The sequence below is a fragment of the Halocynthiibacter sp. SDUM655004 genome, from assembly GCF_026015885.1.
GTDB lineage: Bacteria > Pseudomonadota > Alphaproteobacteria > Rhodobacterales > Rhodobacteraceae > Falsihalocynthiibacter > Falsihalocynthiibacter halioticoli.
On the sequence record NZ_JAPDUG010000001.1, the window covers coordinates 1,522,807 to 1,576,913 of the forward strand.

The following is a 54,107-nucleotide window of genomic DNA, read 5'->3' on the forward strand; positions in this document are numbered from 1 at the left end:
TGCCGTCCGCAATTTCGGTGATTTGCGAAGCACTTGTGCCAATCTTGTCGTGCTGGATCGTCATCACTTCAAAGCCGCCGATATTTAGCGGCGCGAGAATCGCAGCGGCCGTAATCCAGACAAACAGGCCGCCCATCCAAGCCACCAATGCGCGCCAAAGGTGAACCGACTCCGGCAAGCGATCAGGCAGATCATAGAGCGTCGCACCTGTGGTTGTGATGGATGACACCATCTCGAAATAGGCGTTGAAGAACGTCGTGTTGCCCACAGATTGGTGCAGCGGAATCGCCAACAAAAGCGGCAGCGCGGCAAAACAGGCCAGCAATGACAAAAGATGGCTACGTGCGGCGTCTTTGGCTTTGTAGTTAGCAGTTGCGAGCGCGAAAAGCCCCGTGAGCGCAAAGAACAACAGAGCCGAATAGCCAAACACCCGCATCGTTTCGAAATCGCGCGTGGCAGCTGCATGGAAACCAGGCACCAGCATCGCAGCAGAGCCGATCCCCATCAGGATCACAAACAGTGGGAGATGCAGCAGACGCGACATGGCGGCTAGAAAAAGTCGATCGAGACCTGCAACAGGCGCTCGACCTCGGGCACATCGGCCGCCATTGCAAACATCGCGATCACATCACCATCCTCAATCCGTAGGTCACCGGAGGGCCGCATTAGTTTCGCGCCCTTCTTAACCGCTCCGACCAAAACGCCTTCAGGGAAGTTGATGTCGCGGATATGCTGGCCCGAGATAGGCGACGTCGAGAGAACCTGCGCTTCGATGACTTCGGCTTCAGCGTCGCCGATGGAATAAACACCACGCACCCGCCCGTGGCGGATATGGCGCAAAATCGAACTCACCGTTGTGGCCCGTGGGTTGATGTAGGCGTCAATGCCCATTGGCCCAAGCAACGGCAGTAGCGTCGGGTCGTTCACCAAACAGATCGACATCGGGCAGCCCATTCCCTTGGCGCGGAGCGCGGCGAGCAGGTTGGTTTTGTCGTCCTCGGTCACAGTCAGGATGGCGTCAGAGCGGCTGATGCCTGCTTCGGTCAACAGTTCGGGGCTAAGCCCATCACCATTCAAAACAATTGTGCGCTCCAACGCGTCTGCGGCCATCTCGGCACGCTCCCGCGAACGTTCAATCACCTTTGCGCGTATGCGGGTTGCGCGCTTCTCAAGCGCCTGAGCAACCGCAAGGCCAACGTTGCCGCCGCCCACAAGCACAACGCGTTCTTGCTTCTTCTGTGTCTTGCCAAACACCTCGAGCGTTCGGGCAACGTCCTCGGTATTGGTGAACACGTAGATCTGATCACCGGCAAAAAGCTGGTCATTGGCCTCGGGCGCAAACAGCGTGCCCTTGCGACGAACCCCAACAACAATCGCAGAGAGCGTCGAAAACAGATCGGTCAATTGCCGCAAAGGCGTATGAACAACGGGGCAATCGTCATCAAGCTGAATGCCAAGAAGCTGGCTGTCGCCATCTAGGAAACTCTCGGTATCAAATGCCGATGGCGCAGCAAGACGGCTCAACGCGGCTTCGGCCACCTCGCGTTCGGGCGAAATCACCACGTCGATCGGCATGTGGTCCCGCCGATAAAGATCAGAGTAAATCGCATCCAGATAAGATTGGCTGCGCAAGCGCGCAATTTTTCGCGGAATCGCGAAGACCGAGTGAGCCACCTGACAGGTGACCATATTCACCTCGTCAGAATGGGTCGCTGCGATGATCATATCCGCGTCCCGCGCCCCTGCCCGCTCTAGGATATCGGGATAGCTGGCAAAACCGGCGATCCCTTGTACTTCGAGCGTATCGGTGGCGCGATGAACGAGATCGGGATTGTTATCAACAACAGTAACGTCGTTGCGCTCCCCAGAGAGATGACGGGCAATCTGCCAGCCCACCTGACCAGCTCCGCAAATGATGACCTTCATCAAACGATCCTTCTGTGCCGCATTATCCGGCCCAATCTATGGCGCATGAACCGCGCGGCGTCAAACCCACGGTATCACGCGCCAATTCCGGATTACGCCTGCTCGTCAGCGACCTCATCCACATGGGCAACACGCGCGCCGGTCTTGTTGCTGGTCACAATCCCAAGCGATTTAAGCTTTCGGTGCAAAGCACTGCGTTCCATTCCAACGAATGTCGCGGTGCGGCTGATGTTTCCGCCAAAGCGATTGATTTGGGTCATCAGGTATTCCCGCTCGAACAACTCGCGCGCCTCGCGCAATGGCAAGGTTGCAAGACCAGCCGATAGGATCACCCCTGCACCATCGCCTTCAGGCTCACTTTGTTGTGGAAGCTCACTGGCATCGATCGGGCCGTTGTCGTTGCCAAGGATCAAGATGCGTTCAACCACATTCTTGAGTTGGCGCACGTTGCCTGGCCACGGCATTGTTTGCAGCAGAGCCTTGGCTTCACCCGTAAGTTCGCGCAGAGGCAAACCCTGATCGCGGTTAAACTTCGCGATAAAGGCTTCGGCAAGTTCAGGAATATCCTCGCGACGATCTTCAAGAGATGGGACCGTGATCGGAACAACGTTCAGGCGGTGATATAGCTCCTGACGGAAATTTCCGATGTCAATTTCGGCTTGCAAGTCCCTGTTTGAACTCGAAATAACGCGAATATCTACGCGCACATTGTCACTGCCGCCAACGCGCTGAAACTGCTGATCAACCAACACGCGCAAAATCTTAGATTGGGTTCCAAGAGGCATATCCGCGACTTCGTCAAAATAGATTACGCCGCCGTGGGCCTGCTCCAACAATCCCGGCTCAACGCCGCGCTCCGCGGTTTCCCGACCGAAAAGAACTTCTTCCATCCGTTCCGGCTCAATCGAAGCAGAATTCACAACGATGAACGGCGCATTGGCGCGGTCGCTGTTGGCATGAATGAACCGCGCGGCGATCTCTTTGCCTGCACCACCCGGACCAGTCAGCATCACGCGCCCGTTAGACTTTGTTACCTTTTCAAGGTTAGATTTCAATGCTTTAAACGCCGAACTTGACCCGAGCATCTCGGCGCTTGAAACATCCCGACGTCGCAACTCGTTGTTCTCGCGCCGCAGACGCGATGTCTCCATCGCGCGGGTTATGACAACCATCAACTGATCAATATTGAACGGTTTTTCAATAAAGTCGTAAGCCCCCTGTTTAATCGCGGCCACCGCAATCTCGATGTTGCCGTGCCCAGAGATAATCACAATCGGAATATCGGGGTTGTCACGCTTCGTTGCCTTGAGGATATCGATACCGTCCATCCGGCTGTCCTTTAGCCAGATATCCAAGATCATCAGGCCCGGAGGCTCTGCGTTGATCTGCTCCATACACTCGTCGGAGTTACTTGCAAGACGGGTCGTAAACCCTTCATCTTTAAGGATATCCGAAATCAACTCGCGGATATCTCTTTCGTCATCAACGATTAGAATGTCGCTCATTGTCCTACCTCTCTTCCTGTTGTCGCAGCAGACCACGGGAGAGTGATCGCCACACAAGCGCCTGCACGCTCGGTATTGCCAAATTTCTCTGCATCAAGGAGCGCCAGCGTACCGCCGTGCTCCTCAACGATTTTCTTCACGATGGGTAAGCCAAGGCCTGTCCCCTTATCGCGGGTTGTTACATAGGGCTCAAAGAGCCGCGTCCTGTCGGCGGGGAAGCCAATGCCGTTATCGGAAATACGCACCGTCCATTCGGACTCATTGGTTTCAACCTCTATCCGAACCTGTGGATCAAAGCCTTCTGGTACGCCTTTTTCCATATGAGTTTCAACACCTTCCCCAGCGTTCTTAATAATATTTGTTAGCGCTTGGGCGATCATTGTTGCGTCGACATCAGACATACACGGACCATCCGGCACTTCTGCGGAAAGCGTAACTTCGCCCAATGCGCCAGTTTGCAAAACAACGGCGTCTCGCAGCAATTCATTCAGATCATGCTCGCGCAATTCTGGCTCTGGCATCCGCGCAAACTTAGAGAACTCGTCTACAATGCGGCGAAGATCATCGGTCTTGCGCACGATCACTTCGGTCATCTGAGCGAGTGTTTCGGCGTCTGCTTCCTCAAGCCGGGGCGAGAATTTGCGTTTGATCCGCTCGGCAGAAAGCTGGATGGGTGTTAGCGGGTTCTTGATTTCATGGGCAATCCGCCGCGCTACATCCCCCCAAGCTGCCATACGCTGCGCGGTTACAAGGTCTGTCACATCGTCAAAGGCGATCACATAGCCCTCTAGCCCACCTTCGCTGTTCCGCCGTGGTGAAATCCGCACCAACAGGTTCTCTAGCTTGCCGTCGCGCGTTACGCGAACCTCTTCCTGAGCAATTTCGGCGCGGGATTTACGCGTGCGTTCAAAAAACGCGCCAAACTCGGGAACGGCGACGGCAATCTGTTCATCGCCAGCATTGCTCGACAAAGCCAGCAGACGCCGTGCGGAGCGGTTCACAAAGTCCACGCGCCCCTCGGCGTCAAGCCCGACAACACCTGAGGTGACGGAATTCAGCACCGAGTCAAACTGACGACGGCGCGCCTCAATCTGGCGTGTGTTATCAAGCAAGGCTTCGCGCTGATCACGCAGTTGGCGCATCATTTGGTTAAAGTAGCGGCCGAGCATTGCGATTTCATCGTCGCCGCGTTCCTCAAGGACCTGAACAGACATATCGCCCGAGCCAACGCGCTGTGCCGCGCTGGTCAATCGGCCCACGGGACGCGACAGGCGCTCGGCAAACCACAGGCCAAGCCAGATCGCTGCCAAGATCAGAATAACTGCAAAGCCGAGGTATAAGAGACCGAATTCAAAGAGAATTTTGCCACGGTCTTTTTCAAGCTGTTGATACAGCGACACGGTTTCTTGTGTCTCGTCCAGCAGGTTCAAAATCTCTCCATCGACATCGCGGGACACGTATAAATAACGGTCAAGCAAGCCCGACAATGCAACCAAGGCGCGGAATTCGTTGTTGTTCCAATCGCGGATGACTACGGTTTCCCCAGCATCGGCGCGGGCAAGATCGTCGTCACTTGGGCGTTCGTAATCAAATAGATATGACCGAACGCCGCGGGCTCGGATTTCACCGGCCCCGTCAATCACAAAAGCTTCGCGGAAGTTGCGATTCACCTCTTGCTGGGCTTCGTTAAGGAATTCACGCAGATCACCATCGGGCGTGCGCACGCTGCCCAATGCGTTGAGGTTGATACGGTCTGCGAGAGCTTCGGCATCGGTCACGAGAAAACGGTGGTGCTCCGCCTCATAGGCTTGTGCAGCATCGAGCGAAGATGAAACCACTTCCCGCACACGCTCGGAAAACCAGCCCTCGATCCCGACATTCACCGTAAGCATCGCAAAAACAGCAACCAGAATAGTCGGCAAGAGCGCCACAACCGCGAAAACGCCGGTCAAACGTAGGTGAAGCCGCGATCCAGCAGATTTCGCCCGCCTTGCTGCAATCATCTGCACCACCCGTTGCAACACGAGCGAGGCCACAAGCAGCGCATAGACCAAATCGGCCAAGAGAATCAGGCGGAGCGCAGTTGGCCCAGCGGCCACCTCATAGGGGCCAAGCACAACAAACGTCGCCGCTGCCAATATCGGGCCAAGAACGACCAATCCCAGAGTTGCGATGTTCTGAAATTTTCGTTGCCGGCGCAGCCGACTAAGCCTGTTTATCGTCGCACTTTGTCCCAAAATTGGCACTGTGCCCTCCAAAGATGATGTGGCCCCATGTGTGACCACCACAACATACCCACTGCTTTTCTATGGCCGCAGCCTTATTGTCACGGGTATGTTGCTCTTTTACATCAATTTGCGACGGCGTGTCACGCTAATTTCGAGGTCTGTGATCTTCTTTCTGAGGGTGTTTCGGTTAATTCCAAGCAAGTCCGCGCACTTAGCCTGATTTCCACCTGTCGCATCCAAGGCGATTTCGATCAATGGTGTCTCGATTTCGCGCAGAATCCGCTGATAAACGCCGGGTGGCGGCAAGACACCGCCGTGAAGATCAAAGTAGCGGCGCAGATGTTTTGCTACCGATGCAGACAGCAATTCGCCCTCGGCTCCTGTGCTGGTCGGCTCCATTGCAGGCTGGTTGCCCAACACAAGCTCGACCTCGGGGACGGTGATTTCTTCTTCAACGGATGTAACGACCAGACGACGGATCGTGTTTTCCAACTGCCGTACGTTGCCCGGCCAGCTATATGCGCGGATCATCTCCATCGCATCCTGCCCAAGACGGCGGACCGGCGCACCTTCACGCTCTGCTTTCGCGAGGAAATGGTTTGCCAGCAACGGAATGTCATCCACCCGCTCGCGCAGCGCAGGTACGGTCACTGTCACGCCACAGAGGCGGTAATAGAGATCTTGCCGAATCTCGCCACTTTCCATTTTCTGGCTTAAGTTGGTTTGGCTGGTCGCCATGATGCGCGGGGCATTGTCGCCGAAACTGTCGAGCATTCGAACAACACGTGCTTGGGAATCCGCATCCAAATCACCAACTTCATCAAACAGGATCGAGCCACCCTTTGCGCGAGAAACTACTGTAGCTGGGCCATCCATCCCTTTGAGATCATTCGCACTTACCACAACAAAGGGCAGCGTTCGACGGTCTGAGAAATCGTGGATTGCGCGCGCGATCAATGACTTGCCAGTGCCGCTTTCGCCAGAAATCATCACAGAGAGATCGGTGTTCATCACCCGCGCAACGAGCCGATAAAGCGCCTGCATTTGAGGCGTACGGCCAACCAACGGCAGATCGTCGGAAGCGCCCTCTTGCTGGGTATCGTCGTCTCGTTTGGCGTTGCGCGCACGACGTTTAATCTCAAGGCCACGGGCCGCCCGCTTCATCAGATCAGGAAGATCGAACGGCTTGGGCAGGTAATCATAGGCCTCGGCCTCGGCGGCCTGAATAGCGGTCATGATGGTGTTTTGCGCCGAAATCACAATCACCGGCAGGCCGGGGCGAAGCTCGCCAATTTTCGGCAGCGCTTCGAGGCCGTTTCCGTCGGGCATCATGACGTCGGAAATCACGAGGTCGCCCTTCCCTTCCTCGACCCAACGCATCAGCGTCATCAAAGAAGACGTGGCATGGACCTTACAGCCCGCTCGGGTCAAAGCTTGGGTCAGGACGGTACGAATTGTACGATCATCATCTGCGACTAGAACTGTCCCATCCATCAGGCGGTCTCCACTTCGGTTTGTTCAAATTTCGGGGCAACAGGCAAGGAGATGCGGAACACGGTTCTGCCTGGCGCCGAGTCAACGGCGATCCATCCCTGATGCTCGGATATGATTTTGCTCACAAGCGCGAGGCCAAGGCCGGTTCCGTTTTCGCGGCCCGAGACAAAGGGTTCGAACACATCGCTTGCAATTTCGGCCGGTAATCCCGGACCATCATCAATGATTTCGATTTGCAGCGGCACAGAACCAGAGCCATCGGCACGGCGCAGGCGCATCGAGTTTTCATAGAATGTATGAATGCGGATTTTACCGCCCGCTTTATTGGCTTCGGACGCATTCTTGAGCAGATTTAGGAACACCTGCTGAAGCTGGTCAGCATCTCCCCAAGTCGCGGGGAGCGAGGGATCGTAATCCTCAACGATATCCATATGTGCACCAAAACCGACCATGGCCGAACGGCGGGCGCGATCCAGAACATCGTGGATATTCACGGCCTTACACTGCGGCATGAGCACATTGCCGAATTGCTCCACCTGCTCCAGCAGCTTCACGATGCGGCGTGTTTCAGCAACGATCAGATCAGTCATTTCCTGATCTTCTACACTGAGGTTCATCGACAAAAGTTGCGCAGCACCCGTGATGCCAGCAAGCGGGTTCTTGATTTCATGGGCCAGCATTTCGGCCATGCCGATCGCAGATTTGGCTGCTGACTTTACCGAGTGGCTGCGCCCTAAGCGCCCTGCGATCTCGCGCGGAGAAATCAGCAAGAGAACCTTGGCCGAAGTTTCCCCGCCAACGAGAGAAAGTGGCGCGATTTGAATGTTACAGAGAACCGGCGGGCGGTCGCCGCCGCCGACGTCCACGTCATTGATAAATAGCGCGGACCGATCTTTGCGCACGCGCTCAAACGAACTTTCAAGCGGCGCGTCAATCATGACCTTGTCCCAAACAGGTGCGCCGTGCAGCGTTTTGGCCGATGTATTGAGAAAACTCTCGGCCACAGGGTTACAATCCTCGATATGATCGTCTGCGTCGAGAATGAAGGCCGGAATGGGCAAGGAGGCCCAAAAGTCGATGTTGGAGTCCGTCATGCTGCGATCCTGTCATGCGGTAAGAGCGCCTCTGGCAGGCGCGTCAGAACGGCGGCGGGCGCGCGTTCAGTCAGTATGGATTTTCGAAGGTCAGGCGGCGTTTGGACGCGATCCATGTACCACCCCAAATGTTTGCGCGCGACACGACCGCCAAGCGTTTCCCCATAAAACGAGAGCATCTCTTCGTAATGGGCAGCGACCATATCGGCAAAACCCGCGCCCTCTGGCACCTCGGGTTCATCCGTTCCATAGAGGGCGGCTGACACTTGTGCTAGCACCCATGGTTGCCCCTGCGCGCCGCGCCCGATCATCACACCATCTGCGCCGGATTTCTCAAGGGCAGTGCGCGCGGTTTCGGGACCAAGGATATCGCCATTCGCAATCACGGGAATGGCGACCGCCTCTTTCACCCTATTGATCGCGGCCCAATCGGCGCGACCTTTGTAAAATTGGCAACGTGTTCGGCCGTGGATCGTAATCATTTGGATACCAGCAGCTTCTGCCCGTTTGGCAAGTTCCGGTGCATTGAGCAGGTCGTCGTCCCAACCAAGCCGCGTTTTAAGCGTTGCTGGAATTTTAACAGCCGCGACGACGGCCTCGATCAATGTGAGCGCATGATCCAGATCCTTAAGCAGTGCCGATCCGGAATAGCCGTTTACAACCTTTTTGGCGGGGCAGCCCATATTGATATCAATCAGACGCGCACCATTGCTTTCAACCATACGCGCGGCCTCGCCCATCCAATAGGCATCCCGCCCCGCGATTTGCACCGAGGTATTGGCGCTGTCAAACCCAAGCTCGGCGCGTTCGCGGACACCCGGTTTGGCTTGCACCATTTCCTGACTGGCGACCATCTCGCTTACAACGAGGCCCGCCCCGAATTTTGACACGAGATTCCGGAACGGCAGATCGGTAATACCCGCCAGCGGCGCGAGGAACACCGGTGGGGTCAAATCCAATTCTGCGAGTTTTACGGTCAAACGCTTAATCCTTGTGCATTTGCTCTTTGCTACCGCTCTAAAACACAATTGGCAATTCTACCGATTGGTAAAATGCAACAAAAACACGCAATGCCTATTTTTTAATCACACCCCCATGGAGCACAATCTGTCGTTGTTATCAATTCGCGATTTGCCTAGAGATACCCCATGACGAACGCACAAATTCCAACCGGAGCACCGGACAAGATGAAAGTGGCCGCGCTCATCGTCGCCGCTGGAAGCGGGAGCAGGATGGGCGGCGGATTGCCAAAGCAATTCCGCTTGCTGGCGGGACGACCTGTGCTGCTCCACACGGTTGAGATATTTGCAAGGCATCCGGATGTGGCATCGGTCACGGTTGTGCATGCCGCTGACACCGAAGAAACGACGCGGGATTGCCTTAACGATATAGAGAATGTCGGTTTTACAATCGGCGGTAAAAGCCGCGCAGCCTCTGTTGCGCTTGGGCTTACCGCTCTTCCATCGGGCACGACGCATGTGCTGATACATGACGGCGCACGCTGTTTGACCTGCCGTGCCGTGATCGACGGGGTTATCGCAGCACTAGCCGATTCAGACGCTGCTGCCCCTGCCCTTGCTGTCACCGATGCACTCTGGCGTGGAGAAGACGCACAGGTGACTGGCATGCAATCGCGCGACGGGCTTTTTCGCGCCCAGACACCACAGGGCTTTGCCCTTGCCCCTATCCGCGCAGCGCATGAAAACGGCACACACGAGGCTGCAGACGATGTAGAGCTGGCCCTTGGCCATGGTATTGACGTCACCATCACCCAAGGGGATGAGGACAACATCAAGCTTACCTACCCGCAGGATTTCGCCCGCGCGGAACGCATACTTAAAGAAAGAGAACAAAGATCAATGGACATTCGGCTTGGCAACGGATTTGACGTGCATCGATTTGGTGAGGGCAACCATGTGATCCTCTGTGGTGTTGAAATTCCGTTTGGTCGCGGGCTGCAAGGCCACTCCGATGCCGATGTAGGCATGCATGCGATCACTGATGCCATCTATGGTGCGCTTGGTCAGGGCGACATCGGACAGCACTTCCCGCCGAGCGAGGCACAGTGGAAAGGTGCAGCAAGCGACATTTTCCTAAAGCACGCCGTTGAGCTGGCACAAGACAGCGGCTTTGCCATTGGAAATGTCGATTGTACGCTGATCTGCGAACAACCGAAAATCGGCCCCCGCGCGACAGCTATGCGCGCAAAACTTAGCGAAATCATGGGGTTGGACATTGAACGCATCAGCGTGAAAGCAACAACCTCCGAACGCCTCGGCTTTACTGGCCGCGAAGAAGGGATCGCCGCGCTTGCCACGGCGACATTGGTGAAATCATGACCGCAACGAAATTGATCGCAACTTTCTTTGGCGCCGGACTTCTCAAGCCCGCCCCTGGCACATGGGGCAGCCTCGCCGCCCTACCCGCCGCTTATATTTTACACCTGATCGGTGGCTTTCCTGTGCTGGCTGTCGCGACCATTGCGGTGATCTTTGTTGGCATTTGGGCGACCAAACAGGAAACTGCGGGAAAAGCGGATCATGACCCAGGCGAGATCGTAATTGATGAGGTCGCGGGCATGTGGATCGCGCTTTGGCCCGTGTCTTTTGGGGCTGGGTTTGCCGAAACCACGATGCTCGCGCTTTACCCCGGCATTATAGTGGCGTTTCTGGCGTTTCGCGCATTTGACATCACCAAACCCGGCCCTGTGGGATGGGCAGACCGCCGCAACGATGCCGTCGGTGTGATGCTTGACGATGTGATCGCTGGCGTGTTCGCAGCTCTTACCGTTGTTGCATTTGGGGTGATTTACCATATCGTATGGGTATGAGCCTTGCAGAGCGCCTCTTAACATTCAGCCTTCGTGCCAAAGTGGCGATTGCCACGGCTGAAAGCTGTACGGGCGGTATGGTCAGCGCGGCGATCACAGATGTGGCTGGAAGCTCGGCGATATTTGATCGCGGGTTTGTCACCTATACCAATGACGCAAAACAAGCGCTTCTTGGCGTTAAGGGCGCAACGCTCGACCGCGTTGGCGCAGTTTCCGAAGAAGTCGCCCAAGAGATGGCCGATGGCGCACTTGCAAACTCCAACGCCACGCTTGCGGTTTCAATCACAGGCATAGCAGGTCCGGGCGGAAGTGAGCACAAACCTGAGGGGCGCGTTTGTTTCGGTTTGGCGCAAGCGGGCCACCCGACCAAAACTGAAACCGTGGAGTTTGGTGCCATGGGGCGCGGCAATGTCCGTATCGCGGCCCGCGATCATGCGCTTACGCTTCTCCTCAACGCCATTTCCTAACTCGCACAACAAATAATCAAACGCGCCGCGAATTGCCTATTATTACGGCAATCGCGTAACTGCCCGTTTTTTACACACCCATCACACCTATTGCCTCTTTTCACATCACTGATTGGACGCTTCATGCCTCTATCACGGAAAAAACCTATCGGAGGGGACGATGAACGGGGCAGATACAGCTTGGATTATGATGGCCACGGCCTTGGTGTTGTTTATGACATTACCGGGGCTGGCGCTTTTTTACGGGGGGCTTGTGCGCGCCCGCAACGTGCTGAGCGTTTTCATGCACTGTTACGCCATTGCGTGCTTGATGAGCGTGCTTTGGCTTGTTGTTGGCTATTCCATCGCCTTCGGTGACGGAGGTGCGTATTGGGGCGGCTTGGGCAAAGCCTTCCTCTCAGGGGTCACAACCGAAAGCACATCCGGAACCCTACCCGAAGTCCTCTTCTTCGCATTTCAAATGACATTTGCGATTATCACGCCTGCGCTGATCGTTGGGGCGTATGTCGAGCGGATCGGCTTTGCATATGTACTGACTTTCTCCGGCCTTTGGATGCTGCTTTGCTATGCGCCAGTTGTGCATTGGATCTGGGGCGGCGGCTTTCTTTCTGAGGGCGGCATCTTCGGCACAGGCGTCATGGATTTCGCAGGCGGTATCGTCGTGCACGAAACCGCTGGGATCGCGGCGCTTGTGCTGGCCGTCATGCTTGGGGCACGCAAGGTTCAGAACAAACCACCCCACTCGCCCGGCTTCGTTATGATCGGCGCGGCGATGCTCTGGGTTGGCTGGTTCGGCTTTAACGGCGGCTCGCAACTTGCCGCAGACGGTGGCGCAGCGATGGCGATCACAGTCACGCATCTTTCGGCGGCGGCCGCCAGCTTGACTTGGGCACTCTGGGAAAAGATCAAATACGGCACCGCGAGCCTTGTTGGCCTTGTTACCGGTACTATTGCGGGCCTTGCTTCGATCACACCTGCTTCGGGGTTTGTTGGACCGATCGAGGCACTGATCATCGGCGCGGTTGCGGGCATCCTGTGTCAGGAAGCTGTGAACCTGATCCGCAATGTTCTCAAGATCGACGACACGCTGGACGTGTTCGCGGTACACGGTGTTGGCGGCATCTTCGGCACCATCATGATTGCGGCGTTTGGCAAGGGCGAATGGGTTGCACAACTTGGCGGGCTTGTGATTGTCGGGATATTCACGCTGGTCGTGACGGTTATCATTGCGAAAGTCGTTGGCTTTATCACGCCAATGCGGGTGAGCGCCGAAGCCGAAACCAACGGGCTTGATCTCGAAGCTCATGGCGAGCGGGCCTACGAATTTAACTCGTAGGTTTATCACTGCTTACAAAATGAAGGCCGCTCCAAATCGGGGCGGCCTTTTCTATTCTCCGACAGGAAGCCGCGATTTCAACCCGAAGTGAACATTCCGACCACTGCCAGCAACAGGATTGCGGTTAGTATGAGCCAGACAAATTTGAAAACAAGCCGGATCAAAACGCGGTAATAGCCAAGCAAAACAAACAAGATCACCGCGATGATAAGTATGGCCATGGGCGTCATACGATGCGCCCCTCACGACTGTTCGCGTAGATGGGCCTCATCCGTAGAGCTTCTTGGCGCGCGATTCAAAAGCACGCACAATCATCATCATCGCTTCGTTAAACACAACGCCAATGAGCTTTTGTAGGATTTTGCTTTTGAACTCGAAATCCACAAAGAACGAAACCTCGCAGCCACCCTTCTCCAGATCTCGCATTTTCCAATGGCTCTTGAGGTATTTGAATGGTCCGTCAAGGTATTCGGTCTCGATCAACCGCCGCTCCGGATAAAGACGCACGCGGCTACCGAAGCGCTCACGGAAAACTTTGAAACTGATCACCAGATCAGCCAGCATTTCGTCTCCGCCCTCAATTGGGGTCACAGACCGAATTCGCGCCCCTGCGCACCATGGCAAAAACTGGGGATAGGCCCCGACATCCGCAACGAGGTCATAGATCTGCTCTGCCGTATAAGGAAGTGTGCGGGTCTCTTGGTGCGTGGGCATATCGGGTTAAACTATCTCAATTATTCATAGCAATGGCCCTCCATTTCGTGTACTCCGCGCCTAAATGCAAGGGGAGAACCATGCCAACGCGTCCTTATGTCATCGATCAGATGATCACCGCCAAGTCTATCGCCGCACGGATCGAGGAGTTGTCTCGCGAGATCGAGCGTGAATTTTCCAAGACAGACAAGCTTGTTGTCGTTGGGCTTTTGCGCGGCTCATTTGTCTTCATTGCGGATATCGTGCGGGAACTTGATTTGCCTGTTGAAGTCGATTTCCTCGAGGCTTCGTCTTATGGTGACGGTACGGAAAGCAGCCGCGAAGTGCGCATCCTGAAAGACCTGCGCGGTGCCATTGAAGGCCGTGATGTTCTGGTTGTTGAGGACATTGTGGACACAGGCCATACGCTCACCCATGTGACGCATCTTTTGAACTCCCGAAATCCTGCAAAGCTCAAGACGATTTGCCTGCTCGACAAGCCATCGCGCCGTGAGGTTGACATCAAATCCGACTGGACCGGATTTGAAATTCCGGACGAATTCGTCGTAGGTTACGGCATTGATTTTGCACAAAGAAACCGCAACCTCCCCTATATCGGCAAGGTGCGCTTTACCGAAGAATGAGCCTTAATCCGCGCCACTTACTACGCATGTCGCGCTGGAGCCGCAGACCGCCTTCCACGCGGCGCGTGATACTCGTTTTTGGTGTGGTGCTCCTGTGTTTGGCCTTGTCTGGATTGGAGCGGTTTGTCGGCATTCCCGAGGGCTTGCAGCGCGAGCCAAACCCCAAAATTCGCATCGAATAGCTCTGTATCGGTTCTGCAACAAGGTTTTGGTAATGTTTCGCGGTCTATAGGTACAAGACCGCTTTGCAAGTATCGAAGTTGGTAGTTGAGTATCGAGTAAGAATACATTTGTTAGGAAGAATTATGGCTAAGCGCAGTTTGTTTTGTGCGTTCGTTGCCAGCGTTGCGGCCACACAAGTCGCCGCAGAAGTCAGCGCGCCAAACGGAATATATATCCGCGGTGACGTGGGGCTTGAACGGTTTTCTGTTTTTGGAGACAGCGAAACGACCTTCTCCGGCCGTCTTGATTTTGGGATTAGCCCGGATCAACATTCCTCTAATCTCGGCCCCTTCGGTTTACATTTCGCAATAGAAGGCCTTGATGGCCCGGGCGGAGATGATCCTAAAGCGTTTTATGCTGCAGTGAGTTATACAGGTGACTTTGGTCGCTTTTCGATTGGGGCGCCGCGTCCGGTAACCGACGAGGGCTATTTTGACACGCACCTCTTCCTAGGCAGCACATGGCTTGATTTTGAGCTTGGACAATTAACACGCTCTTGGGTTTCCAACGCTTATTTGTTTTCAAATTCAGATGATCGCCCGATTGGCGCCCGCTGGGACGGGCAGTTTTCCAACACCAAAGTCGGCATTTCCTACAACCAAATGGACGACCTTGATCTAAGGGATTGGAATCTTGCCGTTCGCCACGATTTCCCAGTAAGCGATCAGGGTTATCAATTCGCTGTATATGGCGGCCTTGAGTGGACCACACTTCAGGACTATGACCAGTTCCTCTATCGCATCGGTATCGAGGCACATTCGACAGAGTTCAACGCAGGGCTTCGCTGGGATCGACTGGAATCGCCCTTTGAAAATACGATCACGGCCTATGCCGATTATAACATCGTACGTAATGCCTCGGTTGGCGTTGACCTTATGTATAGCGACGGCTTTTCCGGCGAATTGGTCTATGGCCTAAATGGCAAGTATCGGTTTTTTAACGATGGATGGCTCAACGTCTTTATTGGCAGCAATGTCCATAACACAGACTATTTCTACGGTGCCGGGCTTGGGCAACATTTCTAGCTGATATCGTAGCTGTTCGTAGAACAGGTTACACAAAACCAAAAGCGCTCCGAACACATGTCGGAGCGCTTTCATAAATTGTTAGTTCATATTTTGTTAGGCTTTTGTCGCGAACTTTGCTTCGCGGGCTGCCCGCAATTGCGCGAAGTCGTCGCCAGCATGGTATGAACTGCGCGTCAGTGGCGTCGCAGAGACCATGAGGAAACCTTTGCCATAGGCGGCCTTCTCATAGGTCTTGAACTCCTCAGGTGTTACAAACCGATCAACGGCATGGTGTTTGGGCGTCGGTTGGAGATACTGCCCGATCGTCAAGAAATCGATATCTGCAGCGCGCATGTCTTCCATCACTTGCATCACAGCTTGTTTGTCTTCGCCAAGACCAACCATAATGCCGGACTTCGTAAACATCGTCGGGTCCATCTCTTTGACGCGCTGCAAAAGACGCAAGCTGTGGAAATAGCGCGCACCTGGGCGCACCTCTGGATAGAGGCCGGGAACCGTTTCGAGGTTATGGTTGAAAACGTCAGGCCGCGCTTCGACGACAATCTCAAGCACCTTAGGATCGCATCGAATAAAGTCCGGCGTCAAAATCTCGATAGTCGTATTCGGGGATTGCTGGCGAATGGCTCTAATCGTCTGAGCAAAATGCTCTGCTCCGCCGTCCTCAACATCGTCGCGATCAACCGAGGTGATCACCACGTGGTTCAATCCGAGCTTCTTGACTGCAGCAGCAACGCGACCAGGCTCAAACGGGTCAAGGTCTTCGGGCGGCTTACCGGTTGCAATATTGCAGAACGTACAGGCCCGAGTACAGACCTCACCCATGATCATCATCGTGGCATGGCCTTGCGACCAGCATTCACCAACGTTCGGACAGCCTGCTTCTTCACAAACCGTCGTCAGCGCATTGTCCCGCATGATCTTGTGGGTCTCGGCATAGCCTTTGCCGCCCGGCGCTTTTACCCGAATCCAACTTGGTTTCTTAGGTTGAGCGTTATCAGGGTTCTTGGCTTTCTCTGGATGGCGCTGGGCCGGAATCTTGAGATCACGCATGATTTCTCCTCACAATTTGCCCGTGTATAACGGTTTTTTGTCGGGAATGGGAAGCGTTTGAATCGTCGCGGTGAGCAGCTATGCAGCAAACTCAACGCTGCGCATATGAGGAAAATCAGTATAGCCCCAAGCCCGTCGTGGATTCGGGCTTCGAGCAATCCTCCTAAGGAGGGAAAAAACGCGGGGCAATCTAAGCAAATTCAAGCGCTTTGACGCTGCCCCACTCGCAAAATCTTTTGTGCGTGGCCTGTTACGTAAAGCAGGTCAGCATCCACTTATTGGCCCACATCCGAATGGACTTAGCCAATCAGCGGACCGTGCTCGCCATAACGGTGCTTGTAGTAGGCAGCTAATCGCGACAATGCGATCCGTAGGATGACTTTTCCACTTCGGGCGCACCACCCCATTTCCTTTTCTGCCGCTTCAAGCCCCTCAAGCTTGCAAACACAGCGCAGGACCACGTCACCGAGGTCTTGTCCGAGTTCTCTGAGCGCATCGCGCGCACGCTCGTGTGCTTCTTTGTGCTTTGAATTGGCAAAGGGAATTATAGGGTTGTCGTTCGCATACGCCCCTTCGTAGATGTAGTTTTCCCAGATATCATCACATTGATACCCAAGCTGCGCGAGTTCGAAATCCTCCCGAATCCGTTCGCCCGCTGCTATCATCTCGTCCGTCAAAAGCGGGTTACCATCCGGATCACGGCGGCGGGACAACATCGTTAATGGGGTTTCCGCAAGGTTTGTTTTGCGTAAGTTGACCTCAATCGCGCGACTGGACGGCGCAGGGGAAAATGCGGCTTGGCTTTCGGCGAACCCAACAGGTGTCGTCATAGGCGACACGCCACCGCATTTCAGAAATGCACGGCCTTGGGGTGTGATCTCATAGAGCGTGACTTTGCCGGATTTTACACAATTTATCCAGTCATTTAGCGCCATAACTTCAGCCACACTACGGTGCAATATTGCTGTGCGCGTGGATTGCCCACTTGGCAAATCGCGCAGAACAACCGCCTGCTCCATTTCTTCCCCCACAAGCAAGCGCGAGCCTAGTTCACAAAGTCGCTTAAGAATCCGCCGCGCCTCTTGTACAAGCTCTTGATCCTCTTCAGTTGGTGTTTCGGGGCGCGCTGGCAAAACGATTTTTTTGGCCGTTTCGATATCCTCCGGCGGCTGAAAATGACTTTTGCCCAAGCGCTTCAAACCAAGATCTACGAGCAAGTCATCGCGACGTGATTCAAATTTATGAATTTGCCGCATTACCGTTGATGCATGGCACCCGACCGCCCGTGCAACAGCCCGAATAGACAACCCCGTCTCTGTATGAAGCAGGTACCGCTCGGCAGTTTGCGGCACCCAGTGTGGCAACGGATCCTGATGCAAACAGGTATCCATAACATCCCCCATGAAGAGTCTCCTTGTTGTGGTTTTGGATTGAAGTACGCGAGCAAACCGAAATACACATGGTTACCCAAAGGTTAAAAAATACCAGTTTCGCTATCCTTGGGTTTAATTACTAAACAATCCGTAAACACGCGTACGGCGAGTCAAATTACGCGCAACACACGCATAGGTTGTGTTTGATTAAAGCATCCAAGAAACACCGGAGGCTTTATGAACGACATCAAATCAATGCTGAAAATGCTGCATCGCCCACGCATTCTCATTCGCGCCGCTCGTCATGGGTTACGCGACTACAATCGAACACGTGATCTCAAACGGCTATTGCGTTTGGAGCAAATCCCAAGTTCGGGCCAAGCACTCATCACCTTGATCAACGAGGAGCGCGCCCTCGAAAACAAGCGCAAATCCGGGGAAGCCAGCTATTCGGTTATGCGTCACATTGAGGTTCTTGTTGCACTCATGGGAGAAGCACAGCTTTATACACAATCAGATGAAATCCCGCGTTCGCATTTGCGCGTCGTTGGATAACCCTGATCTCGGCAGGGTTAGGTCAAGGAATCTGGTAAACTCGACTTCTTTTCAGCTATATAGGTTCGAAGTTTACTCTCTATTTCCGGATCAAGAGGCGGTTGTTGGTAACTGGCCAGAAGCGATTTCACCTTGGCGGCTGCGAGGTTTTCGGTATCGCGTGATCCCTCGTCCTGCCATGTTTCGAATGGCTTATAATCCAACACATCACTGCGCCAAAACGCGTCCTGATAATTCGCTTGGGTATGGGCACAGCCGAGGTAATGCCCACCTGGGCCAACCTCTTCGATTGCACTCATGGCCTGGGCATTTTCGTCGTTCGATATACCCGCGGCCATTTTGTGCAAAGCACCAAGCTGGTCGGCATCCATGACGAACTTTTCGAAAGACGCGACCAACCCGCCTTCAAGCCAACCGCAGGCGTGTAACATGAAATTCACCCCGCCCAGCAGGGCCGCATTCAGCGTGTTTGCAGTTTCGTATCCCGCTTGTGCGTCGGGAAGTTTTGAGCCGCAAAGCCCTCCGCCAGATCTAAAGGGAAGGTTAAGCCGGCGCGCCAACTGCCCTGCCCCGTAAAGGATTTGTGAAGATTCGGGAGTTCCAAAGGTTGGGGCGCCGGAATTCATATCAATAGACGCCACAAAGGCTCCGAAAATCACAGGAGCGCCAGGGCGAATTAACTGAGAATAAGCCACACCAGCCAGAACCTCGGCCAAGACCTGCGTCAGCGTTCCAACAACCGAAACGGGCGCCATCGCTCCGCCAACGATAAACGGCGAGATGATGCACGCTTGATTTGCCTTCGCGTACACTTCAAGCGCCCCCATCATGATCGAGTCAAATGTAAGCGGCGAGTTAATGTTGATGAGCGAGGTCATCACCGTGTTATCGCGAACAAAATCCTTGCCGAACAGAATTTCGCACATCTCGACGGAGTCTTGCGCGCGGCTTGGCTCTGTCACGGACCCCATAAAAGGTTTATCCGACAACGTCATGTGCGCGAGCAACATATCAAGATGCCGTTTATTTACAGTAATATCAGTCGGTTCACAGACGGTGCCGCCAGACAAATGCAGGTATTTGGACATATATCCAAGGCGGACAAAATTCTCGAAATCGTCCATCACAGCATAACGACGACCACCCTCAATATCGCGCACAAACGGCGGCCCATAGACCGGAGCAAGTACAAGATTATCGCCACCAATGGTGACGCTTCGTTCTGGGTTTCTTGCGTGGTGCGTAAATTGCGACGGCGCGGTTTTGCACAATTCGCGCGCCAACCCTCGTGGAATCCGAACACGATCCCCATCAATCTCTGCGCCCGCGTTCCGCCAAATCTCTAGGGCTTCTGGATTCTCAGGAAACGATACACCAATTTCCTCAAGGACTGTTTCCGCATTGCGTTCAATAATATCCAAAGTCGCCGCATCAATCGGTTCGTAGTTCGGAATGTTCCGCACGATTGTTGGTGCAGTTTCAAAACTCACGGCCTGCCGCGCTGCACGGCGCGCTGCGCCGCCTCCGCCGCGCTTGCGAGCGATTCTCTCTGACATTGGCGTCTTCCTTGTCCTAACCCCTTACATCTAGTCACGCATTTCCGCCTACTCAGGGCGCAAAATGGACATTTTACGACCGAAAGCGACATTTTCAAAAACTGGACACGAATTTCCGCGCCATTCACCGCCTAAAACAGCGCCATGAGCACTGAAATCAAAGCTCGCTCTTGCGCCAACGGGCGCAGCACTTTATTCCCGCCGCATGACAGATATTTCCTCGCACGAGCGCCTCCTTATCATCGACTTCGGTTCGCAAGTGACGCAGCTTATTGCCCGTCGCCTTCGTGAACTCTCGGTCTATTGCGAAATCCATCCGTATCAGAATGTTACGTCAGAGTTCCTGATCGGATTTGCACCCAAAGCGGTGATCCTTTCAGGAGGACCGGCCAGCGTCATGACCGAAGGGTCGCCACGCCCGCCGAAAGAGGTTTTCAACCTCGGCGTTCCGGTGCTTGGTATTTGCTACGGCCAGCAGGTGATGATGCACATGCTGGGCGGTAAGGTTGAACGCGGACATGGCACCGCTGAATTCGGCCGTGCCTATGTTACACCAGAAGATGCTAAACTGCCTCTGCTCGACGGCTGGTTTGATGGCGGCAAGGAACAGGTCTGGATGAGCCACGGCGACCACGTTTCTGCCATCGCGCCGGGTTTTGAGGTTTACGGTACATCGCCAAACGCGCCCTTTGCGATTACAGCCGATACGGAGCGCAACTTCTATGCGGTCCAGTTCCATCCCGAAGTGCATCACACACCGAACGGCGCCAAGCTTTATGAAAACTTCATCAAGCTCGCAGGGTTCTCTGGCGATTGGACCATGGGTGCCTATCGTGAACAGGCGATCGAAGCCATCCGCAAGCAGGTTGGCGACAAGCAGGTGATATGCGGCCTATCTGGCGGCGTTGATAGTTCTGTTGCGGCGGTTCTGATCCACGAAGCGATTGGCGATCAACTGACCTGTGTGTTTGTTGACCACGGTTTGCTGCGAAAAGGTGAGGCCGAAGAGGTCGTGACCATGTTCCGCGATCACTACAACATGAAGCTGATCCACGCCGACGAGCAGGAATTGTTCCTCGGCGCGCTCGATGGCCAAGCAGATCCGGAAACCAAACGCAAAATCATCGGCGGGCTGTTCATTGACGTGTTCCAGAAATACGCCAACGAAATCGATGGCGCCGAATATCTGGCCCAAGGCACGCTTTACCCTGATGTCATTGAATCAGTTAGCTTTTCCGGCGGCCCTTCGGTGACAATCAAAAGCCACCACAACGTTGGCGGCTTGCCCGAAAAGATGGGCCTCAAGCTGGTAGAGCCACTGCGCGAATTGTTCAAAGACGAGGTGCGCGCGCTCGGAACCGAGCTTGGCCTGCCGAAGAGTTTCATTGGTCGGCACCCCTTCCCTGGCCCCGGCCTTGCAATCCGCTGCCCCGGTGAAATCACACGCGCCAAACTCGACATCCTCCGCGAAGCCGATGCGGTCTATATCGACCAAATCCGCAAGCACGGCCTCTATGACGAAATCTGGCAAGCCTTTGTTGCGATCCTCCCTGTGCGCACCGTTGGCGTTATGGGCGATGGGCGCACCTATGACTACGCCTGCGCGCTGCGTGCGGTGACATCGGTAGACGGTATGACCGCGGATTATTACCCGTTCAGCCACGAGTTCCTTGGCGAAACCGCAACGCGGATCATCAACGAGGTCGAAGGTATCAACCGCGTCACTTATGACATCACCTCTAAGCCTCCGGGCACAATCGAATGGGAATAACTCAGGGTCTGCTGCAAAACTCTCGAGTTCCCTGCGTTTTTCTCATGGTCCCATGGGGGCAAGAAAATTGTCGTTAAGGGAAATCAAGCGGGTCGATGTTGTTAAATGGATTGCCACGGTCGTGCAATTGTTCGGCTATGGCTTAACGGGTCTGAACCTTGTCCCCTACAACATCTATCTGTTTTTCATAGGAATTTTCCTATGGTTTTCAGTTGGCGTCATGTGGGAAGACAAGGCGATCATGGTTGTTCATTTGGGGGCGTTTCTTTCGCTCCTCTTTGGGTATTTAAACGCATAATCAAAGTCTTCTCTGTCTACCGACCGAGTACGCATACACCGTGGGATGTGATGGCCGCCCGTGAATCCCAGTTCTCAGCAATGGCAACGCAGGATTTGAATTGACACAGGTTTCTCTGCTGATACCTGTTTCTCGCTCTATTTGGATCTCGCCTCATGTCAGAACAAACACTCCCCACCATTAAACCCGCCGCAATTCGCGGGGCGTTTTGGATGATCGGCGCAATTGTTGCGTTTTCGACGATGGCTGTCGCCGGGCGCGAGATTCTGAACGAGTTGGACACGTTCGAATTAATGCTCTACCGCTCGATCGTTGGCCTATTGATTGTGGTTCCCGTGGCGTTGGCAACCGGAAGCCTGCGCGAGGTCAATACTGATCAATTGCCCCTGCAAATCCTGCGCAACCTGTTTCATTTCACCGGACAGAACCTCTGGTTTCTGGCGCTTACGCTCATTCCATTGGCCCAAGTCTTTGCGATTGAATTCACATCGCCGATCTGGGTGCTTCTGTTTTCTCCACTGCTTCTGGGAGAGCGGCTGACACGCGGGCGCGCAATTGCGGCTTGCTTCGGCTTCATAGGCATTCTGGTTGTGACCCGCCCAACGGTTGAAACCATCAACATCGGCATCATTGCCGCAGCACTTTCCGCGATATGTTTTGCGATGACAAATGTGCTCACACGCAAGTTGACCCGCAGCCAATCAATCACCTGCATTATGGTTTACCTCACCGCGACCCAAACCGTCTTTGGCTTGATCGGCGCAGGGTATGATGGGCACATCACAATCCCAAGTATGGCTTATGTGCCGGCAATTTTCCTTGTTGGTTTATGTGGATTGGTGGCTCATTTCTGTCTGACACGGGCGCTATCCATTGCCCCTGCTCCAACTGTTATGCCGATTGATTTCGCGCGCCTACCACTCATCGCATTGATCGGATTTCTCTTCTATGACGAAGGAATCGACATCTATGTGTTTTACGGCGCGGCGATCATATTCACAGCGAATTATATCAACCTGCTGCGCGAGTCCCGTGAGAATACGGGTCAGTAACCCTATTTTACATGTCTTTTGTAACACAGTTGCGAAACGCTGGCTTAGTTTACGCGGCGTTTACGTTGACGATTTATAGGATTGTTTCCAGCCTGTACCAACAAACGCGAATTCCTTTGGGAGGGAAGATGAATAAACTACTAAGCACAGGCGCGATTCTCGCCAGCTCAACCATCGCAGCACACGCCGGTGGCCTTGAGCGGGCTGATCAAAGCGTCCTGTTCATGTTCGAGAAGGGTTCTTATGCCGAAATCGCTCTCGGCCATGTGAACCCCTCAGTGAGTGGTAGCCTTGATGCTGCACCATCCGTTACATCCGGTGACATGCTCGAGAGCTACACCACGGGTAGCCTGTCTTACAAAACGCAACTGAACGATCAGTGGCATGTTGGTATCCAGCTGTCCGAGCCTCACGGTGCGGATGTCGCTTACCCGACAAGCACGGATTTGCCGTTCCCATATGGTACGGCCTACCCGCTTCAAGGGACAACTGCTCAAGTTGATATCACCAACCTTACGGCAATTGTTCGCTATCAAGCCAACGAGAACGTAAGCGTCTATGGTGGTATGCGCGTGGGAACTGCATCGGGCAAAGTTGATATTCCTTTGCAAGGTTATACCATGAGCACCAATCGTCAGGCTGACTATGGCTACCTCGCCGGTGTGGCGTATGAACGGCCAGATATCGCGTTGCGCGTGGCTCTGACCTATAACTCCGCAATCACGCACGAGTTTTCCGTCGAAGAAAATGGCGCGCCAAGCCTACCATTTGAAACGACTATGCCACAGTCGGTAAACCTCGAGTTTCAGACAGGCATTGCAGCAGACACGCTCCTCTTTGGCGTCGTACGTTGGGTTGACTGGTCTGAGTTCGACATCTCGCCTGCTGGCTATGCCATGGCGACAGGTGGCGACTCGCTCGTGTCCTACGACGAAGATACCGTCAGCTACCGTCTCGGTATCGGCCGTCAGTTCACTGACGCATGGTCTGGTGCACTCACAATTGGATACGAAGGACAAAGCTCCGGCTTTACCGGCAACCTCGGGCCGACAAATGGCTACACAACTGTCGGCGTTGCAGCATCCTACACACATGACAACATGAAAATCACCGCCGGCATTCAATACGCCGCAATTGGTGAAGCCAACACTGATCTTGGCGCTTTCGGAACAACAACGTTCGACGACAACTCTGCAATCGGCGCTGGCGTTCGTATCGGCTTTAGCTACTAAAGCTTCGATACCAAACAAATTGGGCCCTGCCAGCAACGGCGGGGCCTTTTCTTTTGCCTTGGTTTTAACGGCAATTGACCCACTCCATTCCGCTGGCTAGGACAGGGCAAACTGTACAGAGGCCGCATCATGATCCCCGCCGCAAAAGACTGGCTTGCATCCCCGAACAAAAAGGTTCTCCTTTTTGGAATGTCCGGCCTTGGAAAAACGCATGTCTCCAATATGTTGCGGGCAACTGGCGCGTGGTTTCACTATTCAATCGATTATCGCATTGGCACCCGTTACATGGGTGAACACATCGTCGACAATTTCAAATTCCACGCGATGAAGGACCCTTTCCTCGCGGAACTTCTACGCAGCGACAGCATCTATATCGGCTCCAACATAACCTTCAACAACCTCGCGCCGCTCTCGACCTACCTCGGCAAGCCGGGCAATCCTGATCTAGGCGGACTTCCTTGTAAAGAATACCGCCGCCGCCAAGACCTCCACCGTACCGCCGAAATCAACGCTCTGCAGGACACCCCGCATTTCATAAACCGTGCCAAAGCGCTCTATGGCTATCCCAATTTTGTCTGCGACACCGGCGGTTCAATTTGCGAAGTCGTTGATCCATGGGACGAAAATGATCCCGTACTGAAATCCCTTGCCGAAAACACCCTTATGGTCTGGATCCAAGGTAGCGAAGCCCATACCGACGCGCTTATCTCCCGCTTCGATAAAAGCCCCAAGCCGATGTACTATCAGCCAGAGTTTCTCGAAAGGGTTTGGAGCGAATACTTAAGTGATAACAAACTACAAGAAGGCGAAGTTAATCCTGATGATTTCGTTCGCTCCGCCTATGCTCGAGCGCTGGAAGCCCGCCAACCGCGCTATGCTGCCATGGCGGAAAATTGGGGCGTGAGCGTTTGTGCGGAAGACGTAGCGCAATCCACCACACCTGACGCCTTTGTCGCCCTCATCGGGAAGGCCCTTGAGAAGCGCGCAAAGGCCGCTTAAGTCTAGCACTCCGTAGTCAATAACCTTCAAGCAACACACCAATCTCACAAAGAGAGTGACCAATGCCCATCAAGATTCCATCCGACCTGCCCGCTTACTCCGTTCTGTCGAACGAGGGCGTTATGGTGATGGACGAGAAGCTGGCCGCTCGGCAGGATATTCGCCCGCTGCAAATCGGTCTTCTCAACTTGATGCCCAAGAAAATCCAGACTGAAACGCAGTTTGCCCGCCTGATCGGTGCAACGCCGCTCCAGATCGAGCTCACTTTGATCCGTATGAGCGAGCATCAGACCAAGAACACCGCGGCGGAGCATATGGAAGCGTTCTATCACGCATTCTCCGACGTTAAGGATCGTAAGTTCGACGGTCTCCTCATCACAGGCGCTCCAATTGAGCACCTGCCCTTTGAAGATGTGACCTATTGGGACGAGTTGGTTGAAGTCATGGACTGGACCCAAACCAATGTGCATTCGACACTTGGAATTTGTTGGGGCGGCATGGCCATGATCAACCACTTCCATGGCATTAAAAAGCATTTGCTGGACCACAAGCTGTTCGGCTGCTTCCGCCATCAGAACCTCAAACCGAATTCGCCGTTTTTGCGTGGATTTTCAGATGATTGCGTCGTACCCGTTTCGCGCTGGACAGAGATTCGGCAGGACGAGATAGACGCCACGGATAATGTCACAACACTGCTCGGCAGTGAGGAAGCCGGACCTTGTCTTGTTCAGGATCCGGACCACCGAGCGCTCTATATTTTCAATCACTTTGAATATGACAGCGGCACACTCAAAGAAGAATACGATCGCGACATTGCCGACGGTACGCCAATCAATGTGCCGCAGAATTATTATCCGAACGATGACCCAACCCAGACCCCGCAGAACAGATGGCGCAGTCACGCGCACCTGCTCTATGGGAATTGGTTGAACGAAATCTATCAGACAACACCGTTTGACCTCGCCAAAATCGGCACCTAAGCCATTGATACGGCGAGATTTGCGCGTCATACTCGATAGAAATAGGGAGGCAGGCTATGCAATTGCCCTTTGACGGAGCGATTAGCGCGTTTTTCACCAATGACGCACCAGAAGAGGTTCGCGCCGCTATTCAAGCCGCGGACAAGGACGAGATTCTCGCGCCGGATTACCCCTATGATCAGTTGATGAAGCGCAAAGACTACGAAGACGAAATGGACGCGCTTCAGTGTGAATTGGTTAAGCTACAAGCCGATGTCAAAGCAACGGGAAAGCGTGTAATCGTCGTTTTCGAAGGCCGTGATGCGGCAGGAAAAGGCGGCTGTATCAAGCGTTTACGCGAGAATCTTAATCCACGAGTAGCGCGGATTGTAGCGCTCTCGAAACCCACAGATCGCGAAAGCGGAGAGTGGTTTTTCCAGCGATATGTTGATCACCTCCCTACAGAGGGCGAATTCGCGTTGTTTGATCGCAGTTGGTACAACCGCGGCGTTGTCGAACACGTTTTCGATTTCTGCACTGCGAGCGAACGCGCGCATTTCTTCTCGCAATTGCCGAGTTTTGAAATGATGCTCGCCGACGAAGGCTATCATTTCGTTAAAATCTGGCTCAACGTCAGCCGCGCAGAGCAACTCCGCCGCTTCCTCGAACGCGAGCAAGATCCACTCAAGCAATGGAAACTAAGCTGGATCGATGTGGAAGGCCTGAAACGCTGGGATACTTATTCGGACGCAATTCGCGAGACGTTCGAGAAGAGCCATTTCGACTATGCGCCATGGACGGTCATACGTTCCGACGACAAGCGCCGCGCACGGCTTGAAGTGATTAAATCTGTCCTGCACGGAATTGATTACAAAGGGAAAAACCCCGTTCCCGACCTAGACACATCAATAACCGGCGGGCCGGAAATCTGGCATGGCTAAAAAGCGCGGATATCATCACGGCAACCTTCGAGAAGCACTCGTCGAAGCGGCACTTGGCTTGATTGAACAAAAAGGGCCGACAGGGTTTACTCTTTCCGAAGCGGCCAAACGCGCGGGCGTGACCCCTGCTGCGGTGTATCGGCACTTCGAAGGACGCGAAGACCTCATCGCAGAGGCTGCTCGACAGGGCTATGAGATTTTCGGGGATTTGATGGAATACGCCTATTCCACAGGCCAACCCTCAGCGCTCGCAAGTTTCGAAGCCACAGGGCGCGCGTATCTCGCCTTTGCCCGCCGCTATCCCGGCCACTACGTCGCTATGTTCGAAAGCGGGATCTCTGTTAACCGGACACCAGAACTCGCCGCGGCCGCCAAACGTGCCAATGGTATTCTCGAAAAGGCGGCCGAGGAGTTGTCTCAGCATATCCCAGCAGACAAACGCCCCCCCGCAAGTATGTTCTCAGCCCATATACTCGCGATGTCTCATGGTGTGGTTGAACTTTTCGCGCGTACGGCCCCTGGTTCGATCGCGCCATTCCCGCCCGAAGACTTGCTTGAAAGCGGCATCGGGATTTACCTGCGGGGTCTTGGGCTTATCGAGAAGGATAGCTAGCTGAACCGCCGTGGTTTCCGCTAGATTTCCTCAAGAACTAAAAATAGCTTCCTCGACGATCTTTCAATCTGCCAAGCATACAAAAAGGGCCCGCAAACCTGCGAGCCCTTTGAAATCTTGCACTGTCCCGAAACGATTAACGCTTGGAGAACTGGAAGCTCTTACGCGCTTTGGCTTTACCGAACTTCTTACGCTCAACAACACGGCTGTCGCGTGTGAGGAAACCGGCTGCTTTCAGAGCGCCGCGCAAGGAGGGTTCGTAAAGCTGCAGAGCTTTGGAGATGCCGTGCTTAACCGCACCAGCCTGACCAGAAAGGCCACCGCCTTTAACAGTTGCAACAACGTCAAATTCACCTTCAACGCCAGCAACCTGGAAAGGCTGGGCAAGGATCATTTGAAGCACTGGGCGCGCAAAGTATACGTTTTGCTCTTTGCCGTTCACGGTCACTTTGCCGGAACCTGGCTTGATCCAAACGCGTGCAACCGCGTCTTTACGCTTACCAGTTGCATAGGAACGGCCAAGCTCGTCACGAACTGGCTCACGAGGAGCCGCAGTTTCAACTTCGGCAACACCTTCAACAACGGTGTTCAGATCGTCGAGTGTTTTGATTTCGTCAGACATGCTTATGCACCCCGCGCGTTTTTGGAGTTCATGGATTTAACGTCCAGCACTTCAGGAGACTGGGCTTCGTGGCCGTGCTCTGTACCTGCGTATACGCGCAGGTTTGTCATAAGCTGACGGCTCAGGCGGTTGCCTGGAAGCATACGCTGAACGGCTTTAGTAACCACGCGCTCTGGGTGCTCGCCTTCGATGATTTGGCGTGCTGTGCGCTGCTTGATGCCACCTGGGTGGCCAGTGTGCCAGTAATAGATCTTGTCGTCGCGCTTTTTACCAGTGAGCTGGATTTTGTCAGCGTTAATGACAATCACGTTGTCGCCCATGTCCATCGAAGGAGTGAACGTAGGCTTGTGCTTGCCGCGCAGGCGCATTGCGATGATCGAAGCGAGACGGCCAAGAACAACGCCTTCAGCGTCGATGATGATCCATTTCTTTTCGATATCCGCAGGTGTTGCAGAGAAGGTTTTCATGAATTTACCCTATCGTTTCCGAATGAGTGCAAAGCCCTCGGCTCTGCAATTAATTGATGGGCGGTTTATAAAGGGGTTTCATGCAGAAACAAGCACAAAAGGACGCGTTTTTTCAAGCAAAAACAACGCAGTACAAATAAGGTAAAATAATACCCCATTAGTTTTGCCCGAAATTCGCTAAATTTCAGGTTCCAATGCATGCTGTTGAAGAATCTCGTTCAGCCGGTGAAGCGCGGCTTTGCCACGCGCATCGTTACCGGGACGGTTTACCGCGATACGAACCGCATTCGGAGACTCTGCATCAGACAGAGCAAACTCATCAGCAGGCTTCACACGTATCCCCTGCTCACCACACACCAGCGCAAACCGAGAGCCACGCCACCCTTGTGGCATCTTGAGCCAAAGGAACGGAGCATCGGGGCGCCATCGAATATCCCATTGACCAAGGATGTTAACGGCATTCTGCACCCGATCTTCGCAACTCGCGACAACACGTTTTCGAATATCGCTGGCCTCTCCGCTCATGATCAGTGTTTCGCATAGGTCGAGGATCGGTTGCGGTAGCCCATAGAAATTGCCTTGCGAGACCTGCCGCGCCATGCGTGAATACTCCGAAGGCGCCACCAAAAAGCCAAACCGCAAACTCGCAGCAACGCTTTTGGTAAGCGATCCAATGTACCAAGATTGCTCCGGCAAGATTGCACGATACGCGGGAGCCTGCGGAGCAGCGATCCTGTGGCAATCATCCTCAATAATTTGCACCGCATACCGCCGTGCAATTTCTGCGAGCTCTCGTTTGCGAGAATACGGAGTTCGAATTGTGGTTGGGCTATGAACTTCCGCCGCAGTCAGCAGGACCTGCCCGCCTTGCTGGCGAATGGCTTCTTCGAAGGCATCGGGCCGAATACCCTCCCCATCCATCCGAAGCCCAACTAGCTCGGCCCGCAAAAGCTGCGCTGCACGGCGCACACCGGGATAGGCCAGTTGCTCCGTCATGATGACCGGTCGAACCCCACGCAGCAGTGCCTGAAGCGCTAGGATTGTGCAGTTCTGCGCGCCCAGTCCGAGCACGACATTATCCGCCTCAAACCTCCCGACATGATCCTCTCCGATCCAATGGCAAACCGCTTTGCGCGCCGCCGCATCGGACGAGGACGTCGGATAATCAACATAGGTATCTTCTGCGCGTTTGGCGGCCTCGATCATATGCCGATTGATAATCTTCCCCTGCCCCACATCAGGAACACGGCACCCACGAAAATCAATGTGATTGTGGTTGCGAACAATGTTGATCAGGCTGTCTTCCGGCAGATCAGACCGCATAAGCCGCTGCGCAACAAAGGTACCGCGACCGACCGCCGCCTCAAGCACACCATCATCCACAAGGATCGAATAGGCCCGCGCAACCGTGCCAGGCGTGATCTGTAGCTGCCAAGCAACCTCTCGCACTGGGGGGAGCTTTTCGCCGACAGGTAAACGTCCATCAACAACGGCTTCGCGAATAGCTTTGGCCAGCGCGCGATACTTTGGACCTTCCGCTTCGGATAGATCAGGAAACCAAATTGTATTCATTACAATCTTTCATTAGACACGGTGCATTCGCAATTGTATCAGTATTGAATAGAACAACTTCAGGATTGTATCAATACACAAAAGGACAGCCCCATGGCTTACTCAACTGCACCCCACGCCCAACCTTTGCATTACTTGCAAAGCCGTAAATCCATCCCCGCACTGGGGCTGATGGCGCTTCGCGTGGCAGTTGTCCTGACAAAATGGGAACAGCGCCGCCGCACGCGAACAGCCCTTTTACACTTATCTGACCATCACTTAAAGGATATCGGACTCACTCGTTCGACAGCCCTCAAGGAAACGCGCAAAAAGTTCTGGCAGGATTAGACATCCCCTCTTCCAGAACCAAACTGACCGGGGTTTTCCCCGGTCTTTTTTGTATCATTACCGGTTATCTTCGCGCTTCGGCGGGATCGCATAAGTCAGTGAGGCGCGCGCAACCGGCGCCTCCATACCTTCGGATTGTATCAATACATCTCCGACCGCCAGAGACTTCCCAAGCTTCAAGATACGCGCCTCGGCAAGCAAATCTTCTCCAGCCACGGGTTTACGCATGAAATCAATATTGGCGTTTGTTGTAACAGCGAGCGCTACTGGGCCGATCCTTGCCAAAACCGCCAGATAAATTGCGACATCAGCCAGCGAGAACATCGCAGGACCAGAAACCGTTCCTCCAGGGCGCAGGTTCCTCTCCGTGATCTTCATACGAACCCGCAACGTCTCTGCGCTAACTTCCTCGACCTCGAAATCCGCAGCGACTTGAGGGAACGCCTCCTGCAGAAAGTCGTTCAACTCCGCACGATCCATTTTCAATTTCATTCCTGCCTCCGCACTTCCTGTGCTAGACTTTCCCTGTAAAGAGAAGGAGATGCAAGATGGTTGGGATTGTTGTTCAAGAAGGCACCGAAGGCGTTGTCACACTTACCATGAGCAGCCCTAAGAACCTTAATGCGTTGTCGGATGAGATGATCGAAGCGCTGACGGGGAGCCTCCTGCGTATCGGCAACGACCCTAAAATCCGCGTGGTGATCCTGCGTGGTGAGGGCAAGGCTTTTTGCGCGGGGCACGACCTCAAGCAAATGACCGCACGCAAAGAAGAGCGCGGTGACTCCTATTATGCCGATCTGTTTCAGCGCTGCGCCAAAATGGTTCTGACCCTCCGCGACCTGCCCCAACCCGTAATCGCGCAAGTTCATGGCGTGGCGACGGCGGCGGGCTGTCAGCTTGTGGCCAGTTGTGACCTTGCCGTTGCCGCAGACACCACGCGCTTTGGCGTGAACGGTGTGAATATCGGGCTATTTTGCTCAACACCGATGGTCGCGCTTTCAAGGAACATCTCACGCAAGAAAGCGTTTGAGCTGCTAACAACAGGTGAGTTTCTGACCGCGGCAGAAGCCGAAACGCATGGGCTGATTAACCACGCCGTTCCTGAAGCAGAACTGGCCACCGCGACCAGAGAGCTCGCTGAAAAGATCGCCGCGAAGCGCGGTGCGGTGGTCAAACTCGGCAAGGAGGCCTTTTACAAGCAGCTCGAACTGCCTCTGGACAAGGCCTATGCCTATACTGGCGATGTGATGGCCCGCAATCTCGCGCTTGATGACACTCAAGAAGGCATTGCGGCCTTCCTTGAAAAACGTGCGCCGAACTGGGATTAGCGCCCCTTAAACAGACCACCTAGAATGCCGCGAACAAGCCGTCGCCCTGTCGTGCCGTTCATCTCTTTAATCACCGCATTGGTCAGTGCGTCTGTCAGGCTCACCTTACGGCTGCGGCTCTGAACGGTTTTCGGTGCTTTCGCGGAACTTCGCCCGACGCGTCCGCCGGAATATCTCCGCGCGGTTTTATATTCGCGTTCCATCGGTGCGAGATCATCGAGCCCCTCCTCGTCTTTCTCTGCTGCCAAAGCGGCTTCATCGGCGCGTTTCGCCAATATTTCATAAGCAGAAGACCGATCCAGAACGGTTTCATATTTCCCTGCAACCGGCGACTCTGCAATCACCGCGCGCCGCGCATCTGAATCGAGCGGGCCAAGTTGTGATGATGGCGGGCGGATTAGGGTACGCTCCACAATGCCAGGCACGCCCTTTTTCTCGAGCATCGAGGTTACAGCCTCGCCCACACCGACTTCGCGAATGGCTTCTTCGGTCGAGAACCGCGGATTTTCCCGATAGGTCTCCGCAGCCATACGAAGCGCCTTACGGTCACGTGCCGTAAAGGCCCGCAGCGCGTGTTGGACGCGATTCCCCAATTGTCCAAGAATATCTTCGGGCACGTCATCAGGGTTTTGCGTAATGAAAAAGACACCAACACCTTTGGATCGGATCAAACGCGCAACCTGCTCTACTTTATCGATCAACGCTTTGCTTGCGCCGTCAAAAAGCAGGTGTGCCTCATCAAAGAAGAAAACAAGCTTCGGTTTGTCGGGGTCGCCCACTTCTGGAAGCTCCTCAAACAATTCCGACAACAACCAAAGCAGGAAGGTGGCGTAAAGCGTCGGGGCGCCCATGAGCTTATCTGCCGCAAGAATGTTAATGCGCCCTTCGCCTGTTTCGGTTTGCAGCACGAGGTCGCTAAGGGCGAGCGCAGGTTCGCCAAACAGTTTTGCTCCACCCTGATTTTCCAGAACCAGCAACCGCCGCTGAATCACACCGATAGATTGGGACGAAATGGTTCCGTAGCGAAGAGTAAGATTGCCTGAATTCTCTCCCAGCCAAACAAGCAACGCCTGCAGGTCTTTTAGATCAAGAAGCGGTAAACCCTCTTCATCCGCCATCCGAAACGCAATATTCAAAACGCCTTCTTGTGCCTCGGTCAATTGCAGCATCCGTGACAACAAGAGTGGCCCCATCTCGGCAACTGTTGTCCGAACGGGGTGACCCTGCTCGCCAAACAAATCCCAGAACGTCACGGGAAACTTACGATATGAATACGTATCAAATCCAATTTTCGCAGCGCGGCTGGTAAAAGCCTCATGCAATTTGAAATCCGCACGCCCTGAAGCCGCCAATCCAGAGAGATCGCCCTTCACATCAGACAGAAAGACAGGAACGCCCTCTGCGGCGAATCCTTCAGCGAGGATTTGGAGCGTCACTGTCTTGCCGGTTCCGGTTGCTCCTGCGATAAGCCCGTGTCGGTTGGCGTATTTCAGTTTCAACCCCTGTGGCAGTGCATACTCTTCTCCGCCGCCACCGATAAAAATCTCGTCTGTCATAATCACTCCATGCGCCCAAAATAATTCCGGCTAAGGACAACAATTTATTAACCTCTTTCGCTCAATCTAGGAGGAGTTCAAGCCGTTGTCTTTAGTTGTTTGAACTGATTTCCTCCCTGTTAGACTGGCCGTGCCTTCGTGGCGCGGCCTTTTTTCGAAAATTTGAATGTTTTCACAAACTTCCCTGTTGACGCATTTAAAATCACCTCGTAGGTTTTTGATCAATAAGTCGGCCCGTCCGACAGGGAGCAAAAATCAGGAAAAGGGTTCTGTACTTCAGAGCCCTTTTTCTTTTCCAAAACAAAAGCCTGCGAGACATTCCTCGATTACAGGTGCGCGCGGCGAGATCTGTTTCAAGCTTGACAAAAATCCGCCGACCACAGGTGAACCTGTGCATGTTTTTCTGACATCGCATTTTATCCATGTTAAATCGGTGCAAATCAATTTAGAGGACGCGAGTACAAATGAAAAAATTCCTTGGTTCTGTAGCGCTTGTCGCCGGATTGTCTGCGGCTGCACCAATGTTTGCACAGGATGCGGACGCCAATTCCGAAAGCAATGACGCTGCAGTTGGTTTATCTCAAGGCGAGCCTGTAAATCCGGGCCTTCCAAGCAAAGAAAACGCACAGGTTGGGCAAGAGTACTTGCTTGAATCCCACGGCGATTGGGACATCCGCTGCGCGAAAACAGAGAATGGTGTAGACCCTTGCCAGCTCTATCAACTTATCTCGAACGCTGAAGCAGACGTTGCGGAGATTTCGCTCTATCCGTTGAAAGACGCTGGCCTTGTTGCCGCAGGCGCAACGATCATCACACCGCTTGGCACTATGCTTGAGCAAGGTGTGGTTCTGATCGTAGACGAAAACGAAGGCCGCCGTTACCCCTACACTTTCTGCTCGAACATTGGGTGTGTTGCGCGCGTTGGCCTGACCAACACAGATATCGAAGGCTTTAAGGAAGGTACTAAAGGCACTGTGAAACTCGTGCCGGTCCAAGCGCCGAACACCGAAGTTGAAGCCTATATGTCGCTTTCGGGCTTCACAGCGGCCTATACCAAAATTCAGGAAATTGCCGCCGCGCAGTAATCATACTGAATTTGCGAAATAGACGAAGGCAGCCGAATTGGCTGCCTTTTCCATTTGTAGTTTAGCTTTGGTTAAATTCGGCTTAGGGCAAGAACTGCATTCAATCCGCCAAAGGCAAATGCGTTTGACAAGACGTGATCAACCTTTGCCTCGCGCGCCACATTCGGCACCACATTCAGCGCACATTCGGGGTCTTCCTGTTCATACCCAATAGTCGGAGCGATCACCCCGTCTTTTAGAGCCATTACACAGGCCAGAAGTTCAACAGCGCCAGTACCGCCAATAAGATGGCCATGCATGGATTTGGTCGAACTGATCATCAAATCATCCGCCGCCGTGCCGAACACATCTGACACGGCTGCGCATTCGGTTTTATCGTTCGCCGCAGTTCCAGTGCCATGCGCGTTGATATAGCCAACATCCGAAGCATTAAGCTTGGCGTCAGCTAAAGCGCCCGAGATCGCCCGTGCCGCACCTTGTTTGCTTGGCATAACGATGTCAGCCGCATCAGAAGTCATGGCAAAGCCCGTGACTTCGGCAAGTATCTCTGCACCACGTTTGCGGGCGTGTTCATATTCCTCGAACACAAAAACAGCTGCCCCTTCGCCCTGCACCATTCCATTGCGATTGGCAGAGAACGGGCGACAGACATCGCGGCTCATCACGCGCAGGCCTTCCCAAGCTTTAACGCCACCGAAGCAAAGCATACTTTCGGAGCCACCCGTCAGCATCGCATCAGCCATGCCACAGCGGATCATGTTAAACGCTTGCCCCATGGCATGGTTCGAACTCGCGCAAGCCGTCGCAACAGTAAAACACGGCCCCATGACGTTATATGTCATAGAGAGATGGCTGGTCGCGGCATTGTTCATGAGTTTTGGCACCACGAACGGATGAACGCGGTTTTTGCCCTCTTCATAAACGGTGCGGTAATTCTCGTCTTGGGTGTTCATCCCGCCACCAGCTGTCCCAAGGATCACACCGGAACGCTGCGCAAGTTCGCCACTGAATTCGATACCCGACTGGGCCATCGCCTCTTTGGCGGCATGCAACGTGAATTGCGTATAGCGGTCATAGAGCGCTATTTGCTGGCGATTGAACTGTGACTCGGCGTCAAATCCGGTGACTTGCCCGCCAATTTTGATCGAGAGCCGATCTACATCGCGAAAGTCGAGTTGCTTGATTCCACAGGTGGCTTCCCGCATGGCCTCCATGGTTTCAACAGCAGAATGGCCAAGCGCGTTGATCGAGCCCTGCCCCGTAATAACAACACGCTTCACGCGGCTTGCTCTTCCACTAGGCTACGAACGGCGTTCACGATCGAGGCGACAGAGGAGATGTCAAAATCACTCTCGCTCGGATCGTTTGCGTTGAAAGGCACTTGAATATCAAAGGCTTCTTCGATGGCAAAGATCGATTCAACAAGGCCAAGGCTGTCGATGCCGAGGCTTTCCAGCGTGGCATCCATTGTAACATCCGAAGGCTCAAGAACGGCCTGCTCGGCAATGATTTCGATGATCTTTTCTTGTACGTCTGGCATTTCCTGCCCTTTCTTGGGCTCACTCTTGCTGCTGCTTTATTCCTTTTGACCGTTTTTTGAAACAGCTTTTTGAAGGTCTCGGATTTGTTGCATCATTCTGGGCAAGCGGCGGAGTGATTTCTGGATTTCCATTTGGGTTTCCATTTTGACCGCCGGACTGCCCAAGACAACGCGCCCCGCGGGCACATTGCTGAACATCTTTGTTGCGCCACCGGCCACCACATCGTCGCCGACGAAAATATTATCCGAACAGCCGCATTGCCCCGCCATCACAACGCGGTTGCCGATGCGGGTCGAGCCTGCAATACCGACTTGCCCACACAAAAGGCAATCTTCGCCGATTTCAACATTATGGCCAATATGAACGAGGTTATCGAGCTTGGTTCCATTGCCAATTTTTGTGTCGCGGATCGTACCACGGTCAATCGCGACATTGGCGCCAAGTTCAACGTTATCACCGATCTCAACAGCACCGAGGCTGTGAATGCGGGTCCAGCTTTGGGCTTGTACATCCCCCTGATCACCAAGGCTTTCACGGGCCTTTTCAACGCCGGATTTTTCGGGCGTCACAAACGAAAACCCGTCAGAACCAACAACGGCTCCTGGCTGCGCAATAAAATCATTACCTATTTTCACGCGCGCACCGATACGCACTCCAGAATGCAGCAGAGCGTTGTCACCGATGCGTGCACCTTCCGCGATGCTGCAATGCGCGGCGATACGGGCGTTTTGCCCGATACAAACGCCCTGGCCAATTACAACAAACGGCCCAATGGCCGCGCCAATGCCAACTTCGGCACTTGGGTCGATGACGGCGGTTGGGTGGATGTTTTGAATGACGGGGCCAGGATCAAGAAGTTTCGTCACGCCAGACATCGCATAGCGCGGGCGCGGCACGACAATCGCTGCCTCAAGGCCTAATGCTTGCCAATCTGCACCATCCCAAACAATTGCGGCGCGTGCGTCTCCTGTGCCGAGTCCCTCGGCATATTTCTCGCTCATGGCAAGCGCCAGATCATCGGGGCCGGCCGTGCTCGGCTCGGCGACGCCGTTAATCTCGATACCCAGATCACCAAAAGCCTGAGCCTCCAGCGCTTGTGCAATCTCGGAAATCTTATGTCCCATCAGGCCCCCTAAGTATGTGGGGAATTATTTAGCTCTGAACAGCGCGCAGTTCTACCCCAGCCTTCGACATGGCCGCAAAAATCTTTGCGTCACGACCATAAACGTCACGTCGATAGTTCATCTTTCCCTTCGGAACGGCAACCGCTGTCCGATAGACAAGGTGAACAGGCACATGCACATCAAGCTCCACAACTGTTTCACGCCCCGTATCCAAGCGCTCTTTGAAATAGGCCTGTGGGTTGCTCACCTGCGGCGCAAGCAGCGTATAGGCAAAGTCAAACGGGTCACGCAGACGAATACAGCCGTGGCTAAACGAGCGTGCCTCACGTTGGAACAGGTGCTTCTCTGGCGTGTCGTGCAAATAGATATTGTGACGGTTCGGGAACATGAACTTCACAAGGCCAAGCGCATTGCCGCGGCTTGGTGGCTGCTTGATATCAAAGGGGAAGTTGCGCGCGTTGTACTGCGTGAAATCCGCTCCTTCGCGGCTAACGATGCGACCAGAACTGTCGATCAAACGCAGATGCGATACCGCGTTCGGGTTCTGCTGCAGCATGGGCAGGTATTCTTTTGTCGCGATTGAGCGTGGAACATTCCAGGTCGGATTGATCACCATATGTTCCATGATATCGGAGAACTCGGGTGTGCGGCGATCATGTGTGTTCCGCCCAACAACCGAACGTGTTTTGAAGGTTACTTTCCCGTCGTCAATGATCCGCGCGTGGAAATCCGTCAGGTTTACCCAAACGTGGCGCTTCCCGCGCTCCATTCCATTGAGCCAGCGCTCCCTCTCCATCGCGACCATCACCGACTTGAGGCGCTGCTCAACCGGAGTGTTGATCTCTTTAAGTGTCCCAGCACCAGCAACGCCATCAGGCAGCAAGCCATGGTCGATCTGGAACTGCTGAACCGCTTTTTGCAGGTTTGCGTCGAAGGTTTTGGAGGATGTCCGCTTAAGATAACCCATTGTCATCAGGCGGTTACGGAGTGCCACGACATTGGCGTTGCTCTGGCCGGGCTCTAGTTTCTTACCAGGAACCGTTGGGCCCCAACCGCCGCTTGCGAGCTTCTTCTCAAGGACAAGCTTCTGCTTCATCAACATCACATATTCCGGTGTATCCGGCGCAAGTGACTTGATGAATGCAGCGGGAGAGGACTTCGCGAAAGATTCAAGAATTGAGGTCGATGAATAACGCTTCACTTCCCGCACAATCCCCTCATCGATGGAAGACGGCACAACAACCCCGCGCGACAAATCCTGAGCGAACTGCGCAAAGAGGCGGCTCATCTCGACCTCTGCGCGGCCAAGGGCTCGCTGTGTTTTGGCGCTTCCAAGAATGGATTTGATCATCTCGGGCGTGTAGCGCTCTGTCGGCAAGGCATGCGCTGCGGCGTTTCCGGCAGCCGCGATAAATGCTTTCCGACGTTTGGCATCCTCACTGCTGTTTCCTGTCCAGATCGGCTCGAATCCACGTGACCGATAAAAGGCCGCGACGGCTTTGTCCTTGGATGCAGCCTCTGCAACGGCCTGTTTGAATGCTGTGATCTCAGCCTTGGCTGGTGTCGCAACCAACCCCGCCACAAGTAGCAGCAGCGCAAAAGAGAGCGAAGCAAACAAGCCCAAAAGGCGCATCGGGCGGGTATAGGAAAGCGTCATCATAGCCTCAGAAAATCACGTAAATAGTTTAATCCGGTTAAGGAAATTGTGCCTCATGCACAAGCGCGTGTTAATTCACATTCACGACATATACGGGATTTTGTGGCATCAAAATGGAATGGTCACCATTTTGTCGCACCTGTGGCACGAAGGAAACCTTTCAGCAAATTACTGCCGATTTCACGCCGATTCTGTGCAAGCGAAAAATCTTCTCTTGGTTCAGGAATCAGCATGTGCAATAAAAACGCATCATCTGGGGATATTTGATGAAGCTGCGCTAAGACGCGGCACAAAGAGACGGAACGGGCAGTTTTAATGACAGACAGACCAAACTCATGGCTGAGCCGTCGTGGTGTGCTTGCTGCATTTGCGGCAACAGCAGTAACCGCGGCACCAACATTTTCAAACGCCGCCAGCTTCTTGCGCAAGGGCGGCGATGTGCGACGGATCACAATGTATTCGCAACGCACCGGTGAAAACATCGACATGATTTATTGGGTCGATGGCAAATACATCAAAGAAGCACTCGATCAGGTGAATTACTTCATGCGCGACTGGCGCCAAGACGAAGTGGCCCGTATCGACACGCGCACGATTGATATCATCGCAGCATCGCACTCGCTTTTGGATGTATCCGAACCTTATATGCTGCTGTCCGGCTACCGCTCACCGGCAACAAACAGAATGTTGCGCGCCCGCTCCCGCGGCGTTGCCAAGAATTCACTTCACATGAAAGCCCAAGCTGCCGACCTGCGCCTAAAATCCCGCAGTGTCAGCCAGATGGCTAAAGCCGCTGCATCCTGTTCCGCTGGCGGTGTTGGCCGCTATAGCCGCTCCAACTTCGTCCATATGGACTGCGGTCCAGTCCGCACGTGGGGACGGTAAGGCACAGATCCTACCGTCACACGACCAACCAAAACTAGCCCGTTTTGTTTCGCCGCACACTCATAGAGTTGTGCGGCTTTTTTGTTTTTGCGCTCGCCCCATTAACGTCACAAAATTCAGCTACTCTCTCTTAAACACACTCAAATATCGCTCGGCAAGTGACTGCAGCTCTTCTTGCATGCATCACCTCAACCCTGCTCTGCGAAGGCGCGAAAGTTGAGTTTTTACGCGAAGCTTAGCTTACGCTATAGTTGGAGCGCGACGAGCCAAACCGCTCTGCTCAGGAGGAATGAGAAAATGAACAAGCTTTCAACGTTTTCAATCGCAATAGTTTTGGGATTGGCTGTTGAGCCTGTATCCATACTACTCGGCTCAAATGGCACAGAAGCTGGCATGGCAATCGCGGGCTCTGACAATTCCAATAAGGGCGGCAACAGTTCGAAATCTTCCGAGAGGAGTGCGTCAAAGGGAAACTCTTCTAGATCGCCGTCGTCCAAAAAAGAGAAATCGAACAATAGAAACGTGACGCGGACAACCTCTCTTGATTCAGACGAAGCAGCCCCTTTGCATCCTAGAGAAAAGGGGCGCTGGAACGCCTCGAATGCCAACCAAAAGGCGCTTGATGCCCACATCAGAAACGGCAATTTCAACGGTACAGTCGGAACACTCGCCCAATACCAACTTGCAGCCAAAGCAGCGAACGGCGACGAGTTGAACGAATATGAACAGCGCGCGCTCGACGAATTCATCACGGAAACTGAACCAGAAGTAACCGATGCAGATATCGAGGATTTTCTGAATGATTCAGAAAACAACGAAGCTCCAATATTCACTTCAGAAAACGGCGTTGTGATGTGTTCGGACAACTGCCCAGAAGACGAGCAAGAGCTGCTGGCTCTTAATGAAAGCGCGCAGAAACTCGTTGATGAGGAAATTGCCAAGCGTGACACTGAGTTTACTCAGGCCCAGCTTGACCAATTCTTGCAAGATTCCGAGGATCGGATCACCTACAGTTCGAACAAGACCCTCACGCCAGAGCGGAACGACAACTTACTTGATGAGATTGCTGACGACTTGGACGTCGTGCGCGCCGATCTTAGCGAAAACCTTGGTGAAGTTGGTGAATCCATCGGCGAATTCGGGGACGATGTTTCAACATCCCTTTCGAAAGCAGGTAAAGATCTTACAAAGTCTTTCAAGGGGCTCTTTAAATAACGGCACCCGGCTAAGCTCCTCGGCGATTGCCGCTTCAGCGCTCAGAACAGATACAAAACTATGGCAGGGTGGATTAGCCCCGCCATTCCAATTGAGACCCCCATCGGAAACCGCCCTACGGCTTGCATTGAGGCAAGACCTGTGCGCTGCATGCGAGAAACACTTCTCAGTGTAACGATGAAAGTCACTCCAATAATGAGTGAGAATGAGAAAACTAGAGAAAATAGAGAAAGCGTTGTTGTTGGAATAAACAACAGAAGTGCGGACATTGCTTTCACATCCCCGCCACCGATAATTCGGAAGGCAAAGAGCACAAACCCAATGACAAAAACAAACCCCGCCACGCCAGCCCGCAATGCGGCTTCTCCCAACGGCAGCATAGGCAATGTCAGAACAAACAAGCCAACGGCAATCAAACAAAGCATGTTTGGAATGCGAAGTTGGCGCATATCACATACAGCAATCGCAACGAGGATCGGCGACAAAAGCATCAATGGAATAAGTTGCGTCAACACAGTTTAGGCCCGTTTTTCAAGAGGTTGTGGTTCTGGCATAGCCTGCATTGTCAGAAGATTATGTGTCAGTTCTGCCTGACTGGACATGTTGGTCTTCAAATAAATGTTGCGCAGATGCGTTCTTAGCGTCGAGTCACAGATCGAAAGCTCATTGCAAATGCGGCCGTTGCTCAACCCCTTACAGAGCAGCAGACACACCCGATACTCCGCACGACTGAGATGAGCTGGATTCTCGAGACTCATAATAGGCAAGCCACCCTGCCCTACGGGCTCTTTTTGGGTCACGCGATGCAACATTGAACGGGTCACAAGACCGGGCGCTCTGTTTTTCCACGTTTCTGTGAATGTCGGCGTAAGAATGTTGAGGATGGCGTGTAGCCCCGCATCAAGACGATGGGCGAAATGCACCTCTAGAACATCAATCGTTTTGCCGTGAACTTCGAGCGGTATGACCACCATCTCGTTAAGTCCGCGGTTTCGGTGAAACTCTGTCAGTGCATTTTCGGACTCTGTATCGATCAAGGTTTTGAACCAGATCGCCCCAACTTTTGTTCGCAGCAAATAATCGCCAATCAATGCACGCGCATAAGATCGCGTCAGCGGATGCCGCGTGCTTTTAGAATCTGGGCTGTCATAAAGAACAGATTTCGTCGGGCTTGAACCATCTCTGGAGACGCGTGCCAAGGCGACAGCCTTTGCGTTGAGACTCTCCGCTAACAACTTGAGTGCTGAATTCAAATCGTTGCGGCCCTGAAGACATTCGCACCAATGTGCAATTGCCCCAATCATATCTACATCAGTCAGAACGCGCCCCTCCGGCGCAGAAACTGTATTACTCATTACCATCCCCTTTAAATTGTCCCTTTCACCATTATGATTAAGGTGCTGTGACTGCTCGGGGTGGCCTCACTCGTTATTTCAACAACAAAAAAAACGTTGTGATAACAATGGTAATAGAGATTTCGTTAACCTCTTAGAAAAATTCACTGTCGGCCCTTATTTTGGCAAAAACTTCAACCTATGCGGGCATTTCTAATCAACAATAGGGTCATTTGTGCAGAATTGACACGCACACGTCATGAAATTGCCACATTCAGATCAGCCTAAATTGATTCGAAAAGTTCGACCAAAAGAGGCGCTTATCCCGCAAAATAGCGAATGTATCGAATGACCACCGGCCCCACTGTAAGTAAGATCAGAGCCGGCAACATAAGCATCGCAAGAACGGCCGACATTTTGACGGGCAGCTTGTTCGCGTGCTCCTGTGCAGTAAGCTCTCTATACTGCCGCATTTCATCAGCATAGGTGGTTAACGCCTCTGACATGCTGGTGCCGTAACGAATAGATTGCTGAACCACGCGCGCAAATGACCGCACCACTTCAACACCGGTACGATCTGCCATGTCCTGCATCGCGAGATCACGATCACGACCGGCTTGCACCTGATGTTGAACACTCAGGAACTCGAAGGAAATCTCTGGAGAAATCCGCGCAAGCTCATTGCCGACACGCGTCATTGCCGCATCAAACCCCATGCCGGTTTCGATTGAAATCTGCATAAGGTCGAGCGCGTTCGGGAAAGCTTCTTCAATCTTACGTTTCCGCGCAGCGGCTCGACTGTTCAACCAATTCAACGGTGCAAAATACCCGAGCCCGACCAAAATGGTGACAATCTGAAATGTGCGAAGGTTGGTCATATGGCCGAGCCGTTCCTCGATCGCCAAAGGCATGGCGATACCAGGAGACTTGCTCGCAGCAACCAACCCGAGGAACAAAATTGGCAAAACAATCCCGAATATCGCTCGAACCAGCGTAAAGTTACGCAGAGCGCTTGGGCCAGGGAAACCCGCTTGCGCCAGACGAAGGCGCAATTCGCCGCGTTTGGCTTCATCGGCGGGCACAAAGGACTTCATCCAGCCTTTAGGATCGGCATCCGGCGCGCGCAGGAGGCCAAGTTGTTGCCGCCGCTGCTGTGCGCTCATGCTGGACGCCGCGATACGCGCTGCGGCTGGATTACGATCTGCAAAAGCTGCGTTTAATCCATAAAAGGCGATCAAAACTCCCAGCCCCACCCCTGTGATCATCATGATCTCTGGGGAAATGCCATAGGATTGTGCCGTATTCATAAATTGGTCGAACATTGCAGGTTCTCCTATATGTGGAAGTTGACGAGTTTTCGCAGCGTCAGAAAATTCAAGACACTTAGAACAACCACCGCCATTGCCATTGGGACATAAAGCGGATCATCCGCAACGCCGCCGTAGTAGCTCGGCGTCATGATTGAGGTGTAGGTATAGATCACCACAGGGATTGCAGAGAGGATATACATCGTCATCCGCCCTTCCGACGAAATGGCGTGGATTTTGCGCCGCATCATGATCCTGTCCCGAACGACACGCGACAAAACGTTGACGATCCGAGCGAGATCACCACCTGTACCATGCTGAATGCCGATGCTGGCCGAGAGGTAATGGACATCCTCAAGGTCGACACGATCTGCAAACTGTTGGAACGCATCCGTCAGATCTTCGCCATAGCTCACCTGATCGTAAATAATGCCAAATTCCGTGCCGATCGGGTCTGCCATTTCTTCGGCGACGGCGCCGATTGATGTATTGAGCGGATGCCCGACCCGTAGGCCACGCGCCAGAAGATCGAGAGCGTCGGGAAGTTGTCCAACGAGTTGGTCCATGCGCTTTTTGCGTTTGGAGCGCACCACAGAAACCGGCACACCAACCCCAAGAGCAAGGGCGAACAGAATTGCTTTCGGCAACGAAAGATAAATCAAGCCCAGAAGAAATGCGAAGGCAGTTGCAAAAATCATGAGCAGAACGAACGCTCCCGGCCGAAGCGTCAATCCTGCCTGGCTCAGAAGTTGTGGCAGATTTCCAATGAACGGCAAGCGCGTGAGAATTCCGCCCCCTGTATCAGGCTTCAGAATAGCAAGGACCTCTTCTGTCGAACGACCTTTGCCGATCATGCGTAGCCGCCTGTTTTTAGCTTCGAGACGGTTCTCACTACGGCTCAGGAGCTGCGTGACACCTGTGAAGAGCAAGAACACTCCAAGCGCGACAAGCGCATAGATCACGAAATTCAGATCGGTAAACTGTGAAAAATCAGCCATGTCTTACCCCTAGTTTCGCGCAAAGGAAAATTCACCGAGGTCGATCCCAGATGCGATCAACTGATCGGCGCAACGTGGGCGAATGCCTGTCGGGACAAACTCACCCAACAACGAACCATCTTCGGCTTTACCGTTACGGTGATAAACAAAGATGTCCTGCATGGAGATCACCTCGCCTTCCAGCCCCGTGACTTCGGATATGCTGACCACGCGGCGGCGACCATCAGACATCCGCGAAAGCTGCACTACAAAATGAAGCCCCGATGCGATCTGAGATCGGATCGCCTTGAGCGGCAAGTCAATACCGATCATGCTGACCATTTGCTCAATTCGGCCAAGCGCATCTCTCGCAGAGTTTGCGTGCACCGTTGTCATGGAGCCGTCATGGCCCGTGTTCATCGCCTGAAGCATGTCGAAGGTTTCGGCGCCACGGACCTCGCCAACGATAATCCGGTCTGGGCGCATACGAAGTGCGTTGCGAACAAGATCGCGCTGTAGCACAGCCCCTCCGCCCGAAGGTCCCGCAGGGCGCGTTTCGAGACGGACAACATGGTCTTGCTGAAGTTGAAGTTCGGCGGCGTCTTCGATTGTTACGATCCGTTCGCGCGGATCGATTTGGGCAGACATCGCATTGAGCATGGTTGTTTTACCCGACCCGGTTCCGCCCGAAATCAGAATGTTCATGCGCCCTGCAACAAGTGCGTGCAAAAGTTTCGCAGCAGAGTCAGACAGGCTCTCTGTTTCAATGAGGCGCTGCATCGTCAAAGGCACACGGCTGAATTTACGGATCGAGATCGAAGGGCCGTCAATCGCACAGGGCCGAATAATCGCGTTTACGCGGCTTCCGTCCTCTAGGCGGGCATCGACCCAAGGATTTGACTCATCAACCCGCCGTCCGATGCGCGACACGATCTTGTCGATAATCCGCAACAAGTGCTTCTCGTCGCGAAAGCGCGTTTTGGTGGCTTCAAGAACCCCATTGCGTTCGACGAATACTGTTTTGTGACCATTCACCAGAATATCATTCACGGTGGGGTCTTTCAGCAGCGGCTCAAGTGGACCAAGGCCAAGCACCTCGTCCATGAGTTCTGCTACGATGCGCTTGAACTCATCCGAGCGTACGGGCGTATTGTCTTTTTCCAGCGTCTCATTGACCAGAACTGAAACTTCATGGCGCAGGTCTTCGGGCTCGATCTTGTCAATAATCGACAGGTTCAGCCGATCAAGCAGCGCATCATGAAGGCGGCGTTTCAACTCGAGCGATTTGAGCAATTCAGCATCGTCTGCCTGCGTGTCAAACGCCTCGGGCTCGGAAACCAGATCGCTTGCCTTCAAAGGAATGACATTGTCATCCTCGGTCGACCCACGTTTTGCAAAACTCTTAAACATGCGGTGTTTCCTTTTTCACAACTGGGGTCGAGGAGGAGAGCGCTTCGAGGGTCGTTTGCCCAAGCTTATGTATACTGCGCGCCAACGGGGATCGCCCTGCAGCTCTTGCGAGAGGTTGCCCGCGGTCAGTGGCCTCACGCGCCGCAACAGGATCATAGGGCAACCAGCCCTGAAGTGGCCGCTCTAGAATTTTGGAGGCTGCAGTGTGGTGTTTGCGCAAAACAACAGGCTTTTTCTCATGAGAAACAATAATATCGATTTGGAGATCACGGTGATCCTCGGTGAAAAAGTTGATCAACCGATAGGCGCTGTTGATCGCGGGAACAGAACTGTCTGTAACCAGCATCAAGCGATCCGTCATCTCGAGAACACCGCTGACCCAATCCACGAGGGCATGGGGCAGATCAACAACCACATAATCGAACTCGGCCTGCAGCAGCTCCAGAACTGCGCGAACTTGCTCTACGGTCAAGCCATCAAGCGGCATGAAACGCGCCGGTGCCGTCAAAACCGAAAGGCCCGAAGTAAGCGTTGTTAAAGCTTGCTGAAGAAAAAGTGCGTCAGGCTCCGTGTTTTCTGCACCCATCTGATGCAGCGCGTCGCTAGCTTCAATATCAAGGAAACTCGCCACACTGCCGAATTGGATGTCCAGATCAACCAGAGCCACACGTTTGGTTGTTTTCTTCTTGAATACGCCCGTTTCCTGCATGAGCTCATTTGCAAGGTTTACGGCTACTGTCGTTGCGCCAATGCCGCCACGGGTCTGCGCCACGGTAATAATTTTTCCCAATGGGCGATGGTAAGGCGCACCTGAACGGTCGCGTTCCTTGACGGTTAAAGCTTCAACCACCTCACGAAGATCATCCGCGGAAATTGAATCAGGTAGCACTTTGGTTGCACCTGCACCTTCCAGTTGGCGGACATCATTCAGCGTAATGAGATCGTCGGAAATCGCCAAAAGAACTGCACCGTCTTCAAGCCTTTCCCGCAGGGCCTTTACAGCAACGATCGAACGCCGAACATCAGCGCCAACTTCGATCACTACAAAATCGCGGTTGTCTTCGAGTGTGAGCGCGAGGCCATTCACGCCTCCAAGATCACGAAACTTCTCTGACAGCGGCGTATGCGGCAGCGTAGACAGCGTTTCAAACACCGATGACGCTTTTCCTTCTGATGGAGGAACGAGAGTGAGCGGTTTTTCTTTTGCTTTCATTTTCATTTCCTCTTTCGAATTACCCTGTGTTGCCATGAGACAAATCCTCGGCTGGCATTGAAACGCTCATGGTTGGAAAGCTTACGGTTGCCCCAAGCCCTGCTGGAGCGGTTGCCCCCGTCAGCCCGACAAGAGCGCCAAGCGGTGAGACAAACTGAAAATTCAGGTTTTGCAGTTCCACGGTGACAACCGGTACATACGGCCCACCGAGGAAGCCCAAATTTTCGTCATAAGAATACACGAACCGAAGGTTGGAGATTGTCGCATCATTCGGCAGAGCCCCTTGAAGCAAACCCCAGATTTCATTGGCCGTTGCGTTCCCTGCGGATCCGGCACACGCAATAACTCCTGGATTAGCGCAGGTATTTGCGCCCGCTGAACAATTGGTGCCAAATTGCGGTGGCACCTGATTTTGCTGAAGCGGGCCGCGCGCGTTCACTTGTGGCACACTCGGACACGCCGCAGGACGAACAGTCGCTACGCGCGCGGCGACATGCATTGCCTTTTCTGCGGTAACGTAATGAAACGCCATTCGGCCGAAATCGATCATGCCGAAGAACAGCAATAGGAACAGCGGGATCACGATCGCCAGCTCCACCATCGTGACGCCCCGATCATCCCGCCAGATCGCGAACCAATCTGTGGGTTTATGTTGGCCCAAGCGCTTCATGTTCCAAACACCCGACTTTGATCCGAAATCGTTGTATTGATGGTCACAAGATTGGTTCCACCCGCGAAGGAAAAGACGCTGGCAAAGGGAAAGGTCACGGTTAAGTTGGCGGTAACCTCTGTTACTGGTGCTGGCGAGTTGCGATAAGTTCCGGACACGCAAGACAGACTTGGCGTGACGGAGGTGACGGTTATTCCGCTTGGGAAAAGATTTGATCCGTCTTTGCTTTGGCGAATAATCGCCTCCAGATCAGAGGTATAGGTCCCCACATTCCCGCCTGACAAACAGATATCACGCGGAGTCACCCGTGCCAGATACCGTGCGGCATCACGAACACCCGAGGCCACGGCCTGATAGGACCACATGAGCCGGCCGCCCTCTATGATCACAGCAAAAAACAGGAGCATCATCGGCAGCATGATCGCAAACTCGACAAGCGCTGCGCCACGTTCTTCGCGCCAGAACCGACGCAGGATATGCGATACAAAGCGGTTCATCGGTAAAGCTGAACGACGTCACGGAAAATGCCGCCGCTCCCTCCTGTTCCCGCACCACCAGGCCCGACACTTCCGATGACTTCGACCCAAAGGTCCAAAGTAGGCGGCGATAGGCCATCGTCGCCGACAGGCTCAGTGAGGAACACTTCGTAAAAATCTTCAACCGGAACGCCAGTTTCGGCGCCGTTGATTGGATTGGCAGTGCAATCTATCCCCGCAGCGATTACCACGCGGCGTTTGGGATCGTTGGATTGGTGGTTGGAACACTGCGGACGGCCAGTCTCTGAAAGACCGCTCAGAATATCCGCCGTCGACGCTGGGTTCGGGCCGATTTCTGCGAGATAATACTCATAGCGGGTCGTCGCGGAAGGATGCGGATCAACACCGCCGTAGTTGGTATTTACATAATCGACCCGACCAGCAGCCCAGTCTCCATCGCCAAACCGTCCGCATGTGCCATTGACCAAACAGGTGTCGCGCGGCAATCCAAGCGTGTCAGGAGAGATTTCTTCGCTATTCCCAATACATTGCCCACTTTTGGGGACTATTCCTTTGATTACATTGGGTGCAGGCGCATAGTCGGGGTCGTTCTTCTTCCCGTTCATGACGGCTTTGTAGATATCAAAACGCACGTTAAAGACAGAGTCACGAAGGCCTACTTTTTGACCGGGTTCAGTATCAACGCCGCGCTGTGAAAAACACTGGGTGATACTACCGATTGCGCCCAAAAGACAGGCATCGAGCTGCGCGCCATTCTTGCCTTCACAAGGCCCCTCGGTATCGACCAGAAACCGAGACGGGTCGAGAAAACCGAAATCTCCCGGCCCCCATGCCGCGCCATTTCCGCCAGAGCGCAGCAGGATCATCATGCCTTCGCTTACCGGTGTCGGAGGCAGACAAAACATCAGCGGTGTCACATCACATGCGTATTGGGTAAAGCCCGCAACGGCGCTTGCGCGCGCCGTGGTGTCAGGTGCGGTATTGCCCGTTAAGCCAAAAAACGCGGCGCCAAATGTCATCTCGACATTCGATGGCTGTACAACAACGCGTGCATATCGCGCGTCACCAGGATCGGTTGTTGTGGCTGTTATCGCGGTTGTGTCACTTGCCGGCAGGTCACTTAGGAAGGTGAGTGTATAATCATCCGATCCTGATAGTAGCGCCCCGCCTGCCCCAAAGGTTTTGCTGTCGGAAATCAAGTTCGCCGCAGCTAAGGTTGCGCGATCAATTGCGTCGGCTTTGCCATCAAGCTCTCCAGCAGCAGCAAGCGCAACGCTATCAGCATAGGATTGCAACTCTGTTTGGGTAATTGAGACGCGCCCCAAATCAAACGATAGAGCTACGATGCCAAAGAAGATCACAAAGCTCACCCCCCAGAGCACCAGAGCGGCACCGCTCTCGTCTCTGACGAAGGTTTGATATGTTTTCCACTTGTGCAACATGGCTCGATCCCGACCTCAATCTCAGTTCACTTCGTGAAGAGTCAGGACATTTGCGCGACGAACGGCAATTGTTCGCGAAGGCGCATCTTCCGGCAGTGGTGATACATCCTGCAAAAGGTCGCTCAAACGGATTGAGTCAAGCGGCTTGTCCTCAGTGTAATCGAGCGTCCGAAGGGTCAGGCTCAGTGTTCCGGCTTGCTGCGCTAAGGCGAGGCGCTGCCCCTGATCCGGCGTAACTTCAACCGTTACAGTACGGGCAACCTCGGGTGCATCCGTCTGCTCGTCGGCATCCTGATCCACACCAATAACGCGAATATTTTGGAGGATCGTTACGGCGCGCAGAGTTTCATCACGCCCCTGCGTCAGCAAGACATCCACGAAATCACCAGGTGTTACAAAGCCACCAACGGCAGTTTCAGCGGATACTTTGATTGCCATAGCGCGCTGGTTTGTCCCGATAGACTGGACGATCGTAACCTTCTCGCCATAGTCGGAAACCTTGTTCACTTGAATGAGCTCATCCTTGGAAATCGCACGACGCGCACGGCGTGAGGGCTGCCCTTCTTCGGGAAGCAGCAGATCATAGCTTGTGAAAACGCCAAGAGGCACGGCGTCCCGCGGCCAGTCAATTGTTCTGAGCATTCGGGCTTCGATGGCTTGCCCAAAAGCAATGTCGTTTGCAGCAACAATGACAGAGACCATAGCGGACTCATCATTTTGTACAGCAACGGCACTTCGCTTTTCGATCATATCTCGGGCGACGAAGGCCGATCCACCCGCGACTCCAAGTCCAATGAGGGCTGTTAATAAAGAACTAAGACGCATGGTATTTCCTTTCTGGGAGCGAAATCCAAAATAGATTTCTTTCAAGCAGTTACGCGGCCATATCAAGGAGATGAAATGAACTGCGGCTGCTTTTCACTAGTCGGTATTCTTGGGGAAGTGATGGTTAGACTAGCAGAGGGACCATCAGGGCTCTTATCGGTCTAGAGGGATGGATGGTGTTGCCCACTCTGTTTGGCGGAACAACACCATCACCAAGACCAATGGTAGAGGCCTTAGTTTGGCATCTGTGTGCCAGCGGCGCCCATGGCTGTTCCGATTTCGCCGCCAAGCGTGGTAAGAGCACCAACGCCAAGTGTGACGGCAAGTGCGATCGCAATGCCGTATTCAACGAGCGTAACGCCCTCATCATCATGACGAAGGCGGATGAAGGTCTTAAGAATCATATCTCGTATTTCGAGACTCCTTACTGGTTATGAACGGCCAATCAGGCCAATAAAACAGCAGAACGAACCAACATGGCCCGTCACTGGCAGAAGTCTAGTTTACGAGCGTCTGTCCCCTTGCCGCATCATCGCAAACGGTCAGAATTACATGCATAGGTTGTATGATTGACATGTTTTTGATGAGTGGGCGCAGGAACTCAAGAAGCAAAATCGAACGCCAAAACAATGCATTCCCTGTGAAATAGTCTTCACATATCCACGCAATAACTTTTGAAAACAGCATTACGAGAAACGGCGCCATTAACGCTGAAGTACTAAAACAATCAGGGAAGTTAATGCCTGACACTGACCTTACTGCCGAGTGCGAAAGTCTCGAAACAGAATTTCAGCGTACCGTTCTGTGGCGATGCACGGAATTTCTACACCTGAAACTTGACAGTTCGCAGGTTCGTCTGGAACAATTGTGGTTGACCATTGTTCGGGCCGCCGATGTCGGCACATGACCCAAAAATTGTCATTCATATTTAGACTTTTTCAATTTTGGGAATCGAGAATTCAACATGAATAGCGCTTTGAGAAACTCCGTTTTTGGCACCGTATTGTTCGTCACACTTGCGACAGCGGCCAACGGGCAAACCTTCGACCTTGTCATCAACAATGGCCGAGTCATCGATCCCGAGACGGGATTTGATGCCATAGCTCACGTTGGAATCGTGGATGGCGAGATCGTGGAGATTGCACAATCGCAACTCGAAGGAGAACAGGTTATCGATGCATCTGGGCTGATCGTAGCCCCCGGTTTCATCGATCTGCATTCCCATTCTGTTGTGGACCTTCCGGCCAACCGTTTGCAGGCGTTTGACGGCGTAACGACGGCATTGGAATTGGAATCCGGCGTGCTTCCGATTGCGGATTGGTATGCCAGCGTCGAAGCAGAAGGCAGAGCGACGAACTTCGGCGCCACTGCGTCGTGGTCCTTCGCGAGGATTGCAACGATGGTTCCCGAAATGCCACCAGTGGAACCTACCGCTGCTTGGTATCAGGGCGCATTCAATTATCCGCGTTGGACAACGAACGTGACGACCGAAGAAGAACTCGACAAGATCATCGATCTTATCCAGCAAGGTCTGGACGATGGTGCGCTTGGGATTGGTGTTAATTCTGGCTACGTCCCGGGTGTAGGTGGCAAGGAATTGCTCCGCATTTGGGAATTGGCCGCAGAGAACGGCGTTCCGGTCAGCACGCATATGCGCAATTGGTCTGAGGCGGATCCTCTCAGTTCGCTTGAGGGGTTGGCGATGGTTCTTGGGCTGTCCGCGACGTCGGGAGCACGAACCAATATTTGCCACCTTCATTCCACCAACCTGCACGACACATTGAAGGCCGCCGACATGGTCGACAAGGCGCGCAGCATCGGCATTGACGTACACACAGAGGTCTATCCCTACGGTATTGCCTCGATGCCCATTGCCTCGGCTGTTCTGTTGCAAGCTGGCGAAGCTTTCCGCGCACGCATGGGAATTGATTTCGACTCTGTCCGCCTGATCGCAAAGGGGCGCTGGATCGAGGACGAAGCGGACATGCGGGCCGAGCAAGACGCGGATCCGGGTCAATTCATCATCATGCGTTACCTAGACGAGGAAGATGCGACCGACGCAGATATTCTTCGCAAAGTCACCGCACTTCCTTGGATCGCCATTGCCTCGGACTCCATTCCCTACACGCAGCCAGACGGCACACCGATAACCGGAGAGGAATGGCCCATGCCCGACAACGCATTTTCTAATCCGCGCAGCGCCGGAACCTACGGCAAGTTCCTTCGTGAATGGGTTCGGGAAGACGAGCTACTGGACTGGCCCGAAGCGATTGCCAAAGTGTCCTTGATCCCAGCACAACTGTTTGATGGCCAGGTACCTGCTATGGAACGCAAAGGACGTCTTCAAGAAGGTATGGACGCCGATATCACAGTCTTTGATCCGGAAACGATAGGCGACCGCGCAACTATCGATCGCCCTTTCGAAACGACTGAAGGCATAGAATATTTGATCGTAAACGGCACCGCGGTCATCAGCGGCGGAGAGATGGACACCGACGTTCTTCCCGGCAAACCAATCCGGAAATAGGCTGTTGAGGGCCAAGGTAATCTGACATTTCGGCGAACGCGATCTTGCTGATCATATCGCCTACGTTACAACGCGATGGAATTTGACTTCGGGCTTTCTCAGCCCAAAGAACGTCGGATTTGCGCGGCGCCTGAATTCGATACGCGAATGTAAAATCGCATTTCTCGGGGAGGCAGCAGTGTCGCAACGCCTGCCCGCATTTACTATGCGTTTTAGTTTGAGGCGCTAGTTGAGAATTCAAAGACTGTTCCATTTTCTGGCCGGCCATCGCGCTAACAATCGATAAGAAATCTGAAGCTCTCTTACTGGCCCGAAACTGCAATTCCGGTCACGCTCCGATAGGCTGCTGAGAATTGATTCAATGTCCAAGCAATTTTGGTCATATCGCCAGCCTCATGCTCCGATGAGATGCCTGCACCAATACTCTCAGCGATCTACACCCTCGCCGAATAAACATTAGAAACAGGCTTACTACGCTCAAAATTCACATTGGCGTTTTGAAGCAAACGAACACATTTAACAAACAAGGTGAAGATGGCGCACCCGAGAGGATTCGAACCTCTGGCCTCTGCCTTCGGAGGGCAGTGCTAGGGGCTATATTCACCGTTTAAACCCCGTTTGTTCTTGTTTTCGACCTGTTTCGAGTCCGTTTAGACGCCT

At 53.6% G+C, this 54,107-nt stretch carries 53 protein-coding genes (1 of these 53 running past the window's edge); 21 read left to right on the forward strand and 32 right to left on the reverse strand.

All coding sequences use genetic code 11. The features are described 5' to 3' along the window. The 7 genes from N9C89_RS07450 to dusB all read right to left on the reverse strand — a co-directional run. A protein-coding gene (locus tag N9C89_RS07450; protein WP_263953200.1) for a TrkH family potassium uptake protein crosses the window boundary here: on the reverse strand, window positions 1–544 show its start. 971 nt of this gene lie to the left of the window's left edge; 544 of the gene's 1,515 nt are visible here — the first part of the coding sequence; its start codon is at window positions 542–544; its stop codon lies off the left edge, out of view. A gap of 5 nt (window positions 545–549) precedes the next feature. Further along, entirely contained in the window at window positions 550–1,926 is a 1,377-nt protein-coding gene (trkA, locus tag N9C89_RS07455; protein WP_263953201.1) for a Trk system potassium transporter TrkA, read from the reverse strand. A gap of 92 nt (window positions 1,927–2,018) precedes the next feature. Then, window positions 2,019–3,431: a sigma-54-dependent transcriptional regulator gene (locus tag N9C89_RS07460; protein ID WP_263953202.1), complete on the reverse strand. Its 1,413-nt coding sequence runs from the start codon at window positions 3,429–3,431 to the stop codon at window positions 2,019–2,021. Beyond that, complete coding sequence (locus N9C89_RS07465; protein WP_263953203.1) at window positions 3,428–5,677, reverse strand: sensor histidine kinase NtrY-like; 2,250 nt, start codon at window positions 5,675–5,677, stop codon at window positions 3,428–3,430. Before N9C89_RS07465 ends, N9C89_RS07460 begins: the two co-directional genes overlap by 4 nt. A 99-nt stretch (window positions 5,678–5,776) precedes the next feature. Further along, the gene (locus N9C89_RS07470) at window positions 5,777–7,153 is read right to left on the reverse strand and encodes a sigma-54 dependent transcriptional regulator (RefSeq protein WP_263953204.1); all 1,377 of its coding nucleotides are present in this window, start codon (window positions 7,151–7,153) and stop codon (window positions 5,777–5,779) included. After that, the gene (locus N9C89_RS07475; protein WP_263953205.1) at window positions 7,153–8,247 is read right to left on the reverse strand and encodes a two-component system sensor histidine kinase NtrB; all 1,095 of its coding nucleotides are present in this window, start codon (window positions 8,245–8,247) and stop codon (window positions 7,153–7,155) included. Before N9C89_RS07475 ends, N9C89_RS07470 begins: the two co-directional genes overlap by 1 nt. Beyond that, window positions 8,244–9,227 carry a tRNA dihydrouridine synthase DusB gene (gene dusB, locus N9C89_RS07480; RefSeq protein WP_263953206.1) on the reverse strand — a complete coding sequence of 328 codons (984 nt, stop codon included), beginning with the start codon at window positions 9,225–9,227 and terminating at the stop codon, window positions 8,244–8,246. The genes N9C89_RS07475 and dusB overlap by 4 nt, the downstream gene beginning before the upstream one ends. 207 nt (window positions 9,228–9,434) lie before the next feature. On the opposite strand from dusB, the gene N9C89_RS07485 reads away from it, so the two are divergent. From N9C89_RS07485 to N9C89_RS07500, 4 genes are all read left to right on the forward strand, one after another. Next, on the forward strand, window positions 9,435–10,586 hold the full coding sequence (locus N9C89_RS07485) for a bifunctional 2-C-methyl-D-erythritol 4-phosphate cytidylyltransferase/2-C-methyl-D-erythritol 2,4-cyclodiphosphate synthase (RefSeq protein WP_263953303.1): 1,152 nt from the start codon (window positions 9,435–9,437) through the stop codon (window positions 10,584–10,586). After that, on the forward strand, window positions 10,583–11,077 hold the full coding sequence (locus tag N9C89_RS07490) for a phosphatidylglycerophosphatase A (RefSeq protein WP_263953207.1): 495 nt from the start codon (window positions 10,583–10,585) through the stop codon (window positions 11,075–11,077). The genes N9C89_RS07485 and N9C89_RS07490 overlap by 4 nt, the downstream gene beginning before the upstream one ends. Further along, window positions 11,074–11,544: a CinA family protein gene (locus tag N9C89_RS07495; protein WP_263953208.1), complete on the forward strand. Its 471-nt coding sequence runs from the start codon at window positions 11,074–11,076 to the stop codon at window positions 11,542–11,544. Before N9C89_RS07490 ends, N9C89_RS07495 begins: the two co-directional genes overlap by 4 nt. A 160-nt stretch (window positions 11,545–11,704) precedes the next feature. Then, a complete protein-coding gene (locus tag N9C89_RS07500; protein ID WP_263953209.1) occupies window positions 11,705–12,880 on the forward strand; it encodes an ammonium transporter in 1,176 nt (391 codons plus the stop codon). A 77-nt stretch (window positions 12,881–12,957) separates the two neighbouring features. On the opposite strand, the gene N9C89_RS07505 is transcribed toward N9C89_RS07500, so the two are convergent. Together N9C89_RS07505 and N9C89_RS07510 are read right to left on the reverse strand one after the other, a co-directional pair. Then, on the reverse strand, window positions 12,958–13,110 hold the full coding sequence (locus N9C89_RS07505) for a hypothetical protein (RefSeq protein ID WP_263953210.1): 153 nt from the start codon (window positions 13,108–13,110) through the stop codon (window positions 12,958–12,960). 37 nt (window positions 13,111–13,147) lie between these two features. Next, the gene (locus N9C89_RS07510; protein ID WP_263953211.1) at window positions 13,148–13,594 is read right to left on the reverse strand and encodes a type II toxin-antitoxin system RatA family toxin; all 447 of its coding nucleotides are present in this window, start codon (window positions 13,592–13,594) and stop codon (window positions 13,148–13,150) included. 80 nt (window positions 13,595–13,674) lie between these two features. On the opposite strand from N9C89_RS07510, the gene hpt reads away from it, so the two are divergent. Beyond that, a complete protein-coding gene (gene hpt, locus N9C89_RS07515; protein WP_263953212.1) occupies window positions 13,675–14,217 on the forward strand; it encodes a hypoxanthine phosphoribosyltransferase in 543 nt (180 codons plus the stop codon). Between the two features lie 305 nt (window positions 14,218–14,522). Then, the gene (locus tag N9C89_RS07525; RefSeq protein ID WP_263953214.1) at window positions 14,523–15,464 is read left to right on the forward strand and encodes a hypothetical protein; all 942 of its coding nucleotides are present in this window, start codon (window positions 14,523–14,525) and stop codon (window positions 15,462–15,464) included. A 96-nt stretch (window positions 15,465–15,560) separates the two neighbouring features. Here the strand turns inward: N9C89_RS07525 and lipA are convergent, their stop codons facing one another. Beyond that, on the reverse strand, window positions 15,561–16,517 hold the full coding sequence (gene lipA / locus N9C89_RS07530; RefSeq protein ID WP_263953215.1) for a lipoyl synthase: 957 nt from the start codon (window positions 16,515–16,517) through the stop codon (window positions 15,561–15,563). Window positions 16,518–16,816: 299 nt separating this feature from the next. After that, complete coding sequence (locus N9C89_RS07535) at window positions 16,817–17,920, reverse strand: DUF6456 domain-containing protein (RefSeq protein ID WP_263953216.1); 1,104 nt, start codon at window positions 17,918–17,920, stop codon at window positions 16,817–16,819. A 207-nt stretch (window positions 17,921–18,127) separates the two neighbouring features. Here N9C89_RS07535 and N9C89_RS07540 point away from each other — a divergent pair, with 207 nt between their 5' ends. Then, the gene (locus N9C89_RS07540) at window positions 18,128–18,445 is read left to right on the forward strand and encodes a DUF6477 family protein (RefSeq protein WP_263953217.1); all 318 of its coding nucleotides are present in this window, start codon (window positions 18,128–18,130) and stop codon (window positions 18,443–18,445) included. Between the two features lie 17 nt (window positions 18,446–18,462). Here N9C89_RS07540 and N9C89_RS07545 read toward each other — a convergent pair whose 3' ends face one another. Further along, window positions 18,463–20,001, reverse strand: coding sequence for a trimethylamine methyltransferase family protein (locus N9C89_RS07545; protein WP_263953218.1), 1,539 nt, complete (start codon window positions 19,999–20,001; stop codon window positions 18,463–18,465). 214 nt (window positions 20,002–20,215) lie between these two features. Between N9C89_RS07545 and guaA the strand changes: the two genes are divergently transcribed. From guaA to N9C89_RS07585, 8 genes are all read left to right on the forward strand, one after another. Then, the gene (guaA, locus tag N9C89_RS07550) at window positions 20,216–21,772 is read left to right on the forward strand and encodes a glutamine-hydrolyzing GMP synthase (protein ID WP_394358485.1); all 1,557 of its coding nucleotides are present in this window, start codon (window positions 20,216–20,218) and stop codon (window positions 21,770–21,772) included. 67 nt (window positions 21,773–21,839) lie between these two features. Then, complete coding sequence (locus N9C89_RS07555; RefSeq protein WP_263953220.1) at window positions 21,840–22,070, forward strand: DUF6552 family protein; 231 nt, start codon at window positions 21,840–21,842, stop codon at window positions 22,068–22,070. Between the two features lie 155 nt (window positions 22,071–22,225). Beyond that, complete coding sequence (locus N9C89_RS07560) at window positions 22,226–23,122, forward strand: DMT family transporter (RefSeq protein ID WP_263953221.1); 897 nt, start codon at window positions 22,226–22,228, stop codon at window positions 23,120–23,122. A 128-nt stretch (window positions 23,123–23,250) separates the two neighbouring features. Further along, complete coding sequence (locus N9C89_RS07565) at window positions 23,251–24,354, forward strand: hypothetical protein (protein ID WP_263953222.1); 1,104 nt, start codon at window positions 23,251–23,253, stop codon at window positions 24,352–24,354. Between the two features lie 126 nt (window positions 24,355–24,480). Then, window positions 24,481–25,353: an ATPase gene (locus N9C89_RS07570; RefSeq protein WP_263953304.1), complete on the forward strand. Its 873-nt coding sequence runs from the start codon at window positions 24,481–24,483 to the stop codon at window positions 25,351–25,353. A 62-nt stretch (window positions 25,354–25,415) separates the two neighbouring features. Next, window positions 25,416–26,333, forward strand: coding sequence for a homoserine O-acetyltransferase MetA (gene metA, locus N9C89_RS07575; protein WP_263953223.1), 918 nt, complete (start codon window positions 25,416–25,418; stop codon window positions 26,331–26,333). Window positions 26,334–26,389: 56 nt separating this feature from the next. Further along, on the forward strand, window positions 26,390–27,253 hold the full coding sequence (gene ppk2 / locus N9C89_RS07580) for a polyphosphate kinase 2 (RefSeq protein WP_263953224.1): 864 nt from the start codon (window positions 26,390–26,392) through the stop codon (window positions 27,251–27,253). Then, window positions 27,246–27,866 (forward strand): TetR/AcrR family transcriptional regulator, encoded by a 621-nt coding sequence (locus N9C89_RS07585; protein WP_263953225.1) that lies wholly within the window; start codon window positions 27,246–27,248, stop codon window positions 27,864–27,866. The genes ppk2 and N9C89_RS07585 overlap by 8 nt, the downstream gene beginning before the upstream one ends. 136 nt (window positions 27,867–28,002) lie before the next feature. Here the strand turns inward: N9C89_RS07585 and rpsI are convergent, their stop codons facing one another. From rpsI to N9C89_RS07600, 3 genes are all read right to left on the reverse strand, one after another. Next, window positions 28,003–28,488, reverse strand: a complete 486-nt coding sequence (gene rpsI, locus N9C89_RS07590; RefSeq protein ID WP_263953226.1) for a 30S ribosomal protein S9 — start codon at window positions 28,486–28,488, stop codon at window positions 28,003–28,005. Window positions 28,489–28,490: 2 nt separating this feature from the next. Further along, on the reverse strand, window positions 28,491–28,955 hold the full coding sequence (gene rplM / locus N9C89_RS07595; RefSeq protein ID WP_263953227.1) for a 50S ribosomal protein L13: 465 nt from the start codon (window positions 28,953–28,955) through the stop codon (window positions 28,491–28,493). Window positions 28,956–29,132: 177 nt separating this feature from the next. Further along, window positions 29,133–30,527, reverse strand: coding sequence for a PLP-dependent aminotransferase family protein (locus tag N9C89_RS07600; protein WP_263953228.1), 1,395 nt, complete (start codon window positions 30,525–30,527; stop codon window positions 29,133–29,135). A gap of 93 nt (window positions 30,528–30,620) precedes the next feature. On the opposite strand from N9C89_RS07600, the gene N9C89_RS07605 reads away from it, so the two are divergent. Continuing rightward, a complete protein-coding gene (locus N9C89_RS07605) occupies window positions 30,621–30,854 on the forward strand; it encodes a DUF1127 domain-containing protein (protein WP_263953229.1) in 234 nt (77 codons plus the stop codon). Between the two features lie 57 nt (window positions 30,855–30,911). Here N9C89_RS07605 and N9C89_RS07610 read toward each other — a convergent pair whose 3' ends face one another. After that, complete coding sequence (locus N9C89_RS07610; protein ID WP_263953230.1) at window positions 30,912–31,346, reverse strand: PaaI family thioesterase; 435 nt, start codon at window positions 31,344–31,346, stop codon at window positions 30,912–30,914. Between the two features lie 56 nt (window positions 31,347–31,402). Here N9C89_RS07610 and N9C89_RS07615 point away from each other — a divergent pair, with 56 nt between their 5' ends. Beyond that, the gene (locus N9C89_RS07615) at window positions 31,403–32,182 is read left to right on the forward strand and encodes an enoyl-CoA hydratase (protein ID WP_263953231.1); all 780 of its coding nucleotides are present in this window, start codon (window positions 31,403–31,405) and stop codon (window positions 32,180–32,182) included. On the opposite strand, the gene N9C89_RS07620 is transcribed toward N9C89_RS07615, so the two are convergent. Beyond that, window positions 32,179–33,738, reverse strand: a complete 1,560-nt coding sequence (locus N9C89_RS07620) for a DUF853 domain-containing protein (protein WP_263953232.1) — start codon at window positions 33,736–33,738, stop codon at window positions 32,179–32,181. The genes N9C89_RS07615 and N9C89_RS07620 overlap by 4 nt on opposite strands. Window positions 33,739–34,202: 464 nt before the next feature. Here N9C89_RS07620 and N9C89_RS07625 point away from each other — a divergent pair, with 464 nt between their 5' ends. After that, entirely contained in the window at window positions 34,203–34,823 is a 621-nt protein-coding gene (locus tag N9C89_RS07625; RefSeq protein ID WP_263953233.1) for an invasion associated locus B family protein, read from the forward strand. 71 nt (window positions 34,824–34,894) lie between these two features. On the opposite strand, the gene N9C89_RS07630 is transcribed toward N9C89_RS07625, so the two are convergent. The 4 genes from N9C89_RS07630 to N9C89_RS07645 are packed head-to-tail and all read right to left on the reverse strand — an operon-like array spanning window position 34,895 to window position 39,145. After that, entirely contained in the window at window positions 34,895–36,103 is a 1,209-nt protein-coding gene (locus N9C89_RS07630) for a beta-ketoacyl-[acyl-carrier-protein] synthase family protein (protein ID WP_263953234.1), read from the reverse strand. Further along, window positions 36,100–36,363 (reverse strand): acyl carrier protein, encoded by a 264-nt coding sequence (locus tag N9C89_RS07635; RefSeq protein WP_263953235.1) that lies wholly within the window; start codon window positions 36,361–36,363, stop codon window positions 36,100–36,102. Before N9C89_RS07635 ends, N9C89_RS07630 begins: the two co-directional genes overlap by 4 nt. Before the next feature lie 36 nt (window positions 36,364–36,399). Continuing rightward, window positions 36,400–37,488 (reverse strand): UDP-3-O-(3-hydroxymyristoyl)glucosamine N-acyltransferase, encoded by a 1,089-nt coding sequence (gene lpxD, locus N9C89_RS07640; RefSeq protein ID WP_263953236.1) that lies wholly within the window; start codon window positions 37,486–37,488, stop codon window positions 36,400–36,402. 28 nt (window positions 37,489–37,516) lie between these two features. After that, window positions 37,517–39,145 carry a L,D-transpeptidase family protein gene (locus N9C89_RS07645; protein WP_263953305.1) on the reverse strand — a complete coding sequence of 543 codons (1,629 nt, stop codon included), beginning with the start codon at window positions 39,143–39,145 and terminating at the stop codon, window positions 37,517–37,519. A gap of 315 nt (window positions 39,146–39,460) precedes the next feature. Between N9C89_RS07645 and N9C89_RS07650 the strand changes: the two genes are divergently transcribed. Together N9C89_RS07650 and N9C89_RS07655 are read left to right on the forward strand one after the other, a co-directional pair. Continuing rightward, window positions 39,461–40,030 carry a YcbK family protein gene (locus N9C89_RS07650; RefSeq protein ID WP_263953237.1) on the forward strand — a complete coding sequence of 190 codons (570 nt, stop codon included), beginning with the start codon at window positions 39,461–39,463 and terminating at the stop codon, window positions 40,028–40,030. Window positions 40,031–40,327: 297 nt separating this feature from the next. Then, on the forward strand, window positions 40,328–41,245 hold the full coding sequence (locus N9C89_RS07655) for a hypothetical protein (RefSeq protein ID WP_263953238.1): 918 nt from the start codon (window positions 40,328–40,330) through the stop codon (window positions 41,243–41,245). A 41-nt stretch (window positions 41,246–41,286) separates the two neighbouring features. On the opposite strand, the gene N9C89_RS07660 is transcribed toward N9C89_RS07655, so the two are convergent. The 11 genes from N9C89_RS07660 to N9C89_RS07710 all read right to left on the reverse strand — a co-directional run bounded on the left by N9C89_RS07660 (window position 41,287) and on the right by N9C89_RS07710 (window position 51,324). Continuing rightward, window positions 41,287–41,760 (reverse strand): prepilin peptidase, encoded by a 474-nt coding sequence (locus tag N9C89_RS07660; RefSeq protein ID WP_263953239.1) that lies wholly within the window; start codon window positions 41,758–41,760, stop codon window positions 41,287–41,289. Between the two features lie 3 nt (window positions 41,761–41,763). Beyond that, window positions 41,764–42,600 (reverse strand): helix-turn-helix transcriptional regulator, encoded by an 837-nt coding sequence (locus N9C89_RS07665; RefSeq protein WP_263953240.1) that lies wholly within the window; start codon window positions 42,598–42,600, stop codon window positions 41,764–41,766. A gap of 299 nt (window positions 42,601–42,899) precedes the next feature. After that, window positions 42,900–43,901, reverse strand: a complete 1,002-nt coding sequence (locus N9C89_RS07670; protein ID WP_263953241.1) for a type II secretion system F family protein — start codon at window positions 43,899–43,901, stop codon at window positions 42,900–42,902. An 11-nt stretch (window positions 43,902–43,912) separates the two neighbouring features. Beyond that, window positions 43,913–44,884 (reverse strand): type II secretion system F family protein, encoded by a 972-nt coding sequence (locus N9C89_RS07675; protein ID WP_263953242.1) that lies wholly within the window; start codon window positions 44,882–44,884, stop codon window positions 43,913–43,915. Between the two features lie 9 nt (window positions 44,885–44,893). Beyond that, window positions 44,894–46,273 carry a CpaF family protein gene (locus N9C89_RS07680; RefSeq protein ID WP_263953243.1) on the reverse strand — a complete coding sequence of 460 codons (1,380 nt, stop codon included), beginning with the start codon at window positions 46,271–46,273 and terminating at the stop codon, window positions 44,894–44,896. Further along, window positions 46,266–47,486: an AAA family ATPase gene (locus N9C89_RS07685; protein ID WP_263953244.1), complete on the reverse strand. Its 1,221-nt coding sequence runs from the start codon at window positions 47,484–47,486 to the stop codon at window positions 46,266–46,268. The genes N9C89_RS07680 and N9C89_RS07685 overlap by 8 nt, the downstream gene beginning before the upstream one ends. A 19-nt stretch (window positions 47,487–47,505) precedes the next feature. Further along, on the reverse strand, window positions 47,506–48,156 hold the full coding sequence (locus N9C89_RS07690; RefSeq protein ID WP_263953245.1) for a TadE/TadG family type IV pilus assembly protein: 651 nt from the start codon (window positions 48,154–48,156) through the stop codon (window positions 47,506–47,508). Next, window positions 48,153–48,653, reverse strand: coding sequence for a TadE/TadG family type IV pilus assembly protein (locus N9C89_RS07695; RefSeq protein ID WP_263953246.1), 501 nt, complete (start codon window positions 48,651–48,653; stop codon window positions 48,153–48,155). The genes N9C89_RS07690 and N9C89_RS07695 overlap by 4 nt, the downstream gene beginning before the upstream one ends. Next, entirely contained in the window at window positions 48,650–50,095 is a 1,446-nt protein-coding gene (locus N9C89_RS07700) for a TadE/TadG family type IV pilus assembly protein (RefSeq protein ID WP_263953247.1), read from the reverse strand. The genes N9C89_RS07695 and N9C89_RS07700 overlap by 4 nt, the downstream gene beginning before the upstream one ends. A gap of 21 nt (window positions 50,096–50,116) precedes the next feature. Further along, window positions 50,117–50,920 carry a Flp pilus assembly protein CpaB gene (gene cpaB / locus N9C89_RS07705; protein ID WP_263953248.1) on the reverse strand — a complete coding sequence of 268 codons (804 nt, stop codon included), beginning with the start codon at window positions 50,918–50,920 and terminating at the stop codon, window positions 50,117–50,119. 233 nt (window positions 50,921–51,153) lie between these two features. After that, window positions 51,154–51,324: a Flp family type IVb pilin gene (locus N9C89_RS07710; protein ID WP_263953249.1), complete on the reverse strand. Its 171-nt coding sequence runs from the start codon at window positions 51,322–51,324 to the stop codon at window positions 51,154–51,156. A 560-nt stretch (window positions 51,325–51,884) separates the two neighbouring features. Here N9C89_RS07710 and N9C89_RS07715 point away from each other — a divergent pair. Next, complete coding sequence (locus tag N9C89_RS07715) at window positions 51,885–53,447, forward strand: amidohydrolase family protein (protein ID WP_263953250.1); 1,563 nt, start codon at window positions 51,885–51,887, stop codon at window positions 53,445–53,447. Window positions 53,448–54,107: the final 660 nt, after the last annotated feature.

Excerpts from the sequence above, each read along its gene's own strand:
- trkA (WP_263953201.1), bottom strand. The coding sequence starts at position 1,926 with ATGAAGGTCATCATTTGCGGAGCTGGTCAGGTGGGCTGGCAGATTGCC.
- N9C89_RS07460 (WP_263953202.1), bottom strand. The coding sequence starts at position 3,431 with ATGAGCGACATTCTAATCGTTGATGACGAAAGAGATATCCGCGAGTTG.
- N9C89_RS07470 (WP_263953204.1), bottom strand. The coding sequence starts at position 7,153 with ATGGATGGGACAGTTCTAGTCGCAGATGATGATCGTACAATTCGTACC.
- N9C89_RS07475 (WP_263953205.1), bottom strand. The coding sequence starts at position 8,247 with ATGACGGACTCCAACATCGACTTTTGGGCCTCCTTGCCCATTCCGGCC.
- N9C89_RS07485 (WP_263953303.1), top strand. The coding sequence starts at position 9,435 with ATGAAAGTGGCCGCGCTCATCGTCGCCGCTGGAAGCGGGAGCAGGATG.
- N9C89_RS07490 (WP_263953207.1), top strand. The coding sequence starts at position 10,583 with ATGACCGCAACGAAATTGATCGCAACTTTCTTTGGCGCCGGACTTCTC.
- N9C89_RS07495 (WP_263953208.1), top strand. The coding sequence starts at position 11,074 with ATGAGCCTTGCAGAGCGCCTCTTAACATTCAGCCTTCGTGCCAAAGTG.
- N9C89_RS07500 (WP_263953209.1), top strand. The coding sequence starts at position 11,705 with ATGAACGGGGCAGATACAGCTTGGATTATGATGGCCACGGCCTTGGTG.
- N9C89_RS07505 (WP_263953210.1), bottom strand. The coding sequence starts at position 13,110 with ATGACGCCCATGGCCATACTTATCATCGCGGTGATCTTGTTTGTTTTG.
- N9C89_RS07510 (WP_263953211.1), bottom strand. The coding sequence starts at position 13,594 with ATGCCCACGCACCAAGAGACCCGCACACTTCCTTATACGGCAGAGCAG.
- hpt (WP_263953212.1), top strand. The coding sequence starts at position 13,675 with ATGCCAACGCGTCCTTATGTCATCGATCAGATGATCACCGCCAAGTCT.
- N9C89_RS07525 (WP_263953214.1), top strand. The coding sequence starts at position 14,523 with ATGGCTAAGCGCAGTTTGTTTTGTGCGTTCGTTGCCAGCGTTGCGGCC.
- lipA (WP_263953215.1), bottom strand. The coding sequence starts at position 16,517 with ATGCGTGATCTCAAGATTCCGGCCCAGCGCCATCCAGAGAAAGCCAAG.
- N9C89_RS07535 (WP_263953216.1), bottom strand. The coding sequence starts at position 17,920 with ATGGGGGATGTTATGGATACCTGTTTGCATCAGGATCCGTTGCCACAC.
- N9C89_RS07540 (WP_263953217.1), top strand. The coding sequence starts at position 18,128 with ATGAACGACATCAAATCAATGCTGAAAATGCTGCATCGCCCACGCATT.
- N9C89_RS07545 (WP_263953218.1), bottom strand. The coding sequence starts at position 20,001 with ATGTCAGAGAGAATCGCTCGCAAGCGCGGCGGAGGCGGCGCAGCGCGC.
- N9C89_RS07560 (WP_263953221.1), top strand. The coding sequence starts at position 22,226 with ATGTCAGAACAAACACTCCCCACCATTAAACCCGCCGCAATTCGCGGG.
- N9C89_RS07565 (WP_263953222.1), top strand. The coding sequence starts at position 23,251 with ATGAATAAACTACTAAGCACAGGCGCGATTCTCGCCAGCTCAACCATC.
- metA (WP_263953223.1), top strand. The coding sequence starts at position 25,416 with ATGCCCATCAAGATTCCATCCGACCTGCCCGCTTACTCCGTTCTGTCG.
- ppk2 (WP_263953224.1), top strand. The coding sequence starts at position 26,390 with ATGCAATTGCCCTTTGACGGAGCGATTAGCGCGTTTTTCACCAATGAC.
- N9C89_RS07585 (WP_263953225.1), top strand. The coding sequence starts at position 27,246 with ATGGCTAAAAAGCGCGGATATCATCACGGCAACCTTCGAGAAGCACTC.
- rpsI (WP_263953226.1), bottom strand. The coding sequence starts at position 28,488 with ATGTCTGACGAAATCAAAACACTCGACGATCTGAACACCGTTGTTGAA.
- rplM (WP_263953227.1), bottom strand. The coding sequence starts at position 28,955 with ATGAAAACCTTCTCTGCAACACCTGCGGATATCGAAAAGAAATGGATC.
- N9C89_RS07600 (WP_263953228.1), bottom strand. The coding sequence starts at position 30,527 with ATGAATACAATTTGGTTTCCTGATCTATCCGAAGCGGAAGGTCCAAAG.
- N9C89_RS07605 (WP_263953229.1), top strand. The coding sequence starts at position 30,621 with ATGGCTTACTCAACTGCACCCCACGCCCAACCTTTGCATTACTTGCAA.
- N9C89_RS07610 (WP_263953230.1), bottom strand. The coding sequence starts at position 31,346 with ATGAAATTGAAAATGGATCGTGCGGAGTTGAACGACTTTCTGCAGGAG.
- N9C89_RS07615 (WP_263953231.1), top strand. The coding sequence starts at position 31,403 with ATGGTTGGGATTGTTGTTCAAGAAGGCACCGAAGGCGTTGTCACACTT.
- N9C89_RS07620 (WP_263953232.1), bottom strand. The coding sequence starts at position 33,738 with ATGACAGACGAGATTTTTATCGGTGGCGGCGGAGAAGAGTATGCACTG.
- N9C89_RS07625 (WP_263953233.1), top strand. The coding sequence starts at position 34,203 with ATGAAAAAATTCCTTGGTTCTGTAGCGCTTGTCGCCGGATTGTCTGCG.
- N9C89_RS07635 (WP_263953235.1), bottom strand. The coding sequence starts at position 36,363 with ATGCCAGACGTACAAGAAAAGATCATCGAAATCATTGCCGAGCAGGCC.
- lpxD (WP_263953236.1), bottom strand. The coding sequence starts at position 37,488 with ATGGGACATAAGATTTCCGAGATTGCACAAGCGCTGGAGGCTCAGGCT.
- N9C89_RS07645 (WP_263953305.1), bottom strand. The coding sequence starts at position 39,145 with ATGACGCTTTCCTATACCCGCCCGATGCGCCTTTTGGGCTTGTTTGCT.
- N9C89_RS07650 (WP_263953237.1), top strand. The coding sequence starts at position 39,461 with ATGACAGACAGACCAAACTCATGGCTGAGCCGTCGTGGTGTGCTTGCT.
- N9C89_RS07655 (WP_263953238.1), top strand. The coding sequence starts at position 40,328 with ATGAACAAGCTTTCAACGTTTTCAATCGCAATAGTTTTGGGATTGGCT.
- N9C89_RS07665 (WP_263953240.1), bottom strand. The coding sequence starts at position 42,600 with ATGAGTAATACAGTTTCTGCGCCGGAGGGGCGCGTTCTGACTGATGTA.
- N9C89_RS07670 (WP_263953241.1), bottom strand. The coding sequence starts at position 43,901 with ATGTTCGACCAATTTATGAATACGGCACAATCCTATGGCATTTCCCCA.
- N9C89_RS07675 (WP_263953242.1), bottom strand. The coding sequence starts at position 44,884 with ATGGCTGATTTTTCACAGTTTACCGATCTGAATTTCGTGATCTATGCG.
- N9C89_RS07680 (WP_263953243.1), bottom strand. The coding sequence starts at position 46,273 with ATGTTTAAGAGTTTTGCAAAACGTGGGTCGACCGAGGATGACAATGTC.
- N9C89_RS07685 (WP_263953244.1), bottom strand. The coding sequence starts at position 47,486 with ATGAAAGCAAAAGAAAAACCGCTCACTCTCGTTCCTCCATCAGAAGGA.
- N9C89_RS07690 (WP_263953245.1), bottom strand. The coding sequence starts at position 48,156 with ATGAAGCGCTTGGGCCAACATAAACCCACAGATTGGTTCGCGATCTGG.
- N9C89_RS07695 (WP_263953246.1), bottom strand. The coding sequence starts at position 48,653 with ATGAACCGCTTTGTATCGCATATCCTGCGTCGGTTCTGGCGCGAAGAA.
- N9C89_RS07700 (WP_263953247.1), bottom strand. The coding sequence starts at position 50,095 with ATGTTGCACAAGTGGAAAACATATCAAACCTTCGTCAGAGACGAGAGC.
- cpaB (WP_263953248.1), bottom strand. The coding sequence starts at position 50,920 with ATGCGTCTTAGTTCTTTATTAACAGCCCTCATTGGACTTGGAGTCGCG.
- N9C89_RS07710 (WP_263953249.1), bottom strand. The coding sequence starts at position 51,324 with ATGATTCTTAAGACCTTCATCCGCCTTCGTCATGATGATGAGGGCGTT.
- N9C89_RS07715 (WP_263953250.1), top strand. The coding sequence starts at position 51,885 with ATGAATAGCGCTTTGAGAAACTCCGTTTTTGGCACCGTATTGTTCGTC.